Genomic DNA, 57,671 nt, shown 5'->3' on the forward strand with positions numbered 1-57,671 from the left:
CGGTGTTTTCGCCGTCCGACCTTAAGATTGAGGGCATGTCCAAAGTCCTCACCAGCCTTCCCGTCGGCGAACGCGTCGGCATCGCCTTCTCGGGCGGCCTCGACACCTCGTGCGCCGTCGCCTGGATGCGCCACAACGGCGCAATCCCCTGCACGTACACGGCAGACATCGGCCAGTACGATGAGCCCGACATCGACACGGTCCCCGAGCGCGCCACCGAGTACGGCTCTGAGATCTCGCGCCTGGTTGACGCAAAATCGGCCCTGGTCGAGGAGGGACTTGTCGCCCTGCAGTGCGGTGCGTTCCACATTCGCAGCGGCGGAAAGACCTACTTCAACACCACACCACTGGGTCGCGCGGTAACCGGCACCATGCTCGTGCGCGCCATGAAGGAAGACGGCGTCGACATCTGGGGCGACGGGTCCACCTACAAGGGCAACGACATCGAGCGCTTTTACCGCTACGGTCTGCTCGCCAACCCGCGTCTGCGCATCTACAAGCCGTGGCTCGACGCCCAGTTCGTCGCCGAGCTCGGTGGGCGGCAGGAAATGAGCGAGTGGCTCGTCGAGCACGGCTTCCCGTACCGCGACTCGGCTGAGAAGGCGTACTCGACAGACGCCAACATCTGGGGTGCGACGCACGAAGCCAAGACCCTCGAGCACCTGAACGCCGGCGTCGACATCGTCGAGCCGATCATGGGCGTCGCCGCGTGGCGCGATGACGTCGAGGTGGCCACCGAAGAGGTGACCGTCACCTTCGACGAGGGGCGCCCCGTCGCCATCAACGGCGTCGAATTCGACGATGCCGTCGCCCTCGTGCACGAGGCGAACACCATCGGTGGCCGCCACGGTCTCGGTGTCTCAGACCAGATCGAGAACCGCATCATCGAGGCAAAGAGCCGCGGCATTTACGAGGCTCCGGGCATGGCGCTGCTGCACATCACCTACGAGCGCCTCCTGAACGCGATCCACAATGAAGACACGATCGCGAACTACCACCAGGAGGGCCGCCGTCTCGGCCGCCTGATGTACGAAGGCCGCTGGCTCGACCCGCAGTCGTTCATGCTGCGCGAGTCGATCGTGCGCTGGGTCGGTTCCGCCGTCACCGGTTCTGTCACGCTGCGGCTGCGCCGGGGCGACGACTACACGATCGTCGACACGCAGGGTCCTCGCCTCAGCTACCACCCAGACAAGCTCTCGATGGAGCGCGTCGAGAACGCCGCGTTCGACCCGACCGATCGCATCGGGCAGCTGACGATGCGCAACCTCGACATCGCCGACTCACGCTCGCGCCTCGAGCAGTACACGGCGCAGGGCATCGTCTCGGGCGAGACGGCCAAGTTCATGGGCGACCTCGAAGAGGGCGAAGCCGCGGCGATCTCCGCCGGTTCGAAGTCGACGGATGCTGAAAGCGCACTCGACTCCGCCGCCATGGAGTTCGGCGTCGACTGATCTGACGCAACGCAAACGGGCCGGGCTCTTCAGGGCCCGGCCCGTTTGTCCTCCGCGGACGGCATGGCACTACGATCGATGCACACGCTGTGCCGATCGCGGACCGGGATCCCTCGGGCATCCGCAGAACGAGGAGGTTCCCGCATGGCGAAGCTGACGTACACATTCCTCGCATCGCTGGATGGCTACATCAACGATGCTGACGGAAAGTTCGATTGGGCGGTTCCCGACGAAGACGTTCTCGCAGACATCAACAGGACTGAGCGCAATGTCGGGACCTTCCTTTACGGGCGCACCATGTACGAGATGATGATCGGTTGGGAGACCGACCCGCAGGCCGCTGAGCAATCACCGGGCAGCGCCGAGTTTGCCGAGATCTGGCAATCGAAAGAAAAGATCGTTTTCTCACGCACCCTGAAATCGGTGTCGACACGGAACACACGAATCGAGCGCACATTCGATCCCGAGCGCGTCCGGGCCATGAAGGATGCTGCGACTCAGGATCTCAATATCAGCGGAGCTGATATTGCGGCCTCGGCCTGGCGGGCAGATCTGATCGACGACTGCCACCTGTACCTGGCACCGATACTTGTCGGCGGCGGCCACAGGCTCTTCCCCGAAGGAATCCATCGACCACTCGAGCTCATCAACGAACATCAGTTTTCGAACGGGATGGTTCATCTTCACTATCGCGTGAAAAGAGAGGCGGCCCGCGCCGTCCGGAGCGCGTGAGCCTCGTGCGCGTGTCAACGGTAGGCGCGCAGGAACGCTTTGCTTCCCGCTGCGATGTTGTGTTCACGCTCGTCCCTGTCACTGGGCGATGAGTCTGGAGCGAAGATCAGTCGGTTGCGGGGAATTCAGAGCAGCATTCCGGCGAACTGCTATGATCCGCGCCACACCTTCGATGAAAGGACCCTCATGTCATTCCAGGCTTACCTTGACGCGGTTGAGACGAAAACCGGTCGTACCCCGCGTGAACTGCTCAAGATTGCACAAGATCGCGGCTACGACGGTGCCGATGTCAAAGCCGGCGTCATTCTCGCGTGGCTCAAAGACGACTACGGACTCGGCCGCGGCCACGGCATGGCGATGGTCCACGTCATCAAGAAGGGCCCTCAGATCGAGAGCACGCATGTCGGAACCGACGGCGCTCATCGCGACGATTCCGACACCCTCTGGCTCGATGGCGCAGCCTCGAATCCCGCATCACCCGGCACACAGAAATGAGGTGTTGCGGCGCGATGATGCGTTGACTCGCGGCACATCCCACGGATGCACCTACACGAAGTGAGATGCCACGAAATGCCCCTCTGAAGCCACCTTCCAGGGGCATTTCGCGTCATCTCACTCTGCGGTGAGAGCAGCGGGAAGCCGCTGCCGTTGCCTCAGACGAGACCGGTGCCCGACAGCCAGTCCTTCGCAATCGTGGCCGGTGAGGCCTTCTCCTCGCCCTGGTTCCGCGCGTTCATATCGATCAGTTCCTCCGTCGTGAGCTCGGCCGATACCGCGTTGAGAGTCTCGATGACGTCATCCGTGGCAGCATCCGAGCTGATCAGCGGCACGACGTTCTGCGGCAGGATCAGGTTCTCGGGGTCGTCCAACGTCACGAAACCGTTCTCGGCGATCGCCGGTGACGTCGTAAAGAGATCGGCAACGTTCACATCACCGTTCGCGAGTGCCTCAACGGTGAGCGGGCCGCCCGAGTCGTTGATCGGCGTGAACCCGATGTTGTCGGCAGGCACACCATAGACGTCTGTCAGACCGGTCGGCCCATAGGGACGCTCTTTGAGCTCGGGGTTGCCGCCGACGACGAGCTTCTCATCGACGTCTGCGAGGTCGGCGAGACTTGTCACACCGTGCTCCTCGCTGAACTCCTTCGTGACGTTGTAGCTGTCTTTGTCTTCTGCCTCCGCCTGATCGAGCACCTCGAAACCGTCGGGCACGGCCTCGGTGAGCGCGTCGTACACGTCCTCGCTCGACGTGGCATCAGCCCCATCGTCGTAATACTGCAGCAGGTTGCCCGAGTAGTCGGGGATCAGATCGATCGAGCCGTCTTCCAGGGCCGAGATGTAGACGTCACGCTGGCCGATCTGCATCGTGCGCTCGACCGTGACGCCCTGCGCTTCCAGCGCCTGCGCGTAGATCTCGGCGATGATCTCGGACTCCGCGAAGCCAGCCGAGCCTACTTTGATCGTGGAGCTGCCGCCCTCCGATTCGTCACCCGACCCGGAGATCGTGTCGGCACTTCCGCAGGCGCTGAGGGCGAGCGCCGCTGTGAGCGCGATCCCTAAGCCCGCCATCCGTCGTGCTGTACCCATTAGTGATTCCCTTCTGATGGACATCTCATGCGGCATCCGCCGCCACTGATTTGCGCGCCGGCTGGGCCGCGCTGCCGTCACGTGATCTCGCTGCGCGCACGCCCCTCGACACGACAGAACGCTCGAGCAGGGCGAAAAGCCCGTCGACGATGAGCGCGAGCACAGTCACGACGATGGCGCCGCCGATGACCGCATCCCACCGGCGCAGCGAGAGGTTGTCGAAGACAAAGCGCCCGAGCCCGCCGAGCGGCAGATATGCGGCGATCGTCGCCGTGGCAATCACCTGCAAAGCGGCCGAGCGCAACCCGCTCACGATGAGAGGCATGGCAAGCGGAATCTCGACCTTCGCCAGAATCTGCCATTCCGTCATGCCCATCGCCCGGGCGGCATCGACGGTGGAACGCTCGATCGCCTCGATGCCGGAGTACGTTCCGGCCAGCAGCGGGGGCACCGCGAGAATCGCCAGGACGATGATCACCGGCGTCAGCCCGATGCCCAGCCACAGCGCGAAAAGAAACAGCAACCCGAGGGTCGGCAGGGCGCGCAGCGAGCCCGTGACGATAACGGCCGCTCCGCGCAGCTTGCCGGTGTGCCCGATGTACAGCCCGAGCGTCACACCGACGACACCGGCGGCCACGAGGGTGACGAGCGTGTACAGAAGGTGTTCGAGAGTGCGAATCGGGATGCCGTTCGGCCCCGCCCAGTTGGCGGCGTCGAACAGCCACGCGAAGGCATCGGCGAAGAGGCTCATGCGGCCACCTCCACGCGGGCTGCGGCCCGGCGGCGCTGCGCTTTCGCGCTCGACCGCGTCCACGGCATGAGGAGTCGCCCCAGTCCGACAAGCGCGAGGTCGAAGATGACGGCGATGATGATCGTGGCGACGATGCCCGTCAGAATCTCGACGGTGAACTGCCGGTTTAGCCCGTCGATGAAGAGGTAGCCGAGACTCGACACGCCGATGAGCGACCCGACGCTGATGAGGCTCACGGTGCTGGCCGACACCACGCGCATCCCTGCGACAAGCACCGGGCCGGCGAGAGGAAGCTCAACGGCCCAGAACCGCCCCCACTCCGAATACCCGATCGCCGTCGCCGACTGGCGCACGCTCGGCTCGACCGAGCCGAAGCCGTCGGCTGCCGACCGCACCATCAGCGCGATGGCGTAGATCGTCATCGCCACGATGACGTTGACGGGATCGAGCTGCGTCGTACCGAGAATCGCGGGCAGCACAAGGAAGAGCGACAGCGACGGAATCGTGTACAGCAGACCGCTCACAGTGAGCAGGATGCTGCGCGAGACCGCGTAACGGTGGGCGACCCAGCCGAGCGGTACCGACAGCAGGAACCCCAGCACGATCGGCGGGATGCTCAGCCCGATGTGCGTCAGGGTGAGCTCCCAGATCTGCTCGACGTTCGCGAAGACCCAGCTCATGCGTCGCTCGGCTGCTCCGCTCGCAAGACGCCGGCGATGCGTCCGGACGGGTCGACGGCGACGCGACGTCCGTTGCGCTCGCGCACGGTGAGGTCTCGTTTGCCGTCGTTGGCTCCGACGAAGTCAGCGACGAAGTCGTCAGCCGGAGCCGAGATGATCTCGTCGGCCGAGCCTGCCTGCACGATGTGTCCGCCCGGGCGGAGAATCACGACGTTGTCGCCAAGAAGAAACGCCTCGTCGATGTCGTGCGTGACGAACACGATGGTCTTGGCGAGCTTGCTCTGGATGCGCAGGAGCTCCTGCTGGAGCTCGCGGCGCACGATGGGGTCGACGGCGCCGAATGGCTCGTCCATCAGGAGGATGTTCGGGTCGATGGCGAGGCCGCGAGCCACACCCACGCGCTGCTGCTGTCCACCCGAGAGCTGTGCGGGATAGCGGTCGGCGAGCGCGCGATCGAGCCCGACGGTGTCGAGCAGATCGAGTGCCGCAGCGTGCGCCGCGGACTTCTTCACGCCCGTGAGCATCGGCACGGTTGCGACGTTGTCGATGACCGTGCGATGCGGGAGCAGCCCCGAGTTCTGCATCACGTAGCCAATACGCCGGCGGAGCGTCACGGGGTTGAGTGTCGCGATGTCGTCATCGTCAATGTGGATGCTGCCGCCCGTGGGATCGACCATGCGGTTGATCATGCGCAGGATCGTCGTCTTGCCGCATCCGGATGATCCGACGAAGACGGTGGTCTGGCGTGAGGGGATCGTGAGGCTGAAGTCGTCAACGGCTCGCGTGCCATCGGGGAACGTCTTCGAGACGTGATCGAACTGGATCATGGTGGTCGGCGACCCTTCCCGTCAGTGGATTACAACACTAGGGAACATGACCGACATTCTCCAGAAACGGCGGCCGATTCCCCGGAAGACGGACCCACGGCAGCATCCCCTGAGACCTTCAGGGTCAGTAACGTCGAGGCCCTACGGCAGTATTCCCCAACCCGAGCGGCAGCATCCGCGGCGGCAGCAGGGACAGCAGCACGGGCAGCGTCCCCTCGACCCTGCGCTACACAATCGGAACTGAGCTCCTGAAGTTTCTGTAGCTCGGTTCCGATTGCGTAGCGCATGACGGGAGGGGTGCCGCATGCGGCGCGCGACACGCGCGACTCAGGACTCCCCAAACGAAACGTGCTGCGTCACCCAGGCGTGCATGGCCACAGCCGCAGCAGCGGAGGCATTGATCGAGCGCGTCGACCCGAACTGGCTGATCTCGACGACGGCCTCGCACGCCTCGATCGCTTCGGCTGAAAGCCCGGGCCCCTCCTGCCCGAAGAGCATGATGCACCGGTCGGGAAACGCGAACGTCTCGATGATCACCGAGCCCGGCACGTTGTCGATGCCGATGATCGGCAGGTCGGCTTCGCGCGCCGCCTCGACCAGATCACCGACGGTCGGGTGGTGCACGACGTGCTGGTAGCGATCGGTCACCATGGCACCGCGCTTGTTCCAGCGGCGACGACCCACGATGTGCACGGTATCGGCGGCGAATGCATTCGCGCTGCGCACGATCGAGCCGATGTTCATGTCGTGCTGCCAGTTCTCGATCGCCACGTGGAACGGATGCCGCACCTCGTCGAGATCCGCGACGATCGCCTCCATGCGCCAGTACCGATACCGATCGATGACGTTGCGTGTGTCGCCCTTCTCGAGAAGCTCTGGGTCGTACTGCTCCCCCTCGGGCCACTCGCCTGGCCACGGGCCAACGCCGTTCGTCGACAGCTCATGGCTCGGGGGCAAAGCAGCATCCGTCATATCTCAACCGTAGCCGGAGACAGTGGCGTCGTCGGACGAGCCAGATCATTTTTCGGTTGACCAAAACTTTGCTAGGTTTTCGGTATGCCGAAATCACTTATTGCGGGTTTTGCCAGCGCCGCACTCGTCGCCTCGCTCACGGGATGCGCCGCAAGCGACACCGAAGCCGACGAACGCCCTCACGTCCTCACCACATTCACTGTTTTGCAGGATCTCGCCCAGAACATCGCCGGCGATGAGATCGTGGTGACCTCGATCACCAAGATCGGCGCTGAGATCCACGGCTACGAGCCGACGCCGTCAGACGTCGCGCATGCGAGCGACGCCGACCTCATCCTGGCAAACGGCCTGGGCCTCGAATCATGGTTCGAGCAGTTCACGGCCCACGCGGATGCTCCGACGGTTGTGCTGAGCGAGGGCATCGATCCCATCGGCATCACCGTCGGCGAACACACCGGCCAGCCGAATCCGCACGCGTGGATGTCGCCCGTCGCCGCGCGCACGTACGTCGCCAACACCGTGTCGGCGTTCAGCGATCTGCTGCCCGAGTCCGCCTCCGTCTTCGAACAGAACGCAGAAGAATACGTCCGCGAACTCGAGCAGATCGAGAACGAGATCGAGGTTGCCGTCGACGATCTTCCCGCCGAGCATCGGCTTCTCGTCACCTGCGAGGGCGCCTTCAGCTATCTCGCCCGAGACGTCGGCCTCGACGAAGCGTTTCTGTGGGCGGTGAACCAGGACGACCAGGGGACGCCGCAGCAGATCGCGTCGGTCGTCGAGACCGTCGCCGACCGCAATGTTCCCGCGGTGTTCTGCGAATCGACGGTGAGCGACCGCGCGCAGAAGCAGGTAGCAGCCGACACGGGAGCGCGCTTCGGCGGAACGCTCTACGTCGATTCCCTATCTGACGGTGATCCCGTCCCAACCTATCTCGACCTGCTGCGCCACGACGTCGATGTGATCGTCGCCGCGCTCGGGGCCGCACAGTGAGCGCCGCGATCGACGTCCGCGGCCTCACCGTGCGCTACGGCGAGGTCCTTGCGCTTGACGATGTTTCTTTCGAGGCGACAGCCGGGCGCCTGACCGGCCTGCTCGGGGCGAATGGCTCGGGCAAGTCAACGCTCTTCGGATCCCTCATGGGCACCCTGACGCCAGACAGCGGGTCCGTGCGGCTCTTCGGTGAGGATCCGGCGCGCGTCCGCCGCCGCGGAGACGTCGCATACGTGCCGCAGCACGACGCCATCGACCGGGACTTCCCGGTCAGCGTGCACGACGTGGTCATGATGGGCAGATACGGGATGCTCGGTGTGATGAGACGCCCCCGACCCCGGGACCGCGATGCCGTCGCCGCTGCGATCGACCGTGTCGGGCTCACCGCGTTTGCCTCGCGCACGATCGGAGCGCTCTCGGGCGGGCAGCGTCGCCGAGCATTCCTCGCCCGGGCCATTGCCCAGGACGCCGGGCTTCTGCTTCTCGACGAGCCCTTCGCCGGGGTCGATGCCGCAAGCGAAGCCACGATCGCCGCGCTGCTGCGTGGACTGCGGGACGAGGGCCGCAGCATCCTCGTGTCAACGCACGACCTGGCAGGTGTGCGCGCCCTCTGCGACGACGCCATCATCCTGCAACGACGGCTGATCTTTCAGGGCACCGCACACGACGCCGTCACACCGGAACGCCTCACCGAGATCTTCGGAATGTCTTCATGATTGACTGGCTCCTCGAACCTCTCAGCTACCCGTTCATGGTGCGGGCGCTCGGCGCCACTCTCGTGTCGGCGGTTGCCTGCGGGCTGCTCTCGTGCTGGCTCGTGCAGATCGGTTGGTCGCTCATGGGCGACGCCGTCTCGCATTCCGTGCTTCCGGGCGTCGCGCTCGCCTACATCGTCGGGATTCCGTTCGCGGTCGGCGCGTTCGTCTTCGGGATCGGCGCTGTGCTGCTCATCGGCCGCGTGCAGTCGGCGACGAAGATCAAATCGGATGCTGCGATCGGCGTCGTGTTCACCTCGCTGTTCGCACTAGGAATCGTCCTCATCTCGGCAACTCCCAGCCAGATCGACCTCACACATATTCTGTTTGGGAATGTGCTCGGCGTCTCTCCTGTCGAACTGATCACCGTGGCGCTGATCGGCACCCTCACGGTGATTCTTGTCTTCGTGAAGCGCCGCGACCTCACACTGTTCGCCTTCGACCCCGGCCACGCGAACGCGATCGGCATCAGCGTGGCACGACTGCGCTGGCTTCTGCTGACGCTGCTCGCGTTGACCGTTGTCGCCACGATGCAGACGGTCGGCATCATCCTCGTGGTGGCGATGCTCGTCATACCCGGGTGCACAGCACGCCTGCTCACCCGCAGCATGCCGGGGATGCTGCGGGTCTCGGTCAGTGTGGCCGTCACCGCGTCCGTCGCCGGGGTGTACGCGAGCTATGTCGCAGACGTCTCGACGGGCGGCGCCGTCGTTCTGGTGCAATCGGCGTTGTTCGCGCTGGCACTGACGGCAACGGGGCTCCGCAAGCTTTCGGCTCACCGAAAATCAAGAGTATCCTTGCAGCATGAGCACAGCCACGACGCCGTCACGACGTAACGGGAACGTGCGAGCGCCCCGCGGCATCTGGCTGCTCGGCCCCGCCCTCGTCGCCGGCGTCGCCTACATTGACCCGGGAAACGTCGCCAGCAACATGACGGCTGGCGCCCAGTACGGGTATCTGCTCGTCTGGGTCGTCGTGGCGGGCAACCTCATGGCCTGGCTCATCCAGTACCTGTCAGCCAAGCTCGGGATCGTCACGGGCGAAAGCCTCCCCGAAGTGCTCGGCCGCCGCATGACCCGCAGAACCGCCCGTATCGCGTACTGGCTGCAGGCCGAACTCGTTGCGATCGCGACGGACCTCGCCGAGGTGATCGGCGGTGCTGTCGCCCTCAACCTGTTGTTCGATCTGCCACTCGTTGCCGGCGCGCTCATCACCGGAGCGGTGTCGATGGTGCTGCTCTCCGTGCAGTCACGGCGCGGTGCGCGGCATTTTGAGTTCGTGATCATCGGCCTGCTGGTGATCATCGCCATCGGCTTCGGCGCGGGCGTCGTCATCGCGCCGCCCGATGCCGGTCAGACCGTCGCCGGACTGGTCCCCCGCTTCGAGGGCACGGGCTCTGTGCTGCTCGCCGCGTCGATTCTGGGGGCGACGATCATGCCGCACGCGATCTACGCGCACTCGGCCCTCGCCCGAGACCGCTTCCGTCCCTCACCCACGAGGCCGAGTGTCCGGACGCTTCTGCGCGCCACCCGCTGGGATGTCACGGTGGCTATGGCGATCGCGGGGACCGTGAATCTTGCGATCCTGCTGCTGGCAGCATCCGTTCTGCCCGGCGCCCCTGGAACCGACTCGCTCGAAGGCGCGCACGCCGCGATCGCTGCCGGCGTCGGCCCCGTTGTCGCCGCGTTGTTCGCCGTCGGTCTCCTGGCCTCCGGGCTCGCGTCGACGTCGGTGGGCGCATACGCGGGCGCCGAGATCATGCACGGTCTGCTGCACCGACGCATTCCCCTGCTCGCCCGGCGGCTGATCTCGCTCGTTCCCGCGGTGATGATCGTGGCGCTCGGCACAGATCCGACGTGGGCGCTCGTGCTGAGCCAGGTGGTGCTGAGCTTCGGCATCCCGTTCGCCCTGATTCCGCTCGTGGCCGTCACGGCGCAGCGCGGCATCCTCGGCGCGCACACCAACCGTCGGCTCACAACGATCGCGGGCATCATCGCGTCCACGCTGCTGATCGCGCTCAACGTGGCGCTGCTGTGGCTCACGGCCGCCGGAGCGTGAGGCGGCTAAGCTTGCAAGAGCCATGAGACCCCCCGCAGCCGTGGTCGAGGACTACCTCAAGACCATTTACCAACACACCGAGTGGCAGCCGGACGACATCACCCCGTCCCAGCTCGCCGCCCGTCTCGGCCTCGCGCCGTCGACCGTGACCGAGATGGTGAAGAAGCTCGCTGCTGCCCGCCTTGTAACGCACAAACGGTACGGCTCGATCTCGCTCACTCCCGAGGGACACGCGCAGGCGATCGCCGTCGTGCGCCGCCACCGGCTCATCGAGACCTGGCTCGTCACCGAAATGGGCTACACGTGGGATGCTGTGCATGACGAGGCCGAGATCCTGGAGCACGCCATCAGCGACAGGCTGCTCGACGCAATCGACGATCGGCTCGGGCGCCCCGACCGTGACCCTCACGGCGACCCGATTCCGGATGCTGCGGGGCAGACATCCCGCGAGAGATTCACACTGCTGTCTGACGCCGCCGCTGGCCACGAGGGCACCGTGCTGCGCATCAGCGACCGTGACCCGGAGCTGCTGCGTCATCTGGAGAGCCGCGGCATCGACGTGGGCACGACGCTGCGGGTTTCTGCGCAGCATCCGCTTGTCGTGTCTGTCGCGGGAGACTCGATCGACCTCACCGACGATGCCGGCGCCTCGATCTGGGTGACCGCGTAGCGTCAGCCGACGGGAGTCGGCACGGGCACCACCTCGAGCCGCACGATGATCGACTTCGACACGGGAGTATTGCTGCCGTGTGCCGTGAAGTCGAGCGGCACGAGAACGTTGGCCTCGGGAAAGTACGTGGCGACGCAGCCTTTCGCCGTGGGATACGCGATCACGCGGAAGCCTCGCGCCACGCGGTCGACGCCGTCGCTCCACTCTCCGTGGATGTCGACGGTCGCCCCGTCGTCAATGCCCAGTGCCGCAAGATCGACAGGATTCACGAAGATCACGTGGCGCCCGTTCTTGACGCCGCGGTACCTGTCGTTGTTGCTGTAGATCGTGGTGTTGAACTGGTCATGACTGCGCAGCGACTGCAGCAGCAGCCTGCCAGGCGGCACCTCGATCGTACGCAGCTCGTTGACGGCGAACTGCGCTTTTCCTGTTTCGGTGGGGAACGTCCGACTGTCGCGGGGGCCGTGCGGCAAATCGAAACCGCCGGGGGCACGCACCTTCTTGTTGAAGTCGTCGCAGCCCGGAACAACGCGGGCAATGCGGTCGCGGATACTGTCGTAATCGTGCTCGAAGTGCGCCCAGTCGATGGGGCCGCCCTCCCCCAGCACCGCCCGAGCCATCCGCGTCACCACGGAGACCTCAGAGAGGAGGCCGGGAGCGACCGGCTCAAGCGTTCCCTTCGAGGCATGGATCGCGGCAACAGTGTCTTCGACGGTGACGAACTGCTCACCCGAGCGCTGTCTGTCGATCTCGCTGCGCCCCAGCACGGGAAGGATCAGCGCGGTCTCGCCCACGACGGCGTGCGAGCGGTTGAGCTTCGTCGAGATCTGCGTCGTCAGCCGCGTCTTCCGCAGCGCCGCCTCAGATACATCGGTGTCTGAAATCGCCTTCGCGAAGTTTCCTCCGAGCGCCACGAGCACTTTCACGGCACCGTCGCGCATGGCGCGCACCGCGCCGACAGCATCCAGGCCGTGCTCCCGCGGCAGCTGAACCCCGAACTCGCCGTCAAGAGCGTCGATGAACGAATCAGGCATCTTCTCCCAGATACCCATCGTGCGGTCGCCCTGCACGTTGCTGTGCCCGCGGATCGGTGAGGCTCCCGCGCCGGGCCTGCCGATGTTGCCGCGCAGCATTAGCAGATTGATGATCTCGGTGATCGTCGGCACCGCAAATTCATGCTGCGTGAGCCCCATAGCCCACGTGATGATCACGCGCTCGCTCGCCATGTATCGCTCGGCAAGCTCGTCGATCTCGGCCGAGGTCACACCCGTGGCGTCGAGAACGCGCTGCTCGTCGAGCGACTCGAGGTTCGCCACGAACTCATCGAAGCGCACGCAGTAGCGATCAATGAACTCCCGGTCGATCACGCCGCCGCGGGTCGCCTCCGCCGCGAGCACGCGCTTCGACACCGCCTGCAACAGCGCCATGTCGCCCGCGAGCTTGACGGGGAGGTACTGGTCGGCCAGGTCCGTGCCGCGCCCGATGAGCCCCCGCACCGTCTGCGGGTTCTTGTACCGTTTGAGCCCGGCCTCGGGCAGCGGGTTCACGGCGACGATCGACGCGCCGTTCTTCTTCGCATCCTCCAGCGCGGTGAGCATGCGCGGGTGGTTCGTCCCCGGATTCTGGCCCATCACGATGATGAGATCGGACTTCTCGAAATCGTCGTATCGCACCGTCGCCTTGCCGACTCCGACGGTGTCGCTCATGGCCGTCCCCGTCGACTCGTGGCACATGTTCGAGCAGTCGGGGAGGTTGTTCGTGCCGAAGGCGCGCACGAACAGCTGGTACAGAAACGCCGTCTCGTTCGCGGTGCGCCCGCTCGTGTAGAACGCCGCCTGATCGGGAGTGTCGAGCGCATTCAGCTCGGCACTGAGAATCTCGAACGCACGCTCCCAACTCACCGGCCGATAATGATCGTCGCCCTCTGCTTTGTAGACGGGTTCGGTGAGGCGCCCTTGCTGCCCCAGCCAATAGTCTGTCTTGCCGGCGAGTTCAGAGACCGGATGCTGCGCCCAGAAGTCGCTTTCGACAAGAAGCGGCGTGGCCTCCCACACGAACGCCTTCGCCCCGTTCTCACAGAACTCGAAGGTCTTGCGTTCCGGCGGATCCTCCCACGCGCAGCTCATGCAGTCGAAGCCGTCCTTCTGGTTCATCGTCAGAAGACCTTTGAGCGATCGGCTCACGCCGACCTCTGTGAACGCCGGCCCCATGGCATGCGCGATGCCGGGGAGCCCGGCGGCCCAGTCCTTCGGCTTCGAGACATCCGTGTCGTCTGGCGTGTTATCGCGCGCATCGTCAGAGGTGCCGCTCATGCCGTCCTCGCTCTCTCCCCAGTCGTGGCAGGCGCCGTCCCCACTGATCCCGCGCCCTCGTTCGTCACGCGCCGGGCACCCGCGTACACCACCATTCGGTTGTCACGCACGAATCCCACCAGGCTGAGGCCCACATCCTCCGCCATTTCGGCGGCGAGCGACGATGGCGCCGAGACCGCAGCGAGAATCGGGATGCCGGCCATGAACGCCTTCTGCGTCAGCTCGAAGCTCGCGCGTCCGGAGACGACAAGTACGAGCCCGCGACCCGGGAGCACACCGTTCGACAGCGCCCAGCCGGTGACCTTGTCGACGGCGTTGTGTCGGCCGACGTCTTCGCGGAGCACCAGCAGGTCACCGGTCCGGGCGTCGAAGAGCGCTGCCGCGTGCAGGCCTCCGGTCTTGTCGAAGGCCGATTGCCCGGCCCGCAGCCGGACAGGAAGTGTGGTGAGAAACTCGGCGTCCACGACCGTGTCATCATCGTGCACGTTGAAGGCCGACGTCGTGCGCACGGCATCGATGCTGGCCTTGCCGCACAGCCCGCACGAGCTGGTTGTTGTGAAGGCGCGTTCCAACCCTGTGGCAAGAGGGCCGAGTGCGCTGTCAAGCGTGACATCGAGAACGTTGTAGGTGTTCTCATGATCATCACTCGCACAGTGCATTGCGCCGCGCACGTGCTCGGGGCGGCTCACGATGCCCTCGGAGAGCAGAAACCCCGTCGCCAGTTCCACGTCGCTGCCGGGTGTGCGCATCGTGATCGTGAGCGCTCGCCCTCCGACGCGGATCTCCAGGGGCTCCTCAACGGCAAGGTGATCCTCGCGCACCGATGTGCGCTCACCCACGGTGTAACGTGCAACTCGTCGTCGAGCGGTGATCCTGCCCACACCCCTAGGTCTAGCATCGACGACGAGCACCGGCAACTCCCCGTTCACGCGCGCCGCATAGACTGAGAGCACACCGATCGTGTCAGAGGAGAATGCCCGTGCGCACACGCGAAGACGTCGAATGCTGGCTCACCGATATGGACGGCGTGCTCGTCCACGAGAACCATGCCGTCCCTGGGGCATCCGAGCTCTTGCAGCAGTGGCGATTCGAAAACAAGCCGTTCCTCGTGCTCACCAACAATTCCATCTTCACTCCCCGTGATCTGAGCGCGCGTCTGCGCGCATCGGGGCTCGATGTTCCCGAAGAGTCGATCTGGACATCGGCACTCGCGACGGCGGCATTTCTGAAGGAGCAGGCGCCCGGTGGATCGGCGTTCGTCATCGGTGAGGCGGGGCTCACGACGGCGCTGCACGAGGCCGGGTTCATCATGACCGAAACGAAGCCTGACTTCGTCGTCGTTGGCGAGACACGCAACTACTCCTTCGAGGCGATCACCAAGGCGATCCGCTGCATCAATGCGGGCGCGCGCTTCATCGCGACAAATCCGGATGCTACAGGGCCCAGTGCCGAAGGCGCGCTACCCGCAACCGGGGCTATCTCGGCGCTCATCACCAAGGCAACGGGCAGAGAGCCCTACGTCGTCGGCAAGCCGAACCCGATGATGTTCCGGTCGGCGCTCAATCGCATCGGTGCGCATTCCGAGAACACGGGGATGATCGGCGACCGCATGGATACCGATGTCGTCGCGGGCATCGAAGCCGGGCTGCACACCGTGCTCGTGCTGACTGGCATCAGCAACCAGGCCGAGATCGAGAAGTACCCGTTCCGGCCGAGCGAGGTGCTGGGCAGCGTCGCCGATCTGCTCGCCGACGAACCCATTGAGACCGAAACCTATTGAGAGCCTCTCCTGAGTGCCTGAGGTGAGGGCCTGACACCTGCCGATGGCCCGGGACCTGCCGATGGTCTGACACCGACGACGACCTGCTCCGGCGTTGTGCGTGCACAGCCGGCCAGAACACGTGCTCAGCCGGCCGGTACGAGGCTTCCGGTCAGCGGGTCGCCCGATGAGCGGTTGACGAAGCAGTAGTAGTTGCGCTCGCCCTCGTTCCACTGCTCTTCGGTGACGGGATAGCTGCCCTGCACCTGCACGTCACCGTACTCCCCCGCCGCGGCGAGGTCGAGCACGCTCGGGTCACTGCACTTGAGGTAGATCTGGCTGGCCAGTTCGTCTTCACCAGGGAAGGCGGCATTCTCGTCGTCGCCCATCGTGCCGACCGATACCAGCTGTGCATCGTGCTCGCCCTCGCAGTCGACGACGGTGAATTCCTCCGCCCACGGAGAGTCGTAGTCGCCGAGGCATTCGCCGCCACGCAGCATGTCCCATGCGTATGTGCCCGGGGGCAGAGTTCCCTCAGCGGGGATCGACACGGTGGGCGTCGGCGTGCTGGTTTCGCTGGGCTGTGGCTGCGAGGCGGACACCATGCCGGGGATCAGCGTTCCCACCCAGAACAGCCCGCCGAGCACAACAACGGCGACGACGGCGAGACCGACGAGAAGCATCGGCCGTGAATTGCGTGATCCGCCGTCGGAGCCACCGGTACGCGCCGGCGCGTCCGGTGGAGCCGGTGGGGCCGACCGCTCGGAGCGAGGTGCGGCCGCGGGCGTCTGGATCGCCGCGGGTGCAGTGGCGGTGCTTTCGAACAGGGCGCGCAGCCGCGCACTCGTCTCTGTTTCGTCTCCCGTTGCTGACGAACTCGGTGCCGATTCGTTCGGCGTCGGTTCCTGCCCTGTCGGCTCGGGACCCCGTCGCTTCGAGCCTCCGAAAAGATCCAGGATGCCGAGGTCGGGGCCCTCGGTCGTCTCCTCGAGCGGGACGCCGACCTCGTCGGCGAGCGCCTCGGCCTCCGCACGCTCAGCGTCGTCGGGGAACTCGACTTTCTCTGGCAGCAACGGCTCGTCGAGAGCGGGCGCCGCGGCTGCAGACTTCGGAACGGGGACACCCATGACTTCCGCGTCGTCGGCAGCATCCTCGTCGTCGGCCTCACTGTCAAGCGCAGACAGCGTGGCCTCGTCATAGAGCCGGTCGTACGCACCGGGCTCGGCAAACGCGGCGTCGGCCGCTGCCTGCTCCGGCGAGACAGCGCCGGTCTCATGATCGGCGAAAGGATCGAACGCCGCCGTCGGGGTATCTTCCGCGATTGCCCCCGATTCAGCAGGGTCATCCGCAGATGCGGGCTCGGGGCCCGGCTCAGATTTCTGCTTGTCGGTAGCGGCAACGAGCGGGTCGGGCTCGGCATTGGGCGTGAGCCCCCATGAGAAGCCTCCGTCGTTCGCTGGCGGCGCCGGCGGCGGTGTGGGTGGCTTCGGGTCGCTCGCTGCGCGGTCTGCCATCACGTCGAATGCCTGTGTCGGAGCCCCGTCATCGGCGTCACGACTCTGCTCGGGTGCAGCCTTCGTCGTTTTCGCCTCGGATTCTTCGGATTCCTGACGCGCTGCTTCCTCGTGCTGTCTGCGCCGGAAGCGACGACGCAACGATCGACGCCCCTCTTCTTGCGTTGCGGGCGGCGCCGTCTCATCGTCGATCGTGCTGTACGCGCCGGTGTCGTCGAGCTGCGACAACAGCCAGTCGGCCCCCAGGTCGGTCTCGCCGGTTTCCGGGTCCGGTCGGTCTGTGTCTTTCTCGTCGTCGTCGCGTGGAGTCACGATGCCAATCCCAGATCGTCAAGGGTCAGAGCGGCGTAATAGTCGTACCCCGCTTCTTCGATAGCTTCCCGTGCTCCGGTGTTCCGGTCAACTACCACAGCGACACCGGCGATCTCGGCACCGACCTTCTTCAACGCCTCAATCGCGGTCAAGGGCGATCCACCCGTCGTGGAGGTGTCTTCGACGACGATGACACGCTTGCCCGCGAGGTCGGGTCCCTCGACCTGCCGACCGCGACCGTGGTCCTTCGGCTCTTTGCGCACGACGAATGCGTCGATATCGCTGCCGCGAGCGGCGCCCTGGTGCAGGATCGCCGCGGCGATCGGGTCGGCGCCCATTGTCAGCCCGCCTACGGCGAAGACATCGGGGACGTCGGAAATCAGGTCGAGCATGACCTGACCGATCAGCGGGGCAACACGGTGGTCGAGGCTCACTTTGCGCAGATCAACGTAGAAGCTCGCCTTCTTTCCGCTGGTGAGTGTGAAGTCACCATGGAACACGGCTTCGGTCGAAATGTGGTCGATGAGTTGGCTACGTGCGTCAGTCACGTCCTTTAGTTTAGGGTGCGCGACAGTCTGCTTGGCCACCAGATCGCCTTGCCGATGTCTGTGCTGAGCGCCGGGACAAGCAGCGAGCGCACGATGATGGTGTCCAGAAGCACCCCGAACGCCACGATGAACGAGATCTGCACGAGGAACAGAATCGGCAGTACCCCGAGCGCGGCGAAGGTCGCCGCCAGCACGACTCCCGCTGAGGTGATCACGCCTCCCGTGGCGACAAGGCCCCGGGTAACGCCCTCGCGTGTGCCATGCACTGTGGACTCTTCGCGCACGCGTGTCATGAGGAAGATGTTGTAGTCGATGCCGAGGGCGACGAGGAAGACAAACCCGAACATCGGCACGCTGGGATCCGCCCCAGGGAACTGGAAGATGCCGTTGAACACGAGTGACGACACGCCGAGCGCCGAGGCGAACGACAGCACAACGGTCAGCACCAGCAGAACCGGTGCGAGGATCGAGCGCAGCAGCAGCATCAGGATGATCAGGATCACCACGAGAACGAGAGGAATGACGAGGTTGCGGTCGTGCACCGACGCGTCGATGGTGTCGATGGCCGTGGCCGCGACCCCTCCGACAAGCACATCCCCGTCAGCATCGGCGAACTCGGCGCGGAGGTGCCGCACGACCTCCTCAGCCTCGGCGGAATCACCGGGGGCCTCGAGTGTCGCCTGCAGCATCACGTCACCGTCGACGACCTTCGGATCCCCATCAATGGGCCCGCGTGGGCCGTGCGTCGGCTGAACGCCATCGTCGGTAACCGGGAGTGTTCCGCTTGGGGAATCGTCAGAGATGACGGCGAGAGAGTCCACACCGTCTGCGGACAACACGGTGTCTGAGACAGCATCCAGAGACGTCTCGGGGGCGATGATGACCGCGGGAGTTCCCGCGCTGCCGGGGAAATGCTCGTCGAGCACAGCCTGGCCATCACGTGCCTCGGAATGCCCGATGACGAACTCACTCTGCGAGACGCCGTCGGCTTTCAACCCGACGAGGCCGAACGCGGCAGCCGCGAGCACCACGGTGCTGGCGATCCAGATCGTGCGCGGGCGCCGTGAGACGAAGCGAGCGATGGCGGGCCACAGACCGGTACCGTCTGCCCCCTTGTCGAGCACGTGCTCTTGACCGAAGCGTGGGCGGATTGGCCAGAACGCCACGCGGCCGGCCCACATGAGCAGTGCGGGCAGCAGCGTCAGGCTCGCGAGCAAAGCGAACACGATGCCGATGGCGGCGACGGGGCCGAGTGCCTTGTTCGAGTTCAGCTCGCTGAGAAGCAGGCACAGCAGACCCGCGATCACGGTGCCGCCGGAGGCGAGGATGGCAGGGGTGGCCCCGCGGAGCGCCGCCCACGCGGCATCCCATTTCTTGTCATAGTCGCGCAGAGCCTCGCGGAACCGCGAGACATAGAGCAGCGAGTAGTCGGTCGCCGCGCCGATCACGAGGATCATCAGGATGCCCTGCGTCTGACCCGAGAGCACGACGACGTCTTGCTTGGCGAGCTCCACGACGGTGAACATGGCCCCGGTGAGCGCCACAAGGCTCGTGCCGAGCACGATGAACGGCAGCAGCGGTGAGCGATACACGATGATGAGGATCACGAGCACGACGGCGAGCGCCACGATGAGCAGAAGCCCGTCGAGACCGCCGAAGGCGTCGACGATGTCGGCTGAGAGCCCCGCGGGGCCGGCAACGGCGGCGTCAAGACCGTCGGGCATCTCCTCAGCGACGTACGCACGGATGGTCTCGACCGTGTCTGCCGGCTTGATGGAGGCATCGAGCGGCACCACGACCTGAACGGCTTCGCCGTCATCCGAGAGAATCGCCGGTGAGACACCGTCGCCGTCGACGCCCTCGATCCCGGAGATGTGGTCGATCACCGCGTCGATCGTCGTGCTGTCAGCATCCGTGATCCCCGAGTCGCGTTCGAACACGATGACCGCGGGAACCACGTCATCGCCCCGGAACTCGGGCTCGAGTTCGTGCACCTGTGTCGCGTCGGCGCTGGCCGGAAGGTGCTGCACCTGATCGTTCTCGGCCACGTCATTGACCTGGCCGAACGCGGAGCCGCCCGCGCCGAACACGACGAACCAGACGAGAATGAGCATGACGGGAGTGACGACTCGGACCCATCGCGGCGTCGACGAGGGCGCAGCCTGGCGTGGTGCAGCGTGGTTCGATGCAGCATGCTTCGGTGCGTCCTGGTGCGGAGAAGGTGTGTGCGACATAGGGTCCTTTGCGCAAGATTCTCGATGACACCTCAACGCTATGGTTGCCGTCACGGCTCCGGCCTCGCCCAAAAGTTTGATTCCGCACCGGGTAGCGTTGAGGCATGCGCATCGCCACCTGGAACGTCAACTCCATCCGCACCCGAGTGGGGCGCGTCGTCGACTGGCTCGTCAGGGAAGATGTCGACGTGCTCGGGATGCAGGAGATCAAGTGTCGCCCCGATCAGTTTCCGGTCGAGCCCTTCGAAGAGGCCGGCTACGACCTGCAGATCCACGGGCTCAATCAGTGGAACGGTGTCGCCTTTGCCAGCCGTCTGCCCATGACCGACGTGCAGCACGGGTTCACGCGGATCCCCGGATTCGGCAAACCCCCGAAGATTGAGCACGAGCTCGACGATGACGGTGTTCCCATCGAGGCGCGCGCACTCGGCGTGACCATCGACGGCGTTCGCCTCTACAGCCTCTATGTTCCCAACGGGCGCGGGCTCGACGACCCCCACTTCAGCTACAAGCTCACGTGGCTCGACCGCCTGCGTGAGCAGGTGGAGTCGACGCTGGCCGCCGATCCGGACCTGCCCCTTGCCCTGATGGGAGATTTCAACGTCGCTCCTTTCGATGCCGACATGGGCGACCCTTCGTTCGTCGCCGGAGAATCGACGCATATCTCAGAACCTGAGCGGCAGGCATTCCACGCGTTCGAATCGGCAGGACTCACGGACGTCGTGCGCCCTCTCGTTCCCGAAGGCTTCACGTTCTGGGATTACAAGCGACTGCGCTTTCCTCGCAACGAAGGCATGCGCATCGACTTCGTCCTCGGCTCGCATGCCTTCGCCGATCGGGTGACGGATGCTGCGATTCACCGCGATGAGCGCAAGGGAGACTCCCCGAGCGATCATGTCCCCGTCGTCGTCGACATCTCCTCAGAGGGCGATGACGACGACATGCCCATGATCTTCGGCTGAGGAGGTCATGGTGAGCGACAAGACACAACAGGCGAAGCGGCTGACGGGCTCGTCTCGCGGCTGGGACATCGGGATCTCCGTCACCGTGCTGTGTCTGGGCGCGGTTGTGCTCGTGATCACCTTCTTGATCGCTCTGTTCGGAATCCTGATGGTGAGCTCCTGCTCTGGCGAGTGCAGCGCCCCGCTGTTTCTGGGCGGCTGGCTCATCGCCACGATCCTGCCGTTCGCGCTGCTGATCATCGGCACCATCTGGTCAATCGTTTTCATGGTGCGTGCACGGCGGGCCCTGCTGATCGCCATCGGAACGATCGTCATCGCGCTCGCTGCCTGGGCCGGTGGTCTCGCGATGATGATCGCGGCGACTCCCGGCTTCACCTGGTAGCTATGCCAGCAGCGCAGCGATCACAATAAGGGCGGGCACTGCAAGCACGGTCGACAGCAGGACGGCATCGCGCGCGAACACCTCGGCGGTTTCGAACCGCGTCGCATAGTTGAAGACGTTCTGCGCTGAAGGCAGCGCGGCGAGGACCGTCGCGGCGAACAGGTGGTCGCCCTCGAGGCCGAAGACGAACCCTGCGACCGCGAAAGCGACGAGTGGCATAACTGCCGACTTCAGCAGCGCGGCGACAAGAACACGCGGCCGCCCTGTTCCCGCGCGCAACGGGCGCTGACCGCTCAGCGACATGCCGAACGCCAGGAGCATCAGCGGCACGGCAGCACCGCCGATCAGCTCGAACGGCGCGTACACAGCATCCGGAAGCTGCACTCCCGTCGCGGCGATGACCACTCCCGCGATCGAGGCGATGATGATCGGATTGCGCACGGGCTGCGTCAGAATCGACATCACCGACACTTTTCCTGGTCCGGTGACGTCGAGAACGGCCAGGGCGACGGGCGTGAAGACGATCAACTGAAGCAGCATGATGGGCGCGACGAACTGAGCGTCTCCCAGAACGTAGACGGCGACGGGGAGACCAATATTGTTGGCGTTGACGTACCCGGATGCGAGCGCACCGATCGTCGCTTCGCCCGCCGAGCGCCGCCACACGATCAGGTTCACGACGACGAACAGGCCACCCGAGACGAGGGCAGCGATCAGCGCCACCGAGATGAACGACGAGAAGATCAGAGTCACGTCGGCATGCGCGAGCACGTCGAAGAGAAGCGCGGGACTCGCGATGAAGAAAGCCAGATGCTGGATGCTGCGGCCCGCCGTCGCCCCGCCGATCTGGAGCCGGCCCGCGACGAAGCCCACGGCGATCACCACGCCGATGATGGCGAATCCCGTCAGCACTCCCGTCACGCTCCGAGCCTAGTGGAGGTACCACGCGGGGCTTCCGGGGAATGCTCGCCTGACGTAGGCTCGGGACTATGCCGCACATGGATGTGCCGGATGGTCGGCTGTATTACGAGACAGAGGGGCGGCGGGAGGATCCCGCGCTTCTGCTGATTCACGCCGGCATCGCGACATTGCGCATGTGGGATCCGCTGATTCCCGCATTGGCCGAACACCACTATGTGATCCGCTTCGATACGCGCGGGTTCGGCGAGACCGACTCCGATGACGTCGAGTTCTCGAACTGCGACGATGCTCTGCGGCTCCTCGATGAGCTCGGCATCGAGCGCGCGACGGTGATCGGTTCGTCCCGAGGCGGCCAGATCGCCCTCGACCTCGCCGTCGAGCACGGTGACCGGGTGGCCGGCATCGTGACCATCGGTTCGGGCCCGAGCGGGTTCCCCGAGATCGAGCTCACCGAGACGGAAGACGACCTGTTCGACCAGATCGATGCCGCGTGGGAGGCACGCGACTGGCCGGTCTCCATGGATGCCGAGGTGCGTCTGTGGGCCGTCGGCCCGCTGCGGGATCCCGGCGACATCGACCCGGACTTCCTCGAGACTGCGCGGATGCTCAACAGGTTCAACATCTCGAAGGTCGATCAGAATCCGATTCCGCGAGCGCTGGAGCGCCCCGCTTTCGATCGCGTCGTCGATATTGGTGTGCCGACGCTCGTTGTCGTGGGCGAGTATGACATTACGCCTGCTCTGATGCAGTTCGAATACCTTGCCGAGCAGATCCCGGATGCCGACTCCTCATGCATTGACGACACGGCGCACCTGCCCAGTGTCGAACGACCAGGCGCCTTCCTCACGGTGCTTGAGCCGTGGCTGGCGAAGCACAGCCTCTGATCCCCGTCCGACCGGGTTTCCGCTTGCTCGGGCCCCGGCTGGCCTGGCCACGCGGCGGAGCGGGTGGCCTTTCGTCGTGACGTGAGTGACACTGGAAGTGCGCACGGCGCCAACCCTGTTCGTGCGCAGGCTCCGACCAGGAACCTCGAAACAATCGCCCACGAGGAGATATCGACGATGCTGTCACCCCACTCAAACACACGCAGAACCGAACAACACAGCGCAGACGCCTTCAGCGCACCGGAGCTCGAGCACGAGCGAGTACTCATCACACGCGGACCTCGCTCCGGACTCACCATCAGCGTCGCCGTGCACTCGACAGCTCTCGGTCCTGCCCTGGGCGGCGCCCGCGTCTGGACGTATCGGAGCTGGCGTGAGGCTTTCGCCGACTCTCTCCGCCTCGCCGAAGGCATGACCTATAAGAACGCGGCGGCCGGACTCGCCCGCGGAGGCGGAAAGTCTGTGGTCTTCGTTCCCGAGGGAACAGTTCTGGATGCCGAACGCAAACGTGACGCCATGCTCGACCTCGGAGACGCCGTCGAGACGCTCGGCGGCACCTACTACACGGCCGAAGACGTCGGAACGTCGGCTGATGACATGGCGACGGTCGCCGAACGCACCGCCCACGTCGAAGGACTCCCCGCAGACCGCGGCGGTGTCGGCGAACCGAGCGATGCGACAGCCGCCGGCGTCTACTCGGCAGTCACGGCCACCCTCGATGCCGTTTTCGGCAGTCCGATTCCGGCCGAGCGCCGTGCCGTCATCTCCGGGTTGGGCCAGGTGGGCGGGCGCCTCGCCCGGCGCCTCGCTGCCGAAGGTGCCCGCCTCATCGTCACCGATGTGAATCCAGCCCGCAGGGCCCTGGCCGAAGAGATCGGGGCAAGTTGGATCGAGCCCGGTGACGAGCACCAGTTCGAGACCGATCTCTTCATCCCCTGCGGGGTCGGCGGGGCACTCACGCCCGATGTCATCGCATCGTTGCGCTGCAAGGCTGTCGTCGGCGCGGCCAACAACCAGCTGGAGCGCCACGATGGCGCGGAGCAGCTCGCCGAGCGCGGCATCCTCTGGGCCCCGGACTTCGTGGTGAACGCCGGAGGCGTCATTTACATCGACATGGCGTCAAGGCCCGGTGCCGACCGTCACGCGATCGAAGAGCGCGTCGAGCACATCGGCGACACCCTTCGTTCGATCTTCGAGCAGTCGCAGTCTGAGGGCATCACAACGCTCGAGGCCGCGGAGCGCCTCGCTCGGGCTCGCCTCGAAGCCGTGCCCGCCGGAGTGTAACTCCCCGTCGAGAAGCGGCTGTCCGGCCCCTGCCGGGCAGCCGCTTCGTCATCGTGCAGCGTCGCTATCCGATGAGGCTTGGCTCCAGGTCACGCATCGTGCGGAACCGGGTCATCCGAGCGACACCGAGGACCGTGAGCGCAAGCGCCGCGACCAACCAGATCACCAGCACGATGGCGTCCTGACCCGCGGCGGCATAACTGCCGCCGTACATGAATTGTCGTAGGGCATCCACCGTGTACGGCATCGGGAAGGCGAAGTGGAGCGCGCGCAGCGGCTCGGGCAGAGTCTGCCAGGGGAACGTGCCCCCGGCGGTGACGAGCTGCACCACCATCAGCACCAGACCGAGGAATTGCCCCACACTGCCGAACCACACGTTAAGCGCGAGGATGATGGCCGCGAATGCCGCTGATGACAGCGCCATGATGCCGAAGGCTCCCCAGGGTTGATGGACGGTGAAGCCGAGAGCCCCGGAGACGATGAAGTAGAGAGCGATCATCTGAATCGCGCCCAGCCCGGCCGGCATCATCCACCCGGCGAGAGTCGTCCTGATCGGCGTGCGCATCGCCGTGATCGCCCGCTTCGAGACGGGCTTGATGATGAGGAAGAGCGCGTAGATGCCGATCCACGCCGCGAGTGCGACGAAGAATGGGGCGAGCCCTGCTCCGTAGGTTCCGGCTTTCGTAACAGCCGACGTCGAGACATCGACGGGGTCGGCGATCGTCGATGCCTGTTTGTCACGCAGCTCTTCAGACGAATCCGGAATCTGAGCGACGCCATCCTTGAGTCCATCGCGCAGCTCGGTCGCTCCGCCGAGCAATGAGCTGAGCCCATCGCGCAGCGAGACCGCGCCCTCCGACGCGGTGGCTGCGCCGTCCTCAAGCTGCTGAGCACCCGCCGCGGCGTCACTGATGCCGGCGGTGAGCGCAGGCATCGCATCGGCAAGGCTCCGGGCGCCGCTCGACACCTGCCATGCGCCGCTCGAGAGCTCATCGATGGAGCTGACGGTGCTCTGCACAGTGGAGTTGACGGCGTCGGCCTTCGTGCCGAGAGGGTCGAGCTTGGCCAGCACCTCGGCAATCTGCTCGTCGTCGTAGCCCTGCTCGGCCAGCCAGGCGCTGATGTCGTCACGGACTCCAGGAAGTGCGCCGTTAAAGCTTTCGGATGCTGCGGCGACAGCATCCGCTGCATCGGCAATCTTCTGATTGCCCGCCGCCACCTGCGCCGCCCCGTTCGCGAGTTCCTCCGTCTGCCCAGGAAGTGCCTGCGTCTTGCTCTTCAACTCGTCGAGACCGTCCGACAGATCGGTGGCACCCGTCGTGAGCGCGGCGAGACCGTCGGCGAGGTCACTCGATCCGTCGTGTGCCGTTTGGGCACCGTCGACGAGCTGCGAGGCCCCATCAGCCGCATCCACCAGATTCACTCTGATCTCGGCGATCGCATCGAGCATCCGGCCCGCTGCCTGTTCGTTCACCATCGAAACGATCTGCTCTTTGATCGTCGTGATCGCCGACTCTCCGATCGTCGACGCAAGATAACTGTTCGCGTCGTTCGTCGTCAGCACGACTTCGGCCTGATGGGGGTCATCGGACTCGGACGAGACGATCGACTCAGAGAACTCAGCCGGGATTGTCACCGAGAAGTCGAAGTCCCCCGCGGCCACACCGTGCTCGGCGGATGCCCGGCTGACGCGACTCCACGAAAACGTGTCGTCTTCGAGCATCGACTCAGCGATCTCATCGCCATAGTTCGTGTACTCGTCGCCTTCGCCGACGCCCTCGTCATCAACAACGAGAGCGACAGGCACCTGGTCAAGGTTGTCGTATGGATCCTGGTTGGCCCACAGATACAGCCCGCCGTAGAGCAGGGGAACGACCATGAGGGCGAGAAGAGCGAGCTTCGCCATCGGAGTGGCAGTGAGGCGCGCGAACTCGGCGCGCAGCATCGCGAAGATCTTCACGACAGTTCTCCCGTCTGAAACAGAGGTACGGCATCGGCGGCGACGGTCTCAGACACGTCGAGACCGGTAAGACTGCTGATCGCCGTTGCCGAGGAGTACCCGGCAATCACGAGCACACCGAACCCGCGCGCGGCGAACGTTCGGCAGATCCGCCACCATTCGAGAGGATCGCCACCGTGACGGTCGGGCGAGACCAGCACGAGAATCTCGACGCCGGGCCGACGTGAGGCGAGCTCAAGCAGCATCCTGACTCTGTCTGCCGATTCGAGCTGCGAGATGTCGCGCTTCCGTACGGCCGTCAGGTGGAGTTCGTCGAGGGCATCGCGCACGGCGATGGGGTGGGACGGCAGGCCTGCGAACATCAGCTCTTCGCTGACGACGCGCCACACCGGCACGTTCGGCGCAGGGTCGCTGATATCCGGAGCATCGATGAGGGCAACAGCACGGCGCAATGTGCGTGCGGACTCGTCGCCGTCGACGGTGACGGATCCGGCTGTCGGCTTCATCCGCCCCGATGCGATAAGCCCAAGGACCGTGGGCCGCTGCTCGGTATCGGCACGCACGAAAGTGACGTGCTCTGATTGGACGACGACCGTGGTCGGCGGAAGCACCTCAGAGTCCTTCCCTTTGTTCACCCCATTTACCTCGATGCGCATTGCATCCCTCCGTCGCTCCTGGTCAACTCGCCTACGCTAACGCCATCCTGCTCGTGGTCCATGTTTGGCACCCACACGTTGCACACTTGTGCGGGTACCCTTCATCTCGGCGATACGCGGAAAATCGGCACATCGTTTCCACTCCACGCACTGAAACTGCACGCACTCTTACAAGACGCAACGTTATCGCCGAATCATCCACTTTTCACGGCGGTTTCCCGCGTAACCTCGATTGCGAAGACCGGAATTGTGACCGAGCGAGGAGGCTCCCATGGAACGCACCGTTATCGACGCCGTTGCGCCGTCCGACGCGCAGGACGGCGACCTCGCGACGCATCCTGCATGGCTGAGGCTGAAGACCGCAGCTGAGGCCCTGCAGCCACTGCAGTCGAAAGACGGCTCGATCGAAAACCCGGATGCTCACGCCGCAGCACGCGCTCACGTCACTGACCTCGTCGACAGCGTGGCCGAGCTGGCACCGTTCTTCCCCGAAGACGACGAGTACCTCACCGCGGTGCAGGCCGACTTTCGCCGCTGGGTGGACGACGGCTTCGGCGTCCCCGATTTCTACGACGCCCTCGTCGCCTTCCACCCCGAAAAGCACCGCATCGACGGGTTGAAGCACCTTGTCGTCTTCCCGATGTACACGCAGAACGGATCACGCAATCGCCACGTCGAAGCCGTGCTCGTCGAGGTGCTGTGGCCCGACTTCATCGCGGAGCTCGAGGCCGGCGATTTCTCAAACAAGCTCTTCGTGCCCATCCGCTTCCTCGACTTCACATCCGGCTACGACACCAACGCAGCTGTGCTGTTCCCTGAGACTGTCGCCATGCGCGAGATCCCTGCGTTCACGTGGGGCGCGATCTTCCAGGATCGCGAGGCCGCGCGCTTTCGCCGCGTTGTCACTGCAGCATCCGAAATCACGAAGCTCGATCTGCCTGCCGAGGCCCGTGAGCTTCTTGAGAACCAGCGGCTCGCCGAAGAGACGTTTGTGATGTGGGATCTCATCCACGACCGCACGCACATGCGCGGCGACCTGCCGTTCGACCCGTTCATGATCAAGCAGCGCTCTCCCTACTTCATGTACGCGCTTGAAGAGATGCGTTGCGACATGACGGCGTTCCGCGAGTCGGTGCGGCTTGAACGCGACCTCACGGCACGTGCACAGGGTGATGGCGAGTCGCTGACGGATGCCGAGGCAGAGATTCTGCGTCACGCGAAGCTCGTGCAGTACGCCGTGATCTTCGATCGCATCTTCCGCTTCGCTCTCACCGGAAGCCGCAGCCGCAACTACGACGGGCTCGGCGGGCAGCTGCTCTTCGCCTGGCTTCACCAGCGTGGAGTGCTGCACTGGACGGACACGACACTCACGATCGACTGGAACGACGTCCCCGATGTCGTCGTCGCGCTCGGCGACGCCATCAACGATCTCTACTGGCGATCGATCGACCGACCGAAGAAATCGCATTGGCTCGCCGCGTACGACCTTGTCCGCTCGGTCCTCGAACCGCATCCGGCCTCGGCCTGGGCGCGCGGACTCGACGATGAGACGCTCTCGGGGCTTCCTCGAGGCATGACGGATGCTGTCCTCGACGACGAATTCCCGCTCTCGATGTTCTACGAGGCACTCGGCAAGAAGATGGGCGACGTCATCGAATCGACGTCCGGCATCACCAGTAACGATTGATTCTGACGCTCCGAGCAACGTCACCCAGATAAATCCGCCCCGTGGCGGATGACCGCGGAGCCCGATCTCGCTACCGTTGAGGCATGAGCGACACTATCGATCCGATCGATCCGGCTGACGCGGGCTGGCGACGCCCGCCGGCGACGCGTGCTCAGCGTCGCAGCGATGGCCTCGGCGCTCTCGTTCTGTTCGCGTGCATGATGCCGAGTGCCGTGCTCTACGAACTGACCGGCGCGATGGGCCAGGACGGCCCGATGTGGCTGACCGTCGTCTGGGCGGCAGTGATGTGCGGCATGCTGGCATTCCGGCGACGCTGGCCAAGCATCACGGCACTCGTCGTCGCCGCCGCGTACATCACCGGCATGGAGCTCGGCACGCGCGAGCTGCTCTTCAGCCAGATTGTGCTGTTCATCGCGATCTACACCGTCGGCGCGTGGGTGGGCGACCGCCGTATCGTGCGGTTCACCCTGGGCGCGATCATCGGGGCGATGCTCATCTGGCTGGCAATCGCGATGTTCATCTCCGTGACCGATTCGGGCACGAGCGATGACTTCAACGGCTTCGGCACACAAACGGCGATGCTCGCGTACTTCGGCATCCAGATCATCACAAATCTGCTGTATTTCGGCGGAGCCACGTACTTCGGCACCCATGCCTACCGCTCGGCCAGGCAGCGCGCCGAGCTCGAGTACCGCACGCAGCAGCTCGAACGCGAGCGCGAACTGTCCGCCGAGCAGGCCGTCGCCCTGGAGCGCGTGCGCATTGCCCGCGAACTTCACGATGTCGTCGCCCACCATGTCTCAGTCATGGGCGTGCAGGCCGGGGCAGCCCGAACGGTGATGGAGACGAATCCGGATGCTGCGCGAGAGGCGCTCGGTGCCATCGAACAGAATGCCCGAACGGCGATCGATGAACTCCACAGCCTCGTCGGCACGCTCAGGCAGAGCGATGACGATGATGAGGCATCGCGGAGCGTGAGCACCATCGACGTCTCTCAGCTCGATGACCTCGTCGCCGAGTCGACAGCCGCCGGACTCCCGGCAACGTTGGAGACCCATGGCACGGTGCGTCCGCTTTCAGGAACCGTGTCGCTGACGCTCTATCGCGTTGCGCAAGAGGCACTCACAAACGCCCGCAAGTATGCCGGCCCCGACGCCACCGCCGATGTTCGCCTGCGGTATCTCGAGTCTTCGGTCGAACTGGAGGTCACCAACACCGGGATCGTTCCCGCCAAGCCGCGCCCGGGCGGACTCGGACATCTGGGAATGCGCGAGCGCGTTGCCGCCGTCGGCGGCGAGGTTGAGATCGGGCCGCGGTCGCGCGGCGGCTACCTGGTGCGAGCACGGATCCCGATTGCGACACGCTCTCCTGCCCACAACACGACCGGAGTCACCGCATGAACACGCGCGTTCTTCTCGCCGATGACCACGAGATGGTGCGAGCCGGATTCCGCATCATCCTTGACGCGCAACCAGATATCGAGGTGGTCGGCGAAGCCGAGAATGGCGAGCACGCCGTCGAACGCGCACGCGAGCTCGCTCCCGATGTCGTGTGCATGGACGTCCAGATGCCCGTGCTCGATGGTCTGGAGGCCACGCGGCTCGTGACAGCATCCACCGATGCCGCCGTGATCATGCTCACAACATTCGATCGTGAGGACTACCTGTTTGCCGCGCTCGATGCGGGAGCAAGCGGATTCCTGCTCAAGAACTCGAGCCCTGAGAAACTTGTCGAGGCCGTGCGCACGATTGCGGCGGGGGACGCACTGCTCTCCCCCGAGGTGACGCGCCGGGTCATCCAGAGGTTTGCCACCACGGGATCTGCTGATGCCAAGCGCCCGGCACAGGTGCGCGAACTCGAGGAGCTCACTGACCGCGAGGGCGAGGTGTTGCAGCTTGTGGCGCAAGGCCTCTCGAACTCAGAGATTGCGGCGAAGCTGTTTGTCGGAGATGCGACGGTGAAGTCACACGTCTCGAAGATCCTGCAGAAGCTCGAGCTGCGCGACCGCATCCAGGCCGTGGTCTTCGCCTATGAGAACGGCGTGGTCGTTCCCGGTTCCTGACCCTGCTCCTGCTCGTCGCCGAGCGGCGGCGCCGCGACAAGGGATTCCTCCGAGATCTCGGCGCGAGAGAACGGTCCGCGGCCATCACGCAGATGCTGCGGTTCCGAGAACTCGACGATCCACACGCGTGCCTGTGCGCTCTGACCCGTCACCCCGGTGTGCGGAAGAACAGCTCCCGTTCCGACGATGAGCCCAGTCGGCTCGTCGGGAAAGCTGTCGCCCGTCAGACCGTCGATGACGTACACGGGAACGCCGATGCCGAACGGCGAGCTCACGGCATCCGCTGCCTTTTGAGATGAGGGGCGTCTGCCCGAGCGAAACCACACACCTCCAGTGTGTCAGGTATCCGCGGCCGTGGACGCCGCCAGGCTCTCAGATGGCGATGCATCACACGACGTGCCCGTCGAGAACGCTCAGCAGCCGCAGCTTCTCAGCGCTCTCGCTGCCGGGCGTCGCCGTGAACACCAGCAGTGCCTGACTCTGATCGACGTCGAAGAGCGACTGACAGTAGACGTCGATGACGCCGACCTCCGCGTGCACGAGACGCTTATTCTGGCTGTGCTTGCGGCCCACCCGGTGCTCGGCCCAGAGCGCAGCGAACTCGGTGCTGACCTCGGTCAGAGCGTCAACGACCTCCGCAACGCGAGAGGGCCTGCCGTCCCGTGTGAACGCCGTGCGCAGATCGGCGACGAAGTCCCTGGCCCGCGCCTCGTGGTCTTCCGCGGGATACACGGCGCGGGAGGTCGGATCCGTGAACCAGCGGTAGACGACGCTTCTGTCGAGACCAGCGAACCGGGTCTCATCACCGAAGATTGTGACGGCCGGCCCCGTTTGGTGTAGACACTCGCCCGCACCGTTGACGACCATCGCCGGGGTGTCTGCGAGGCGGTCGAGGATCCGCATGATTCCGGCATCGACGTGACGGCCGCCCGTGTCACGGCGCGGTACGGGGAATCCGCCGAGCCGCAGCAGGTGATCACGCTCATCGAGCGAGAGCCGGAGCCCCCGCGCGAGCGCCGAGAGCATCTGCTCGCTGGGGTGGGGACCGCGGCTCTGCTCCATGCGGCTGTAGTAGTCGACAGAGAGCCCGGCGAGCGCCGCTACCTCCTCACGTCGGAGACCGCCCGTTCGCCGACGCGGTCCGCGTGGCATCCCGACGTCTTCGGGCTGGAGCCCCGCACGCCGGGTGCGGAGAAAATCAGCGAGCTGCTCTCTGTCGTCGCTCATCATGGTCCTATTCTGCCGAACTCTGCCGACCGTGGATCAGAGACGCATGCCCCCCGAGGCTTCAATGCGCTGCCCGGTCACCCAGCCCATGTTCTCGGACGCCACTGCGGCAACCGCAGCCCCGATGTCGTCGGGAAGACCGACGTGCCCCATGGCGATGGCGCCCGCCAGCATGCTCCGCACGTTCTCGTCGTCGCGGAGCATCCCGCCCCCGAAATCGGTTCCCGTCGCACCGGGTGCGATGGCGTTCACGGTGATCCTCCGCGGTGCCAGTTCCTGTGCCAGATAGCGCGTCCAGACCTCGATGGCTCCCTTCGCCGCCGCGTACACCGAGTAGCCATTCTCACCCACAAACCGGGCGAGTCCGCTCGAGGTGTTGATGATGCGGCCGCTCTCGGCAATGTGCGGTGCCAGTGCCTGCGTCAGCATGACGACACCGACGACGTGCACATCGAGAGCATCGCGGACAGCCTGCGCATCGATACTGCCGAGGGGCGACCAGACGGCGGCGCCCGCGTTGTTGACAACGATGTCGATCGTGTCGCGACCCCACGTGCCCGTCAGCTCACTGCGCATACGCGTGACGAATGCGTCGAATGAGCCCGGGTCGCTGAGGTCGAGGTGGAGTGCGACGGCACGGCGCCCGAGCGCGCTGATGGCGTCGACGACGGATGCTGCTTCACGCTCTCCGGTGCGATAGGTGACGATGATATCGGCACCGCTCTGGGCGAGGGCGAGAGCTTCGCTGCGTCCGATGCCACGGTTGGAGCCCGTGACGAGGGCAATGCGTTGGTGTTTTTCAGTCATGAGACTTACTCTCGCGCTGAACGCGGCGGCGAGGAATGCCACGCTGAACCAGGGATCATTGATCCTCCCCTCGGTGGTTTCCTCAGCGCCTCCCGCAGCGCTCCCCCGGTGAGTCACCAATGCGCATTCTCACGGTTAAGCCTCGCAGCGCCTCCCCAGAGCTTTTCTCTCGGCTCTTCTCCCCCGCGAGGATGATGACCGAAACCCGCCCCGCGGCGGATGCCGTGCGGTACCGCTGCGCAATAGCGTTGAGTCAGAACGAAGGAAAGGACCGACAGTGCTCGAGATCTCCGGCATCACCAAGAGCTTCGGCACCCGCCGTGTGCTGAACGACGTCACCTTCTCCGTCTCCCCTGGCCGGCTCACCGGCTTTGTCGGGGGCAACGGTGCGGGCAAGACCACGACGATGCGGGTCATTCTGGGCCTGTTGGCATCGGACGCCGGACGGGTGACGTTCGACGGCACCCCGCTGACAGCATCCGACCGTCGCGCATTCGGCTACATGCCGGAAGAACGCGGTCTCTACCCGAAGATGAAGGTGGCCGAGCAGCTGATCTATCTGGCGCGCCTGCATGGACTCAGCCACGATCGTGCGCAGCGCAATGCCAACCGGCTCCTCGAAAGCCTCGACCTGGACGAACGCGCCCACGACCCGATCGAAGACCTCTCGCTCGGCAACCAGCAGCGCGCACAGATCGCCGCCGCGCTGGTCCACGAGCCGACGACGCTCATTCTCGACGAGCCGTTCTCCGGCCTCGATCCGATCGCCGTCGACTCGGTCGTGGGCGTCCTCGGCGAGTATGCGGCGGGCGGCGTGCCCGTGCTGTTCTCCAGCCATCAGCTCGACATCGTCGAGCGCCTGTGCGACGACCTGGTGATCATCGCGGGTGGTGAGGTGCGTGCCGCCGGTGGCCGCGAGCAGCTCCGGGCCCAGCACTCGACAAACCGCTTCGAACTGCTCTTCACCGGGGACGCCGGGTGGCTGCGCGAGACGGAGGGCGTCACCGTTCTCGACTTCGACGGCGGCTACGCCCTCTTCGACGTCGACACCGCCGCCACGGCGCAGCGCGTTCTCCGTCGCGCCGTCGACGAGGGTGCCGTCACGACGTTCACTCCCAAGCATCCGTCGCTCGCCGAGATCTTCAAGGAGGTCATCGCATGACCGCGCCCACAGGCACACCCGCACCCAGCTTCTTCTCCAGCACCTGGCTGGTCGCACAGCGCGAGATCATGGCGCGGCTGCGCAGCAAGGCATTCGTCATCTCGACGATCATCCTGTTCGTCATCGCTCTTGGGGGAATGATCGTCGGTGGAATCGTCGCGCAGAATCAGTCGGCCATGCCGGTCGCCGCGGTCGGATCCGCCGCCGAGAGCATCCAGGGCGATGATGCATATGAAATCACAGAGGTCGGCTCTGTCGACGAGGCGAAGACCTTGGTGGAAGACGGTGACGTCGACGCCGCGCTTGTCCCCGACGACTCGGCGGCCGGAGTCGCCATCATCGCCGACACTGAGGCTCCGACCTCGCTCATGATGCAGCTCAGCGTCACGCCAGATGTCACACTTTTGGACACATCGGGCGACAATTCGTTCGTCGCCTACTTCGTCGCGATCGGCTTTGGGCTCGTGTTCATGATGTCGGCGATGACGTTCGGCAGCGTGATTGCCCAGAGCGTCGTCGAAGAGAAGCAGACCCGCGTCGTTGAGATCCTCATGTCGGCAATTCCCGTGCGTTCGCTGCTCGCCGGAAAGGTGCTCGGCAACTCGATTCTCGCCTTCGGGCAGATCGCCGCCCTCGCCGTGCTGTCGATCGTGGGGCTCTCGATCATCGGGCAGAGCGAGCTGTTGCTTGGGCTCGGCGCCCCCATTCTCTGGTTCGTCGCGTTCTTCGCCATCGGTTTCGTCCTTCTCGCCGCCATGTTCGCGGCGACAGGGTCGATGGTCTCGCGGCAAGAGGACATCGGGTCGACCACGACTCCGGTCACGATGCTCATCATGCTGCCGTACTTCCTCGTCATCTTCTTCCACGACAATCCGCTGGTTCTCGGCATCATGTCCTACGTGCCGTTCTCGGCACCAGTCGGGATGCCGATGCGTCTGTTCCTCGGAACAGCCAGCTGGTGGGAACCGCTGCTGTCGCTCGTCGTGCTGGCAGCATCCGCCGTTCTTGTCGTCATCATCGGCGCACGCATCTACGAGAACTCGCTGCTGAAGATGGGCTCGCGCGTCAAGTGGGGGGAAGCGCTTCGGCACTGATCAGCGCATGCTGAACGTTGCGCGCCCGCGGAACCTTGCGGGCGCGCAACCTATGTGCACAGGAGCGCACTAGACGACCAGTGGCGCGAACCGCACACTGGAGGCATGGCCAAAATCGAATTGCCCGAGCACCCGCTCGACGCGACACTCATCGACATGGGTTCGCACCAGCTGCTCACGCTCGAACGGACGATGCCGCACTCAACGGCGACGCTGTGGCCCGCCCTCACGCAACGCTCTGTCGTCGGACGCTGGGCACCATTTTCGCCCGATCGCGATCTCGACCGGCTGGGCCCCGTCACGCTTCGCCAGGCCGATGATCTTAAGGCGAATGCCAATCCGGGCAAGGTGCTGACGGCGGCGAGCCAGCAGATGCTGTCGCTGAACTGGGTAGACGACCGCATCGATATCGAACTGGCTCCGTCGCCCGAAGGCACCATTGTGCAGCTCAGCCAGGTGTTTGTCGATGCGTCGCTCGCACCGAGTCTTGCGGCCGGATGGCACATTTGCCTGCAGGCGCTTGACGCCGTCGCGGGCGGCACCCAGATTCCGCTCGTCACGGGCGTCGCCGCACACGCTGCCGGCTGGGATTCCCTCTACGACGAGTATGCGCGGATGCTGGGATTCGACAGTTGATCGCTGACGCAAGAATCTCGCACGATTCGTGCGCGTGACGCACCCAATCACGCCCGCGGATACGTGAGGATGGAGGAGTGAACTCTCTGCACGACCCCACACGCACACAATTCGCTTCCGACAACTACGCGGGTGCCCACCCGGAGGTCCTCGACGCGCTCGCGGCGGCCAACGGCGGCCACCAGATCGCCTACGGTGAAGACGTCTACACGGCGCGCCTCACCGAGGTCTTCGAGTCGCACTTCGGCACCGGCATCCACGTATTTCCCGTCTTCAATGGAACCGGCGCCAACGTTATCGGACTGCAGTCGATGCTTCCGCGCTGGGGCGCTGTGATCACAGCATCCACCGCTCACATCCACGTGGACGAAAACGGCGCACCCGAGCGCGTGGGCGGCATGAAGCTGCTGACCGTTGACACGCCGGACGGCAAGCTCACCCCCGAGCTCATCGACACCGAGGCGTGGGGCTGGGGCGACGAGCACCGCGCGCAGCCACTCGTGGTCTCCATCACGCAATCGACCGAGGTGGGCACGGTCTACACCGCTGACGAGGTGCGCGCGATCGCCGACCACGTGCACAAACACGGGATGCTGCTACACATGGACGGTGCGCGCATCGCCAATGCCGCCGCCTCGCTCGACGTGCCGCTGCGCGCGATCACGCGAGACGCCGGAGTCGACGTCATGAGCTTCGGCGGCACAAAAAACGGGCTGCTGTTCGGCGAGGCCGTCATCGTGTTCACCGAACAGGCATCGACCGGCCTGACGTACCTGCGCAAGATGAACATGCAGCTCGCCTCGAAGCTGCGCTTCATCTCGGCCCAGCTCATCGCGCTGCTCGAGGGCGACCTCTGGCTGCGTTCCGCCCGCCACGCAAACGCCATGGCCGCACTGCTGCGCGGCAGGCTCGACGGCCTCATCACCGAGGGCCAGTTGCCGGGCCTGGGCTTCTCGCAGGCCACGCAGGCGAACGCGATCTTCGCGAAGCTTCCTGACGGCGTCGCTGACCGGGTGCGCGAGAACTTCCGTTTCTACGATTGGGATGCTGACACGAACGAAGTGCGGTGGATGTGCGCTTTCGACACCTCCGAAGCCGACATCGACGCATTCGTCGCGGCGATCAGACAGGCGTTCGCGGCGTAGAACATGCTGAGGCAGCATCCGGGATTCCCTCCGGGAGCGTCCAGGCTGCGGTGACATACTTGCCGCATGCCCGGACGGTCTCCCGCGTCTTCACGCCCTGAATGGGACCTCGTGGCATCGGTGATCCTGCAGGTGCTGCTCGTCATGACCGTCGGCCTGACGCTCCTCGTCGGCAGCTTCCTTGGGCTCTCGACGATCCCCTGCATCGAAATCGGCCGCTACTGCAACTTCGGGCTCATCGGCACGGGCACGACCATCGCCCTGTGGGTGCCGCTCGCCGCCGTGATCGTCTTCACCGTCTGGACGATCCGGCGTCTCGTGACCGGGCGCATGGCTTACTGGGTCCCCCTCATCGGTCTGCTCGTGTGCGTGGCCGGGTACGGGATCGGCTCGGTGCTCGTGTCAATCGGGATGCCGTTGCCTCTCTTCACGCGTTGACATCGCATGACCCGGACATCTTCACGATTCCTTCGTGACACCGTCGAGACGCCTTCATGACGAAGCGTTTCACCGTCGGCGTCGCCGGGTAGCACCGGACGGTTACCGTCGGAGCATGACCACCGCAATCGACGTTCGCCACGCACACACGAGTCTGTACCCGGCACCCGAGCGCCTCGCACGCACGGCGAATGTCACGGCAGACGACGTGGCCCGCGCCGACGCTGACCCCGTTGCCTTCTGGGAGCAGGCGGCGCGGCGTCTCGACTGGCAAACGCCCTGGCACACAGCGCATTCGTGGGAGCCGGTGCGGCAGCTCGATGACGGCTCGCTGACAGTGCCACGCACCGAGTGGTTTGCGGGCGGCACCCTCAACGCCGCCGTCAACTGCGTTGACCGCCACGTCGCCGCCGGGCGCGGTGACACGGTGGCCCTGCACTTCGAGGGCGAAGCCGGCGACCGCCGCACGCTCACCTACGCCGATCTGCAGCGCGAGGTGTCGCGCGCGGCAAACGCCCTCCTCGCGCTCGGCGTCGGGCAAGGCGATCGGGTCATCATCTACCTGCCGGTCATTCCCGAGACCCTCATCGCCACACTCGCCGTCGCCCGCATCGGGGCGATCCACTCACTCGTTTTCGGCGGGTTCAGCGCCGAAGCCGTGGCCTTCCGCATCAATGACACCGGCGCGAAGCTGCTCATCACCAGCGACGGGCAGTTCCGGCGCGGACGTGCGGTACCCGTCAAGTCCGGGGCGGATGCTGCGGTCGCAGTCTCCCCCACCATCGAGCACGTGCTCGTGGTCCGTCGCACGGGCGATCAGACTCCCGATGAGGTGCCGTGGACGCCCGGACGCGACGTCTGGTGGCATGACGCTGTCGCGGCAGCATCCGATACTCATGAACCCGACTTCTTCGATGCCGAGACACCGCTGTTCATCATGTACACATCGGGCACGACGGGGAAGCCGAAGGGGCTCGTGCACACCACGGGCGGCTACCTCGTGCAGGCGAGCTACACGCACTGGGCGATCTTCGACGCGCAGCCAGACGACGTCTACTGGTGCACCGCCGACCTCGCCTGGGTGACGGCACACACGTACGCCATCTACGGCCCGCTGTCGAACGGCGTGACGCAGGTGATGTACGAGGGGACGCCAGACACCCCGCACCCCGGTCGGCACTTTGAGATCATCGAGCGGTACGGGGTCACTACCTACTACACGGCACCAACGCTCATCCGCACCCTCAGGGGTCGGTTCCCCGACGGTCCGCCCGCGTCGTATGACCTCTCGCGCCTCCGGCTTCTCGGCACGGTGGGCGAAGGAATCAACCCGTCAACGTGGCGTTGGTTTCACGAGCGGATCGGCCGCGGCGCGTGCCCCATCATCGACACGTGGTGGCAGTCAGAGACCGGCGCCGCCATCATCGCGCCGCTGCCGGGAGTGACGACGCTGAAGCCCGGCTCGGCAACTCGCGTATTGCCGGGGGTCTCGACACGAGTCGTGGATGCTGCGGGAGACGACGTCGCTCCGGGCATCGGCGGCAACCTCGTCGTTGAGGCCACCGGCCCCGCTCTCGCCCGCACCGTGTGGGGTGACCCTGAGCGCTATCGCGACTCGTACTGGGCAGCGTATTGGCGTCAGGGCTGGTTTCTCTCGGGCGACGGAGCCACTGAAGACGCCGACGGCGACACGTGGGTGCTCGGACGCATTGACGACGTCATCAATGTCTCGGGGCACCGTCTCTCGGCGCTCGAGATCGAGTCGGCTCTTGTATCGCATCCCGACGTCGTCGAGGCCGGCGTCGCCGGGGTTCAGGATGCTGTCACGGGCAGCGCTGTGGCCGCCTTCGTGGTGACGAACGGCGTGCCCGCGAGCAGCGAGCTGACCGATGCGCTTCGCGCGCACACCGCCACGCAGATCGGCCCGATCGCCAAACCCGCACACGTCATCGTGGTGCGTGATCTGCCGAAGACGCGGTCGGGCAAGATCCTGCGTCGACTTCTCGGCCAGATCGTCGATGGCCAGCCGCTCGGTGACACCACGAGCCTGCACGACGATACGATCCCCGACGAACTCGCGAACGCCGCGCGCCAACAGGTCGTGCAGACGAGTCGGGAATAAGCACCAGCATCCCATGCGTTTGCATGTAACGGAGCGCGACACCGCGCCGTATGACTGATCATGATGAGGAGACCCATGACGCCGCAGGACCGTCTGGCCGTCACAAGTGCACCGATCTCAGAGGTAATCGCCGGGCGGTGGAGCCCGCGTTCGTTTGACGTCGATGTTGAAGTTCCGGAAGAAAAGCTGACGGCTGCGTTGGAAGCCGCACGGTGGGCCGCGTCCGCGTCGAACACACAGCCGTGGCGGTTCATCGTGGCGCGCAGAGGAACTCCGCAGCACGAGCGCGTTGTCGAGCACCTGCTGGGCTTCAACCAGTTGTGGGCGGTCACTGCCGCTGTGCTGATCGTCAATGTCGCCGAGACGGTGACCGAAGACGGCACGGAACGCCGGTGGGCGGAGTATGACCTCGGGCAGGCCTCGGCCACTCTGGCGCTTCAGGCGCACAAGGATGGCCTGCACGTTCATCAGATGGGCGGCTTTGACCCCGAGGGGCTGCGCACCGAGTTCTCGCTCGACGAGCGATTCCGTGTGGTCTCAGTGACGGCGCTCGGCTACCTGGCGGCACCCGACGCCCTGCCGGACGAAAAGCTGCGTGCGCGCGAGGTAGCTCCCCGTGAGCGCAAGGCGCTCGACGAGATCGTGCTCGTCAACGCGTAACAGGACCGCACGCTGAGGCGCGGTTCGCTTCGCCCGTCTCCGCAGCACCTCGATCGTGACGCGGCGGCAGATCCCGGAGCTTCCGGATTCTGCCGCCGCAGTGTCTGTCTGCTCGATGGCCCACTCTCTCGTTGTCTGCGGAACTCACCTCTTCAGCAGCAGTCTGATTCAGGTGCCGGTCGATTCGACGGGAGCGTCAATGCGCACCCGGCGGCGAATGTACTCGGCGAGCGCAACCGCGAGCGCGATGCCCCAGAGCGGCCACAGCAGTTCGGGACCGATCGTCGACCAGTTCTCGCTGAGCGGCAGTTCACCCGTGGCCGCGACCCGGATGAACATCACTCCACCCGAGAGAATCGCGAGCCCGCCGAGCGTGACGGGCACCGCGGCGAGCGCGATCGGGACACGCCGCCCGCCGAGCCATGGAACCCAGCGGGGAAGCCGCTCGCCCCACCGCTGCACGAGCCCCAGCGTCAGCAGAGCAACGACCGTCGCGACGCTCGCGAGGCCGAGCCCGATCGTCCAGAGGCCGGAAGCCTGCCCCTGCGCGAGCATCTCGTCCGAGATGCCGAGGGGAATGCCCGCGGCCCACGCAAACCTCACGGCAGCGTAGATGAGCGGAATGATGACGGCGAGTGCAACAGCGATTCTCGCCAAAGCGGTCGGACGTCTCCCCTCGCACGGAATAATGCGGCCCGCGGGTGCCCGCAGCGCGGCGGCGATCCACAGACCACAGCCCGCCAGCATCCCGATCTGGAGCAGCAGAGGCCCGGTCAGGGGTATGAATCTGAAGCTCAGGGCGTAGCCGATCAGTGCCATAATCTTGGCGTCTGCGACGACCACGGTCGAGAACGCCGTGAGAGCAACGGCAACGATCGCGAGCACACCGACGGGCGCAGCCGCCTTCCGGGCAAGTGCCCATGCGGCGACGGCCGAGGTGATGAGTCCGACGATTCCGAGCAGAAGGGCCGCAACGCTCGCGGGGAGCGCATCGATGAGCGCACTGAACTCGGCGGCGTCGAAGGTGGCGAACGGGGCGCGAACGATACCCGTCAACCAGGCGGCGGATGCCGCGACGAGCCCGACTGACCACGTCAGCGCTACGGCGAGCGCAACGCGACTGCGTCGATGCTGAGACCCCGCAGTCCGGGCGGTGAGAAGTGGTGATGTATTCATGCTTCCAGCCTCGCGGGGCGCACCTTCATGGTCTCCACCCGCTCGGGGGAACTTCACCTCCGCGCGGGGGATCTTGCCGGGCACGTCACCGCGGGGCCGTACCGCGGGTCCTGCAGCGGGTTCTACGGCGAGTCAGCGTCGCCCGCACCCGGTTCGATGAATCCGGACTCGTACGCGGCGATCACGGCCTGCGTGCGGTCACGCACCGTGAGTTTCATCAGGATGCTGGACACGTGCGACTTCACGGTCTCCGCTCCGAGGTAGAGCTGATCGGCGATCTGACCGTTCGCCAGCCCGCGCGCCATGAGGCGAAGCACGTCCTGCTCACGATCGCTGAGGTGTGCTGCCGCAAGACGGTCTCCGTGAGACCCGTGCCGGGCGGCAAGACGTCGAATGTGCGCCGGGTACAGCAGCGATTCCCCGCCTGCGACGACCAGAACGGCGCGCACGAGCTCGGCAGGCTCGGCCCGCTTTACGACGAAGCCGTCGGCTCCAGCTTTGAGCGCCTCGTAGACGTGGTCGTCGCTGTCGAACGTCGTCACGATGAGCACGCGGGGCGCGGGCGGATGCTGCATGAGACTGCGCGTCGCCTCGATCCCGCTCACCCGCGGCATCCGGACGTCCATCACAACGATGTCGGGCCCCAGGTCGGAGACGAGCGGCGCAACCTCATCGCCATCCGAGGCCTCCCCGACGACCGCGATGTCGGGTTCGGCATCGAAGATGGCGCGCAGTCCCGCGCGCACAAGTGGCTCATCGTCGACGAGGACGAGTCGGATGCTCATACGCCCACCCCTGACGTCGGACCAGCGACGGGGACGTGCACGGTGAGACGCCACGTTCCGTCTTCGACCCGTGCCGAGAACGTCCCGCCGAGCATCGCCACCCGCTCGCGCGCGCCCGCAAGACCGCGTCCATCGACAACGCGGACCGCTGTCGTCTCGTTCTCGATGCGAATGACGAGGTCGCCGCCGCTCACGACGGCGACAACATCGACGTGCGGCGTGGCCGCGTACCGAAGGGCATTTGTGATTCCCTCCTGAACCACACGGTATGCCTCGCGCCCGAGACTCGCCGGCAGCGTGGCCGCGAGGTCGTCCATCCGGAGATCGACATCGAACCCTGCTGCTCGCGTCTCGTCAGCCAGTTGACGGACGTCCGCAAGCGTCCGGCCGCTGCGAGCGTGCTCCTCACGCGACTCGTGGCCGTCACGGAGCACGCTGAGAACGTAGTCGAGCTCAGCAACCGCCCCGCGTGACACACGTTCGATCTCGACAAGGGCCGCGCGTGCGGCATCCGGGTCGTTCTCGAGGGCGTGACGGGCGAACGTCGCCTGCATCGTGGACACGGTGAGCGCGTGTCCCACCGAATCGTGGACGTCACGCGCCAGAGAGCCCCGTCGACGCTGTGCTCGTGCGGCGGCATCTTCGAGTTCGCGCACCTCGTCTCGTGACGGGCCGAGCAGCAGCGCGGCGTACCACGGCAGGAGGTAGCCGGCACCGATCGAAAATGCCACGATGAGCGCCGTCACGATGACACAGCCGATGAGCACGGTCGCGGGATCGACGGGGATGGTTGCGACGACATCGTTCAGCAGTTCCGTGGCCTCACTGCCACCTCCTCCCGCAGCAAGATCGCCCAGTAGAATAGCGGCGAGCGGGAAGACGAAAGCGATACCGAGGATCAGGATGCCGCCAGATGCGATGTGTCCGGCGAAGAACAGGGCGCCGCGCGCCGTGTCGGCCAGCGTTGCCCGCCTGCGTGGTTCGACGATCGCCGTGTCGAGAAGCTGGGCCGCGACCGTGCGTTCGAGTGCGCGCGTGACGGGGAGCACAGCCGGGATGATCAGCAGCACCACAATGGCAATGCTTGACCATCGCACGTAAGCGGGAACGCCTTCAGCGGCCCAGAGACTGAGCACCCAGATGGCGATGGCCCCGTAGGGAAGCGCCACGAGTCCGCCGATCAGCAGCACAAGCAGCCGTCGCCACGCTGTCGAGGCGACGGAAGCTGCGCGCGTGCGTTCCGTCACGCCTCCATCGTGCCCGACAACGACAGCGGGCGCCTCCCCCGCGTGGGGGAAGCGCCCGCTGAGTGCGCTCAGAGCGCGGCAACCGTCAAGTGATCGCCGTCAGCATCGAAGTCGACTCGCACCGTGTCGCCGTCATGGATCGTGCCGCCCAGCAAAGCGGTCGCGAGACGGTCATCGATCTCCTTCTGCATGAGTCGACGCAGTGGTCGTGCACCGTAGATCGGGTCGTACCCGCGGTCGGCGAGCCATGACCGGGCGTCGGGCGTGACGGCCAGCACCAGCCTCCGCTCGCTGAGCCGCGTCTGCAGCCGCTCGATGTACAGCTCGACGATCTCGCCCAGCTCCGACTGCGTCAGCGCCGAGAACACGACAATGTCGTCAAGACGGTTCACGAATTCCGGCTTGAACGCCTGACGGACCAGATCCTGCACCGACCGCTCCTTCTCGCTCCAGGACAGGCTCTGATCGACGAGGAACTGCGAGCCCAGGTTGGAGGTGAGGATCAGGATCGTGTTGCGGAAGTCGACCGTCCGGCCCTGACCGTCCGTCAGACGGCCATCGTCGAGCACCTGAAGGAGCACGTCGAACACCTCGGGGTGTGCCTTCTCGATCTCATCCAGAAGAATCACCGAGTACGGGCGACGCCGCACGGCCTCCGTCAGCTGACCACCCTGCTCGTACCCGACATAGCCGGGAGGGGCGCCCACGAGCCGCGACACCGTGTGCTTCTCGCCGTACTCCGACATATCGATGCGCACCATGGCGCGCTCGTCGTCAAAGAGGAATTCGGCGAGCGCCTTCGCGAGTTCGGTCTTTCCCACGCCGGTCGGGCCGAGGAACATGAACGAGCCCGTGGGCCGGTTGGGGTCGGAGATTCCCGCTCGGCTGCGGCGAACAGCATCCGCCACGGCCGTCACGGCTTGCTTCTGCCCGATCAGGCGCTTGCCGAGCTCGGACTCGAGGTGCAGCAGCTTCTCGGTCTCACCCTGCAGCAGACGACCGACGGGAATGCCCGTCCATGCAGCGATAACCGCCGCAATGTCGTCTTCGGTGACCTGCTCATTCACCATGCGCGGCTCGGCCGGCTCGCTCTCGTTCTCTGCCTGCTCGAGCTGCTCGGTGAGCTGCTTGATCGTCGTGTACTCCAGCTTCGAGGCTTCGGCGTAATTCGCCTCGCGCATGGCCTTATCGCGCGCGGTCTTCGCCTCGTCGAGCTGCTTCTTGAGGTCGCCGACCTTGTTAAGTCCCGTGCGCTCGCGCTCCCAGCGTGCCTGAAGCTGCTCCAACTCGGCCTGCTTCTCAGACAGTTCCTCGCGCAGCTTGGCCAGGCGCTCCTTCGAGGCCTCGTCTTTCTCCTTCTTGAGAGCGAGCTCCTCGATCTTCATGCGGTCGACCTGGCGCTTCAACTCGTCGATCTCGACAGGTGACGAATCGATCTCCATTTTGAGGCGGCTCATGGCCTCGTCGATCAGGTCGATCGCCTTATCGGGCAGCTGCCGCGAGGTGATGTACCTGTTGCTCAGGCTCGCGGCGGCGACGAGCGCGGCATCCGTGATCGTCACTCCATGGTGGGCTTCATACCGCCCCTTGAGTCCGCGGAGAATCGCGATGCTGTCTTCGACGCTCGGCTCACCGACGTACACCTGTTGGAAGCGGCGTTCGAGCGCAGCATCCTTCTCGATGTACTCACGGTATTCGTCGAGCGTGGTCGCCCCGATGAGGTGCAGTTCACCGCGGGCGAGCATGGGTTTCAGCATGTTGGATGCCGCGACAGACCCCTCGCCTCCACCAGCGCCCATGAGCAGGTGGAGCTCGTCGACGAAGGTGATGATCTCGCCCTCGGCGTCGTTGATCTCCTTCAGCACGCTCTTGAGTCGCTCCTCGAACTGGCCGCGGTACATGGCACCGGCGACAAGTGCCGAGATATCGAGGGAGACGAGCTGCTTGTCCTTCAGAGATTCAGGCACGTCGCCCGCGACGATGCGCTGGGCGAGCCCCTCGACGACGGCGGTCTTTCCGACGCCGGGCTCACCGATCAGCACGGGGTTGTTCTTGGTGCGACGGGTGAGCACTTGGCTGACCCGCCGAATTTCGGCGTCACGCCCGATCACGGGATCGAGCTTTCCGGCTCGAGCGATCTCGGTGAGGTTCACGCCGAACTGCTCAAGCGCGCTTGCGGCCTCCTCCTGGGTGGAGGGCGCACCCTGCATGTTTGCCATGTGTGTCCTTCCTGCCTGCGAGGTATCAATTCACCCGACGCAGTCCTCGATATTGAAAGTGTAATCAAAACTTGAGTCGTTAATACTCAAGTTTACCGCGATGGGGAGCAAAGCACCAGATGAGAGCGTGAACTTGGGCAGATTTTCAGGCTCCAGTAGTGTGTGGGGATGACTTCGCCTACGGACGCGGCGCTGCTCGCACGCCTCGACAGCCAGCGCCAGCACGTTCTGGGCATTGTCGACGGTCTTGATGATGCCGCGATGTCTCGCCGGATGCTGCCAAGTAACTGGTCGATCACAGCGATGCTGCATCACCTGGCGCTCGATGATGAGCGGTTCTGGTTCGGCGGAACGGTCGCCGGTGAACACGAGATCATTGACTGGGTCGGCTCAGGTGGAGATGGCTGGGACGTCCCGCCGCACTTGACCGGGTCCCAAGCGCGCGCCCTTTATGAGGACGCGTGTGAGCGCTCGAATGCGATCCTCCTTTCGACATCGTTCGATGCCGCTCCGCGCTGGTGGCCAGACGCGCTCTTCGGCGACTACCGCCTGGCCACGGTGCGCGACGTCGTACTGCACATGCTGATCGAGACAGCCACACACGCGGGGCATCTGGATGCGGCACGCGAGCTCATCGATGAGCGACAGTGGCTCGTCTTCGAGTAACGGCCGTGTCGATCAGCAGCGTTCGGAACAGCAGCCTTCAGAACAGCAGTTCGCCATCGCGCCGCCACTCACACCCAGCCGTTGCGGCGCGCAACATCCAGCGCTTCTGAGCGATTGCGGGCCGCGAGCTTGCCGATGCCCGCAGACAGATAGTTGCGCACTGTCGCGGTAGCAAGGTGCAGCTGCTGGGCGATCTCGGCGATGGGGATGCCGCCGTCCGACGCCGCGAGCACGTCGGCTTCCCGTTCGCTCAGTGGGTTCTCCCCGGCGCTCAACGCTTGTGCGGCAAGCAGCTGGTCGACGACGGTTTCACCCGCGACGACCCGTCGTATGGCGTCGGCGAGCTGTTCGACCGGATCGTCTTTGACGAGGAATCCGCGGGCACCAGCATCCATTGCTCTGCGCAGATACCCGGCACGGCCGAACGTTGTGACCACGATGATCGCTGTGCCCGGGCTCATCCGCCGCACATCAGCGATCGCGTCGAGCCCGCTCTTTCCCGGCATCTCGATATCGAGCAAGACCACATCAGGCGTGTGCTCACGCACCGCCCCGCCCACCTCGTCGCCGCGGCCGACTCCTGCGACGACGGTCAGATCCTGTTCGAGATCGAGCAGGCTCGTGAGCGCCTGGCGCATCATCGTCTGGTCTTCGGCGATCACGATTGAAATCATGCGCCGCTCCTTTCGTTGGGCACACGCACGGTGAGTACGAAACCGCGTGCATCGGAGTGCACGTCGAGCTGACCGCCGAGCCGCGCGGCGCGCTCACGCATTCCGAGGATGCCCGATCCCCATTCGGCAACTATGGCGCCCACGCCGTTATCGGCAATCGTGATGGCAGCACCGTTGCTGTTGCTCTCGCGCCCCCAGCCGACGTCACCAACGCTGTCGCTCTCACTGTTGCTGCCTGCAGTAACGCGTACTGTGCATCGGCTTGCTCGCGAGTGCCGCAGCACGTTTGTCGTTGCTTCACGCACGACCCACGCGAACAGTGCGTCAACGGGCGGCTCGAGCTCGGGCACTGGCCGCGACACCTCCGCGCTTATTCCAGCATCCTCAAGCGCATCAACGGCACCGGCCAGTTCGTGCTCCAGCCGAAGCTCGCGGTATCCGGCGACGGCCTGACGCACGTCGGCGAGTGCCGTGCGCCCGACGTTCTCGATGCCCTGGGCATGTTCCTGAACGGCGGCGGGGTCGGATGCTGCAAATCGGCGGATCGCTTCAGCTTTCACGACGATGACCGACAGCGTGTGACCGAGGAGGTCGTGCAGGTCACGTGAGAATCGCTGCCGCTCTTCGGTGACGGCGATGCTGGCCAGTCGGCGCCTGGTGGCGCGCAGCTCGGCGACGATATCGATGAGCGCGCCGATGAGGTAGGTGCTGACGCCTGCCATGACGCTGGCGAATCCGAAGAGCAGGGCGCTGCCGAGAGACCATGTGGCGAATCCCTCGGCGAGGGAGCCGCTGATCGAGAGCGCCATGACGAAGCCGAGGGCATGGCGTCGTCTGATTGATGTGGCCGCGGCGATCGCGAGCAGCGGATACAAGAACCCTTGTCCGTCGTGCGTGAGGAAAAATTGCACAACGACGAGGGCAGTCAAGGCTGCAACGCATACTTCGCCGACCCACGCTGGCACTTCCCTGTATGGCATCACGACGGTCACGACGTACCAGACGGTAATCACGACGTACATGATCGTGACGCCGGTGTTGCCCTCTGCAATGTTCGAGACGAGAGGTGCCAGCACGAGTACGGGCAGCCAGATCAGCGCGAACCAAGGCCCGCGCCTCGCGGCGATCCAGTCGGCGGCCCAGTCGTCGCATTCATCGATGCGCGGTCGTGGCGCCGTGAGGTGGTCGGTCATCAGTGTCCTTCCCACGATTACGTTACGCGTCCGACGAGCGACGGCGGTCGAACCCCGCGGCATACCGCAGCCCGATGATCAGTGTGACGCCGGTGATGACGTGCATGATTTCCAGCACGCTGAGTACTGCACCGATCGTGCCCGAGAGTGCGGGGCCGGCAAGTGAGAGCAGAAGCACGATGATTCCGATTGCGGTCCAGGTGTTGAGCCCTCGTCGTGTCCGAGCCATGATCGCCCGAAGTCCCCAAGCCGCGAGTCCCGCAACGATCACAGTCGCCGCGATCGATAAAGGCCCGACGGTCATGTCCGCAGCTGGCACGCTCAGCTCGACACCCGCGAGTGGAACGGCGATTGCCCACACGAGCTCGGCGGCGAGGGCAGCAATGACAATAGCCAGGATGCTGGTGAGCATACGTCGCGCGGCACCCTGTGTTGCGTTCTCGGCATGTGAAAGCCGGGGACTCGATACTGGTCCACTCTGTGCAGGTCCACTCGGTGCAGGTCCACTCGGTATAGTTCCACTCGGTGCAGGCTCACTCGGTACGGTGCTCCTCGGTATCTTTCCACTCGGTACGGTGCTCCTCGGTATCTTTCCACTCGGTGCAGGTCCACTCGCCCCAGTTCCGCTGAAGGCCGTTCCGTCCTCTGCAGTTCTCGATCGAATTCCCTGGCCGGCGTCGCGTTCTGTGTTCTGTCGTGTTGACATTGTGCAATTCCTTTCGTCGATTTCGACGATAGAAATCACGAGGTCCGCTCAGACAGGTGGCGTTGTCACCTTATCTGTAGGACGAATGTCACAGACCAAGCCGAATGGCCTCAGCGACGACTACCGCTTAATTGAGTGACGACCCAGAAGTCGTGACTCGCCCGACCTCATAGAACCTCACATGAATCGCTTCGAGCTAATCAGGGGCCGCGTATACCAGCGCCCGGATGCGAATTGCTGCGTCGAGCTGCTCAGACGAATTATTTAATGGTGCCGCGGCTCACGTGGGAGTGTTCCAGGCCGATTTCTGGTGCGTCCGTCGGGTATCGAGTCCGCCGCGCGCCTCGGGCGCATGGGCAACATCTCACCAACGGACTCCACCGAAGCTGGCAGTCTTTGACTCGGAAGCCACCACAACTATTGCCCGGCGACGGCTCTCGCGGTGTCGGCGTACTCCGAGTAGCGCTTCAAGCTGTTCTGCTTGTGCGTTACGTGTGTTGGGGCCGCCGCGTACGTTAGGTGCGCGGCCCGGTATCTCGCCCGTGGTCAGGTGGGTCGTCTCCGGGAATGTCTGGCCCCTCGGGACTGCCTCTCTGTTCGGAACCGGCACCGCTTCCGGAACCAGCGCCGCTTCCGGGACCGTCGCCGCCTGGACTCTCCCCGGGACCGTTGCCGTCGGGATTGTCGCCGGAACTATTGCCGTCTTCATTGTCACCTTGTCGGTGTCGTTTGCCGAGGTATCGCCGGTTCACGTACCAGCCTGGTGGCACGAGTTTTGGGTGGCCGTCGTGGTTGCGGGTGATGTCCCATTCGCTGTGTTCGACTAACCGGTGGTGGAACCAGCAGAGCAGGACGCCGTTGTCGAGGTTGGTGGGGCCGCCGTTGTCCCATCCTTGGATGTGGTGTGCTTCACATAGCCAGGCGGGGATGTCGCAGTCCGCTGCCGCACACGTGGTCCCATCCCGTGCAACCAGAGCCAGGCGCTGCTTCGCGGTGAAAAACCTCTCGGCGTCGCCGAGGTTCAACACATCCCCGTGGGCATCGATCGTCACTTTGTGGGTGTGGCCGTTGCACCGCATTTGTTTCACAAACGACATGGGCAACGCTGCTGGTGTCCCCGGCGACCACGCCGCACCATTCCCGTTCTCCAGGTCATCCTCTGACACGGTGACCAAAACGGTCGGAGCACGACCGTGCAGTTTCGGGGTGCTGTCCTGTGTGCCGGTGCCAGCAACAATGCTGGTGAACACATCCGCACGTTCCTGCGGCCTCGACCGATTCTCCGGTGCCTGTTCCTTAGCGGCGAGTTCATCCGCCTGCATAAACGCCGGGCTGGTGCGTTTGGACATGAACGCGTCAAACACCGGAGTGACGTGTGCTGCCTGTTCCGGAGAGAGCACCCCGGTAAGACGCATACTCCCATCATCCAGATGACGAAACACCAACGACCGTGCCTCATGAAGTTCCTCCGCCGACGGTTGCACACCATCCGGATCCAACACAGCACAAAACATGCGCGCCTGACCCCGCAACGCATCCGCCGCCACCGGAACCTCCCCATCAGCACCGGTCGCATTACCCAGCAGTGTGGCTTCAGCCCAATCGAGCTGCTCCGGCGCCACCCGCGACAGAACCGGAGCAAGCGTGGAGGTGATTGCCTCGGCCACATCCAAACCGATGGTGCCCTCAGCGAGAGCTTTCGCCGTCTGGGCAAACACCGGCTCCAGAGGAAGACCCGTGTCCGAGACCCGCGGAGTGGTGCGCTGAGCGAGCTTCGTGTACCGGTACGCCGTGGAGTTCTTCACCCCCGTCACCTTCTCAAACAGTGCCGTCGGTGACGCGGAGCCGTGACGAGCAGCAAGACCATCCAACCCCGCGCCCGTGTCGGAGCGTCGGGCAATGTCTCCAACATTGCCGACCTGACGACCCTCGACCACCCGAGAAATATTCGCCAAAAGACCCACAAACGTGAGCAGAACATCTGCCGACAGGTCTGCTGGATCGATGGTGGTGAGGTCCGCAGCACCGGCCAAGACATCCTCAGCAGCACGCACCGCGACAGCATCCACGCCCTCCCCACGCGTTAGACCTGCGCCCGCAACATCACCCGCGCCCGCAGCATCCACGTTATTCGCAGCAGCGTCACGACTCTTCATGACACCTGCAGCATCGTCGTCCTCCGCGACCTCACGACCTGACACCTCGGCAGCACGCGCAGCAGCAGCATCCGGGCTCTCCAAGAAACCCGACGCGCCCTGATCCGCTGACTGCGGTGCGGACAGCTCCGGCACACGCTGGTTCCCCGATATCTCAGGCACACCCGGAGCCGCCCACCGGGCATGGTTCTCCGGCTCCTCCGAAGACCCAAACCCGGGTGCCGCACCTGCGTTAACCATGGACACATTGTGACAGCAGCCACCGACATTCCCACCGACACAAACCCCCGATCAACACACCATTGTGGATAACTCGGAAAGTCGCATGCCTGTGGACGGAGAAGCACATAGCGAACCAATCTCAGGGGCAGAACGGACACCGCCACAACAGTGAAAACGAGTGATGCACTGCTCTGCTATGCCTGATGATGATGACGCCACAACGATCGAGATCGATGGCGAAATGTATGCGATCTGATTCCCGGCTGACTTCACGGCCGTCGAACGCGAACGCGCCGGATACCCAGCCCGCGGTACGCGCTGCGCGTGCCCCGGCTGCGCGTGCCCCGACTGCGACTGCAGCAACGAGGCCGATGTCGGTTCTCCCGAACATTCCATCTGCGGATGCTGTCTTGCTGACTGCCCCGATGTTCACGGACCCGACGGGCTACGCTGGCGGCGCCACGATCGCGAGCAAGGGCTACCCTGAACTCGCACTGACGCAGGCGATTTACGCGCCCGACTTGCGCACAGCGCGGTCGTGCGAACGTCGAAGCCCCACCGAAGCGACAGCGCCCAGGGCGAGGAAGATTCCGGCTGCACCGAGCGAGATGCGGGTGGCATCCGCCATGCCAGAGGAGAGCGCTTCGACGACGTCCGGCGCCACAACACCGAGCTTCCCGTGCGTACCCTGCTCGCGCAACGGTTCAATCGTGCCGCCCGCCGCACCGACGGTGGCGTCGGAAATCGACGTCGCCTGCCGAGCGGGCAGCCCGTCGACAGCATCCAGATGCCCCGGAATCACACCCGCAAGCGAGGCAGCGAGCACCGTTCCGATCACGGCCGTACCGAGCGCCGATCCCACCTGCCGCACGGTGCTCTGGGTCGCCGATCCCTGGCCAGACTGCGCCACGGGAATGTCAGCGAGCACGGTGCCGGTCAGCTGAGCAGACGCGAATCCGAGCCCGATTCCGTAGACGACGAGCACGCCAGCCAGAAGCCACAATGACATGGATGCCGTCACGACGAAGACCAGCGCAATCACCGCAGCGGTCTCCAGCAGCAGGCCGAGCAGCACCGTGGTCGCCGGGGTGAAGCGTGCGGCAACGTGCCTCGCCTGTGCCCCCGCGACGAACGCACCAAGACCCATCGCGGCGAGCGCGAGGCCCGCCTGAAGCGAGCTGACGCCCAGCGCATTCACGATGAACAGCGGCAGTGCGAAAAGCAGCCCGAATTCGCCGATGGCGACGCAAAGTGCAACGAGGTTGCCCCATCGGAAGGTGCGCACGCGAAACAGGCTGAGGTCGAGAATCGCCGACCGGTTCAGCCGGGCGCGACGCACCTCCCAGAGCACGAAACCGACGAGGGATGCTGCGCCCAGCAGCAGCGCGGGCGGCACCGCCGAGATTGCAGCATCCGTCCCCCACGTCCACGTGAAGATCGTGAGCGGTGCCGTCGGCGTCCACCAGCCAAGCGCCTCCCCCTCGATCAGGCCGAAGACGAGCAGCCCGAACCCGGCGACGCTCAGCAGCAAACCACCGACATCGAGGCCGGGCACGGCGATGTTCTCTCGTGACTCATCGACCGTGAGCAGAATCCCGATGATGAGCAGCGCGCCGAGTGGCACGTTGACGATGAAGATCCATTGCCAGGTGAATGCCGTGGTGATCCATCCGCCTGCCAGCGGGCCAAGCGCGGCCATCCCCGAGATCACGGCGCCCCAGACGCCGAACGCGATGGCGCGGTCTTTGCCGCGGAATGTGGCGTTGACGCTCGAGAGCGTCGTCGGCAGGATCATCGCACCGCCGACGCCCTGCACGACCCGCGCGGCGATGAGCGTACCGGCCGAGGTTGCGAGCGCAGCGATGATGCTTCCGGTCACGAACACCACGATCCCGATGATCAGCGTGCGTCGCCGTCCAAAGCGATCAGCGAGCCGCCCCGTCGTGAGCAGAAGCGCGGCGAACACGACGGAATAGATTCCGTTGATCCACTGTGCTTCGCTGACGTCGAGGTCGAGGTCGGCGATGAGCGTCGGAAGGGCGACACCCACGATCGTTCCGTCGAGAACGATCATCGACAGGGATGCTGCCAGCATGCCGAGCCCGGCCCAGCGCCGTCTCCCCGTCGTCTGTCTCGTGGTGACCGATGTCATCGGTGCTTCTCTCTGCCGGAAACGTCCCGACACTCACGAGCGTACGCATCCTCCGCCGCGCCGGCATCGACCAAAAGTTTTATCGGGTGTCTGAACGCCACAGGATGCTGTCGGGCGCAGTGCCCGACAGCATCCTGTGGTGTCGAAATCAGGCTTCTTGAGAGACCCTGTTGCGGTAGCTGTACTGAGCCGCGCGGTGCGTCGGAGCCACGCGGTCGCCCTTCTCCTGCAGCTTGTTGCGCAGTGTGCCCGGCGTGTAATCGGTCGGGTAGGCTCCGCGCTCCTGCAGCACGGGGACGACGTGTTCGACGACGTCTTCGAACGTGCCCGGCGTGACCGCGTAGGCGAGGTTGAATCCGTCGACGTCGGCGTGCTCGGCAATCTCCTGCAGTTGGTCGGCGATCTCCTCACCGCTGCCGACGATGTACGGGCCAAGTCCGCCGATCGCGCCCTGCTTCGCGATGTCGCGCACCGTCCACACGGTGCCGTCGTCCGCCCCGCGCTGCACGTTGGCGAGCGCTGACTGAATGGCGTTGCTCTTGACGTTGCCCACCGGCTCGTCGAGGTCATATTGCGACAGGTCGACGCCCATCCAGCCGGAGAGGAAGACCGCGGCACCCTCGGGGCTCGCGTAGCTGAGGTAGTCTTCGAACTTCGCCTGCGCCTTCTCGGGCGTCGAATCGGTGATCACCGTGATGAGCGCGTAGATGCGGGCATCGTAACGCCCGCGGCCGGCGGCCTCGAGCCCGTCGCGAATGCGCGTGACCGTCTCTTTCAGGCCGTCCTTCGTCGAGTTCGCGATGAAGATCGCCTCGGCGTTCTCGGCAGCAAATTTCACTCCGCGCGGCGAGGCTCCGGCCTGGTAGATCACCGGGGTGCGCTGCGGGCTGGGCTCAGAGATGTGGATGCCGGGGACTGTGAAGTTCTTACCCTCGTGCCCGATCTCGTGCACCTTGTTCGGGTCGGCGAAGACGCCGGACTCTCGGTCGAACTGCACGGCGTCGTCTTCCCACGACCCTTCCCACAGCTTGTAGAGCACTTCGAGATACTCGTCGGCGTAGTCGTATCGGTCGTCGTGCTCCATCTGGTCGTCATGACCCATGTTGCGCGCGGCACTCGGCAGATACCCGGTGACGACGTTCCAGCCGACACGACCCTTCGTCAGGTGGTCGAGCGTCGTCAGTCGGCGCGCGAACGGGTACGGGTGCTCGTATGCGGTTCCCGCTGTGACGCCGAAGCCGAGGTTCTCGGTGACGGCGGCCATGGCTGAGACCAGAAGCAGCGGGTCGTTCACCGGAACCTGGGCGCCGTGCGTGATCGCCGCCTCATTGCTCGAGCCGTACACGTCGTAGGTTCCGAGCACGTCCGCGATGAACAGGCCATCGAACTTGCCGCGTTCCAGCAGCTGCGCCAGATGCGTCCAGTAGTCGATCGTGTTGTAGTAGCGCGACCGGTCATCGGGGTGACGCCACAGCCCGGAAGACTGGTGGGCGACGCAGTTCATGTCGAAGGCGTTGAAGCGAATCTGACGAGTCATGCACCAAGGATGCTCTGTCTGGCAGCATCCGTCATCTTCGACGTTTCACATTTCGTCACAGTCGCAGTCGAGCTTCCGCGCGGAGGGGCAATTCGATCCAGCGAAGCTTAGGCCGTGACCCGCTCGTACACATCGATCATGGCCGCGGTCTGCGCGCTCTGCCGCAGGGATTCGGCGGCGTTCGGCGAGGGCCGCGGCAGATCACCGGATGCTCTCGAGTCAACCACCTGCGTGATCGTCGCGGCGAGCGACTCGACGGAGTCATCGTCCGGCTCGATGTACACGCCGTCCGGCAGCTCGGCAGCGATGTTCGGGTCGCAGACGACCGATGTCGTCCCCAGAGCTGCCGCCTCGAACACAGTCATGCCCTGCGTCTCGAAGCCGATCGATGTCTGCATGAGCGCGTCGGCAGAGGCGATTGCCGCGAGGGCGTCGCGGTAGGGCACTTTCCCGGCCAAGACGACGCGATCGCGCAGTTTGTTCTTGACGATGAACTCTCGGGCTCGCGACAGCAGAAGTCCCTGACCGTACAGGCGCACCTCCGCGTTGGCACCCGAGAGTTTGACGGCCTGCAGAAACTCGAGGATCCGCTTTTCGTGGCTCATGCGCCCCATCCACACGAGCGTCGGCCGCGACGGCGGCGTGCGGTCCACATGCGCGAGCACGTCGTCGATGATGTCGTCGTCAGCACCCGTGCGCACCACGTCGATGTCGTTCGCGACGCCCTTCTGCCGCAGTAGCGCGGCGAAGTGGTTGCTGGGCGCTGTAACAGCATCCGCTCGCAATGCCAGCTCGTTGAGGTACCGCCACGCGTCGGGGCGGAGCAGGGACATCTGGCCACCGAGCGATCTGCCCTCAAGGCTGAGCAGCATCTTCGTCGCCAGTTTGGGGAACGGGACGGTCTTACGCAGCCCGAACTCCATATTGTTGTGGAAGGTGAGCACGACAGGCAGCTCGTGGCGCTGGGCGAAGCGCAGACCAATTGCCGCACCCCAGAAGTCGCCCTGGACGTGCACGACATCGACATGGCCACGCTTCGCCATTTCAGCGTCAAGGGCGCGGTCACTGCGACGCCCCGGCTTCGTCAGCGCATACTCACGATCGAAGGTGATCGGGAACGACGGAAGGTCGACATAGCAGGGATCATGCGGGTGATCTCGGTGCATGCCCGGGGCCACGATCGTGACCTGGTGCCCGGCCTTCTCGAGAAACTTCTTCTGCAACCGGATCGACACTTGCGCACCGCCAAGCGACTCAGGATGCTGGTCGGTGGCGATCATCACGTGCATTGTCACTTCACAATACCGGGCGCCCCTCCGTCACACCCGTGAGGTTCGCGCAGAGCGTGTGCCCGAGAGCCTCGCGCCGGGCCCCAATTCCCTGTTTTGAGCCGGTACTCTCAGAGAATTCGCGTGATCTTCTTGACCTTGCCCCTTGGGCACGGTCGAGAGTATCGATGCGGCACTCGCCGCACGAGGTGACGGAGGGGCGATGAGCGAGTTGACGGCCGGGGAATTCCGGCATCGCACGAGGCTGAGCACGAAGATGCTCAGGCTCTACGCGGACACTGGTTTGCTCATTCCTGCTCGCGTCGATCCGCTCAATCAGTATCGCTATTACGACGAGAGTCAGATTCCGCTTGCACGCTTGATCGTCCTGCTGCGTGGTCTCAAAATGCCGCTCGCAGACATCGGAAGACTTCTCGAAGCTCACGACAATCAGCGTCCGAGCATCGTCGATGCGTACTGGGAGCGGGTCGAGTCCGAGCACGCGACAATGCGCGCTCTCGCGAACTACGTCATCTCGCAATTCGATCCCGAGAGGACACCGACAATGTCAGTGCACACACGAACCGTGAACCAGACGACATACCTCACTGAGAAAAAGACAGTGCGGCCGGAGCAGATTCCATCGTTCATTGAAGAATCAGGGCATCGGCTTTTCACCCTCGCCAGCCAATTCGGCGGGCCTGCCGGTGCACTGACGACCATCTACAACCAGGAGGTGAACGACGAGTCCTCAGGCGAAATCCAGAACGCTGTGCCGGTCGCTGGTGCCATCTCAGAATCCGAAGTCACCGCACCGGTCTCAGTACTAACGGAACCGGCTGGCGAGCACGCGTACACGCGCATTTCCAAGGCCCAGGTGAAGTATCCGCAGATTCTGCAGGCGTATGACGAGGTATACGCGTGGTTGGAAAAGCAAGGCTTCACGCCGTCAGGTCGACCACGTGAGGTCTACTTCGCTGATTGGAGTGCGATCGGCCCCGATGATCCCTCGTGCGACATCGCTGTTCCGTTCACTCGGTAGCTAGGCAGATCGCAGCTCGGGCACGCTCTCGCCGTCGCGCGGCGGAGGCGGGGGCGTGCCGTCGCCAAACGGGCGACCGCCGAGCTCTTCCCGCCCATGCGGGGTGAGCCAGACTGTTTCGTCCGGCCCGACCGGCACGATGCCGCTCGGGTTGATGTCGCGATGCACGATGTAATAGTGCGCCTTGATCTGCCCAAAATCGATCGTGTCGCCAAACCCCGGTGTTTGGAACAGGTCGCGTGCGTAAGCCCAGAGCACCGGCATCTCGGCGAGCTTCGATCGATTGCATTTGAAGTGCCCGTGATACACAGCGTCGAAGCGCACGAGCGTCGTGAAGAGCCTGACGTCCGCCTCGGTGATGGTGTCGCCGACCAGGTAGCGCTGAGTG

General features: G+C 64.9%; 53 protein-coding genes (1 of these 53 cut by a window edge). 25 read left to right on the top strand and 28 right to left on the bottom strand.

Annotated elements, in window-relative coordinates; genetic code table 11:
- Nucleotides 1-35 precede the first annotated feature (35 nt).
- The 3 genes from argG (at nucleotide 36) to OK352_RS12105 (ending at nucleotide 2,678) form a co-directional block, all read left to right on the top strand.
- Entirely contained in the window at nucleotides 36-1,451 is a 1,416-nt protein-coding gene (gene argG / locus OK352_RS12095) for an argininosuccinate synthase (RefSeq protein WP_265141741.1), read from the top strand.
- 144 nt (nucleotides 1,452-1,595) lie between these two features.
- On the top strand, nucleotides 1,596-2,183 hold the full coding sequence (locus OK352_RS12100) for a dihydrofolate reductase family protein (RefSeq protein ID WP_265141742.1): 588 nt from the start codon (nucleotides 1,596-1,598) through the stop codon (nucleotides 2,181-2,183).
- A 186-nt stretch (nucleotides 2,184-2,369) separates the two neighbouring features.
- Nucleotides 2,370-2,678, top strand: coding sequence for a DUF4287 domain-containing protein (locus tag OK352_RS12105; protein WP_265141743.1), 309 nt, complete (start codon nucleotides 2,370-2,372; stop codon nucleotides 2,676-2,678).
- A 158-nt stretch (nucleotides 2,679-2,836) separates the two neighbouring features.
- Here OK352_RS12105 and OK352_RS12110 read toward each other — a convergent pair whose 3' ends face one another.
- The 5 genes from OK352_RS12110 to OK352_RS12130 all read right to left on the bottom strand — a co-directional run bounded on the left by OK352_RS12110 (nucleotide 2,837) and on the right by OK352_RS12130 (nucleotide 6,999).
- Entirely contained in the window at nucleotides 2,837-3,769 is a 933-nt protein-coding gene (locus OK352_RS12110) for an ABC transporter substrate-binding protein (protein ID WP_265141744.1), read from the bottom strand.
- Nucleotides 3,770-3,794: 25 nt separating this feature from the next.
- Entirely contained in the window at nucleotides 3,795-4,520 is a 726-nt protein-coding gene (locus OK352_RS12115) for an ABC transporter permease (protein WP_265141745.1), read from the bottom strand.
- Nucleotides 4,517-5,200, bottom strand: coding sequence for an ABC transporter permease (locus OK352_RS12120; RefSeq protein ID WP_265141746.1), 684 nt, complete (start codon nucleotides 5,198-5,200; stop codon nucleotides 4,517-4,519). Before OK352_RS12120 ends, OK352_RS12115 begins: the two co-directional genes overlap by 4 nt.
- Nucleotides 5,197-6,027 (bottom strand): ABC transporter ATP-binding protein, encoded by an 831-nt coding sequence (locus OK352_RS12125; protein WP_265141747.1) that lies wholly within the window; start codon nucleotides 6,025-6,027, stop codon nucleotides 5,197-5,199. The genes OK352_RS12120 and OK352_RS12125 overlap by 4 nt, the downstream gene beginning before the upstream one ends.
- 327 nt (nucleotides 6,028-6,354) lie before the next feature.
- Nucleotides 6,355-6,999, bottom strand: a complete 645-nt coding sequence (locus OK352_RS12130) for a TrmH family RNA methyltransferase (RefSeq protein WP_265141748.1) — start codon at nucleotides 6,997-6,999, stop codon at nucleotides 6,355-6,357.
- Nucleotides 7,000-7,083: 84 nt separating this feature from the next.
- Here OK352_RS12130 and OK352_RS12135 point away from each other — a divergent pair, with 84 nt between their 5' ends.
- Genes OK352_RS12135 through OK352_RS12155 form a run of 5 tightly spaced genes read left to right on the top strand, consistent with a single transcriptional unit; the run spans nucleotide 7,084 to nucleotide 11,472 of the window.
- The gene (locus OK352_RS12135) at nucleotides 7,084-7,989 is read left to right on the top strand and encodes a metal ABC transporter substrate-binding protein (protein WP_265141749.1); all 906 of its coding nucleotides are present in this window, start codon (nucleotides 7,084-7,086) and stop codon (nucleotides 7,987-7,989) included.
- Complete coding sequence (locus tag OK352_RS12140) at nucleotides 7,986-8,705, top strand: metal ABC transporter ATP-binding protein (RefSeq protein WP_265141750.1); 720 nt, start codon at nucleotides 7,986-7,988, stop codon at nucleotides 8,703-8,705. Before OK352_RS12135 ends, OK352_RS12140 begins: the two co-directional genes overlap by 4 nt.
- Nucleotides 8,702-9,580, top strand: coding sequence for a metal ABC transporter permease (locus tag OK352_RS12145; protein ID WP_265141751.1), 879 nt, complete (start codon nucleotides 8,702-8,704; stop codon nucleotides 9,578-9,580). The genes OK352_RS12140 and OK352_RS12145 overlap by 4 nt, the downstream gene beginning before the upstream one ends.
- On the top strand, nucleotides 9,549-10,802 hold the full coding sequence (locus OK352_RS12150; RefSeq protein WP_265141752.1) for an Nramp family divalent metal transporter: 1,254 nt from the start codon (nucleotides 9,549-9,551) through the stop codon (nucleotides 10,800-10,802). Before OK352_RS12145 ends, OK352_RS12150 begins: the two co-directional genes overlap by 32 nt.
- Nucleotides 10,803-10,824: 22 nt before the next feature.
- The gene (locus OK352_RS12155; RefSeq protein WP_265141753.1) at nucleotides 10,825-11,472 is read left to right on the top strand and encodes a metal-dependent transcriptional regulator; all 648 of its coding nucleotides are present in this window, start codon (nucleotides 10,825-10,827) and stop codon (nucleotides 11,470-11,472) included.
- 2 nt (nucleotides 11,473-11,474) lie between these two features.
- On the opposite strand, the gene OK352_RS12160 is transcribed toward OK352_RS12155, so the two are convergent.
- The gene (locus tag OK352_RS12160; RefSeq protein ID WP_265141754.1) at nucleotides 11,475-13,784 is read right to left on the bottom strand and encodes an FdhF/YdeP family oxidoreductase; all 2,310 of its coding nucleotides are present in this window, start codon (nucleotides 13,782-13,784) and stop codon (nucleotides 11,475-11,477) included.
- Nucleotides 13,781-14,665: a formate dehydrogenase accessory sulfurtransferase FdhD gene (gene fdhD, locus OK352_RS12165; RefSeq protein ID WP_265141755.1), complete on the bottom strand. Its 885-nt coding sequence runs from the start codon at nucleotides 14,663-14,665 to the stop codon at nucleotides 13,781-13,783. The genes OK352_RS12160 and fdhD overlap by 4 nt, the downstream gene beginning before the upstream one ends.
- A gap of 92 nt (nucleotides 14,666-14,757) precedes the next feature.
- On the opposite strand from fdhD, the gene OK352_RS12170 reads away from it, so the two are divergent.
- Nucleotides 14,758-15,564, top strand: coding sequence for an HAD-IIA family hydrolase (locus tag OK352_RS12170; protein WP_372338105.1), 807 nt, complete (start codon nucleotides 14,758-14,760; stop codon nucleotides 15,562-15,564).
- 125 nt (nucleotides 15,565-15,689) lie between these two features.
- Here the strand turns inward: OK352_RS12170 and OK352_RS12175 are convergent, their stop codons facing one another.
- Genes OK352_RS12175 through OK352_RS12185 form a run of 3 tightly spaced genes read right to left on the bottom strand, consistent with a single transcriptional unit; the run spans nucleotide 15,690 to nucleotide 20,151 of the window.
- Nucleotides 15,690-17,369 carry a septum formation family protein gene (locus OK352_RS12175; protein ID WP_265141757.1) on the bottom strand — a complete coding sequence of 560 codons (1,680 nt, stop codon included), beginning with the start codon at nucleotides 17,367-17,369 and terminating at the stop codon, nucleotides 15,690-15,692.
- Entirely contained in the window at nucleotides 17,366-17,917 is a 552-nt protein-coding gene (gene pyrE / locus OK352_RS12180) for an orotate phosphoribosyltransferase (RefSeq protein WP_265141758.1), read from the bottom strand. Before pyrE ends, OK352_RS12175 begins: the two co-directional genes overlap by 4 nt.
- 5 nt (nucleotides 17,918-17,922) lie before the next feature.
- Complete coding sequence (locus OK352_RS12185; RefSeq protein ID WP_306387797.1) at nucleotides 17,923-20,151, bottom strand: MMPL family transporter; 2,229 nt, start codon at nucleotides 20,149-20,151, stop codon at nucleotides 17,923-17,925.
- A 104-nt stretch (nucleotides 20,152-20,255) separates the two neighbouring features.
- Here OK352_RS12185 and OK352_RS12190 point away from each other — a divergent pair, with 104 nt between their 5' ends.
- Nucleotides 20,256-21,113, top strand: a complete 858-nt coding sequence (locus tag OK352_RS12190; protein ID WP_265141759.1) for an exodeoxyribonuclease III — start codon at nucleotides 20,256-20,258, stop codon at nucleotides 21,111-21,113.
- A 10-nt stretch (nucleotides 21,114-21,123) separates the two neighbouring features.
- The gene (locus OK352_RS12195) at nucleotides 21,124-21,495 is read left to right on the top strand and encodes a hypothetical protein (RefSeq protein WP_265141760.1); all 372 of its coding nucleotides are present in this window, start codon (nucleotides 21,124-21,126) and stop codon (nucleotides 21,493-21,495) included.
- On the opposite strand, the gene OK352_RS12200 is transcribed toward OK352_RS12195, so the two are convergent.
- Entirely contained in the window at nucleotides 21,496-22,416 is a 921-nt protein-coding gene (locus tag OK352_RS12200) for an AEC family transporter (protein WP_265141761.1), read from the bottom strand.
- A 68-nt stretch (nucleotides 22,417-22,484) separates the two neighbouring features.
- Here OK352_RS12200 and OK352_RS12205 point away from each other — a divergent pair, with 68 nt between their 5' ends.
- Together OK352_RS12205 and OK352_RS12210 are read left to right on the top strand one after the other, a co-directional pair.
- On the top strand, nucleotides 22,485-23,300 hold the full coding sequence (locus OK352_RS12205) for an alpha/beta fold hydrolase (protein WP_265141762.1): 816 nt from the start codon (nucleotides 22,485-22,487) through the stop codon (nucleotides 23,298-23,300).
- Between the two features lie 81 nt (nucleotides 23,301-23,381).
- Complete coding sequence (locus tag OK352_RS12210; protein WP_265141763.1) at nucleotides 23,382-24,584, top strand: Glu/Leu/Phe/Val dehydrogenase family protein; 1,203 nt, start codon at nucleotides 23,382-23,384, stop codon at nucleotides 24,582-24,584.
- 64 nt (nucleotides 24,585-24,648) lie between these two features.
- On the opposite strand, the gene OK352_RS12215 is transcribed toward OK352_RS12210, so the two are convergent.
- Nucleotides 24,649-26,544, bottom strand: coding sequence for a YhgE/Pip domain-containing protein (locus tag OK352_RS12215; RefSeq protein WP_265141764.1), 1,896 nt, complete (start codon nucleotides 26,542-26,544; stop codon nucleotides 24,649-24,651).
- Nucleotides 26,541-27,200, bottom strand: a complete 660-nt coding sequence (locus OK352_RS12220) for a P-loop NTPase family protein (RefSeq protein WP_265141765.1) — start codon at nucleotides 27,198-27,200, stop codon at nucleotides 26,541-26,543. The genes OK352_RS12215 and OK352_RS12220 overlap by 4 nt, the downstream gene beginning before the upstream one ends.
- A gap of 271 nt (nucleotides 27,201-27,471) precedes the next feature.
- Between OK352_RS12220 and OK352_RS12225 the strand changes: the two genes are divergently transcribed.
- The 3 genes from OK352_RS12225 (at nucleotide 27,472) to OK352_RS12235 (ending at nucleotide 30,949) form a co-directional block, all read left to right on the top strand.
- Nucleotides 27,472-28,887: a DUF6421 family protein gene (locus OK352_RS12225; protein ID WP_265141766.1), complete on the top strand. Its 1,416-nt coding sequence runs from the start codon at nucleotides 27,472-27,474 to the stop codon at nucleotides 28,885-28,887.
- A gap of 83 nt (nucleotides 28,888-28,970) precedes the next feature.
- A complete protein-coding gene (locus tag OK352_RS12230; RefSeq protein ID WP_265141767.1) occupies nucleotides 28,971-30,287 on the top strand; it encodes a sensor histidine kinase in 1,317 nt (438 codons plus the stop codon).
- Nucleotides 30,284-30,949, top strand: coding sequence for a response regulator (locus tag OK352_RS12235; protein ID WP_265141768.1), 666 nt, complete (start codon nucleotides 30,284-30,286; stop codon nucleotides 30,947-30,949). Before OK352_RS12230 ends, OK352_RS12235 begins: the two co-directional genes overlap by 4 nt.
- Here the strand turns inward: OK352_RS12235 and OK352_RS12240 are convergent.
- From OK352_RS12240 to OK352_RS12250, 3 genes are all read right to left on the bottom strand, one after another.
- Nucleotides 30,916-31,275 (bottom strand): hypothetical protein, encoded by a 360-nt coding sequence (locus OK352_RS12240; protein WP_265141769.1) that lies wholly within the window; start codon nucleotides 31,273-31,275, stop codon nucleotides 30,916-30,918. The two genes, OK352_RS12235 and OK352_RS12240, sit on opposite strands and share 34 nt — an antisense overlap.
- Before the next feature lie 61 nt (nucleotides 31,276-31,336).
- Nucleotides 31,337-32,179: a helix-turn-helix transcriptional regulator gene (locus OK352_RS12245; RefSeq protein ID WP_306387798.1), complete on the bottom strand. Its 843-nt coding sequence runs from the start codon at nucleotides 32,177-32,179 to the stop codon at nucleotides 31,337-31,339.
- Nucleotides 32,180-32,212: 33 nt separating this feature from the next.
- Nucleotides 32,213-32,983, bottom strand: coding sequence for an SDR family NAD(P)-dependent oxidoreductase (locus OK352_RS12250; RefSeq protein ID WP_265141770.1), 771 nt, complete (start codon nucleotides 32,981-32,983; stop codon nucleotides 32,213-32,215).
- Between the two features lie 277 nt (nucleotides 32,984-33,260).
- On the opposite strand from OK352_RS12250, the gene OK352_RS12255 reads away from it, so the two are divergent.
- The 7 genes from OK352_RS12255 (at nucleotide 33,261) to OK352_RS12285 (ending at nucleotide 40,240) form a co-directional block, all read left to right on the top strand.
- Nucleotides 33,261-34,145, top strand: a complete 885-nt coding sequence (locus OK352_RS12255; RefSeq protein WP_265141771.1) for an ABC transporter ATP-binding protein — start codon at nucleotides 33,261-33,263, stop codon at nucleotides 34,143-34,145.
- Complete coding sequence (locus tag OK352_RS12260) at nucleotides 34,142-35,239, top strand: ABC transporter permease (RefSeq protein ID WP_265141772.1); 1,098 nt, start codon at nucleotides 34,142-34,144, stop codon at nucleotides 35,237-35,239. Before OK352_RS12255 ends, OK352_RS12260 begins: the two co-directional genes overlap by 4 nt.
- Before the next feature lie 105 nt (nucleotides 35,240-35,344).
- The gene (locus tag OK352_RS12265; RefSeq protein WP_265141773.1) at nucleotides 35,345-35,875 is read left to right on the top strand and encodes an SRPBCC domain-containing protein; all 531 of its coding nucleotides are present in this window, start codon (nucleotides 35,345-35,347) and stop codon (nucleotides 35,873-35,875) included.
- Between the two features lie 77 nt (nucleotides 35,876-35,952).
- Nucleotides 35,953-37,020: a threonine aldolase family protein gene (locus tag OK352_RS12270; protein WP_265141774.1), complete on the top strand. Its 1,068-nt coding sequence runs from the start codon at nucleotides 35,953-35,955 to the stop codon at nucleotides 37,018-37,020.
- Between the two features lie 66 nt (nucleotides 37,021-37,086).
- Nucleotides 37,087-37,458 carry a hypothetical protein gene (locus tag OK352_RS12275; RefSeq protein ID WP_265141775.1) on the top strand — a complete coding sequence of 124 codons (372 nt, stop codon included), beginning with the start codon at nucleotides 37,087-37,089 and terminating at the stop codon, nucleotides 37,456-37,458.
- 115 nt (nucleotides 37,459-37,573) lie between these two features.
- Complete coding sequence (gene acs / locus OK352_RS12280) at nucleotides 37,574-39,580, top strand: acetate--CoA ligase (RefSeq protein ID WP_265141776.1); 2,007 nt, start codon at nucleotides 37,574-37,576, stop codon at nucleotides 39,578-39,580.
- A gap of 75 nt (nucleotides 39,581-39,655) precedes the next feature.
- Nucleotides 39,656-40,240, top strand: coding sequence for a nitroreductase family protein (locus OK352_RS12285; RefSeq protein ID WP_265141777.1), 585 nt, complete (start codon nucleotides 39,656-39,658; stop codon nucleotides 40,238-40,240).
- 168 nt (nucleotides 40,241-40,408) lie between these two features.
- Here OK352_RS12285 and OK352_RS12290 read toward each other — a convergent pair whose 3' ends face one another.
- From OK352_RS12290 to OK352_RS12305, 4 genes are all read right to left on the bottom strand, one after another.
- Complete coding sequence (locus OK352_RS12290; protein WP_265141778.1) at nucleotides 40,409-41,416, bottom strand: hypothetical protein; 1,008 nt, start codon at nucleotides 41,414-41,416, stop codon at nucleotides 40,409-40,411.
- 122 nt (nucleotides 41,417-41,538) lie between these two features.
- Nucleotides 41,539-42,201 carry a response regulator transcription factor gene (locus tag OK352_RS12295; protein ID WP_265141779.1) on the bottom strand — a complete coding sequence of 221 codons (663 nt, stop codon included), beginning with the start codon at nucleotides 42,199-42,201 and terminating at the stop codon, nucleotides 41,539-41,541.
- Entirely contained in the window at nucleotides 42,198-43,448 is a 1,251-nt protein-coding gene (locus OK352_RS12300; protein WP_265141780.1) for a sensor histidine kinase, read from the bottom strand. The genes OK352_RS12295 and OK352_RS12300 overlap by 4 nt, the downstream gene beginning before the upstream one ends.
- Before the next feature lie 68 nt (nucleotides 43,449-43,516).
- Nucleotides 43,517-45,667: an ATP-dependent Clp protease ATP-binding subunit gene (locus OK352_RS12305; RefSeq protein ID WP_306387799.1), complete on the bottom strand. Its 2,151-nt coding sequence runs from the start codon at nucleotides 45,665-45,667 to the stop codon at nucleotides 43,517-43,519.
- Between the two features lie 168 nt (nucleotides 45,668-45,835).
- Between OK352_RS12305 and OK352_RS12310 the strand changes: the two genes are divergently transcribed.
- A complete protein-coding gene (locus tag OK352_RS12310; protein WP_265141781.1) occupies nucleotides 45,836-46,333 on the top strand; it encodes a DinB family protein in 498 nt (165 codons plus the stop codon).
- Between the two features lie 68 nt (nucleotides 46,334-46,401).
- Here the strand turns inward: OK352_RS12310 and OK352_RS12315 are convergent, their stop codons facing one another.
- The 7 genes from OK352_RS12315 to OK352_RS12345 form a co-directional block, all read right to left on the bottom strand.
- Nucleotides 46,402-47,007 (bottom strand): response regulator transcription factor, encoded by a 606-nt coding sequence (locus OK352_RS12315; RefSeq protein WP_265141782.1) that lies wholly within the window; start codon nucleotides 47,005-47,007, stop codon nucleotides 46,402-46,404.
- Complete coding sequence (locus OK352_RS12320; RefSeq protein ID WP_265141783.1) at nucleotides 47,004-48,200, bottom strand: histidine kinase; 1,197 nt, start codon at nucleotides 48,198-48,200, stop codon at nucleotides 47,004-47,006. Before OK352_RS12320 ends, OK352_RS12315 begins: the two co-directional genes overlap by 4 nt.
- A 22-nt stretch (nucleotides 48,201-48,222) precedes the next feature.
- Entirely contained in the window at nucleotides 48,223-48,612 is a 390-nt protein-coding gene (locus OK352_RS12325) for a DUF6069 family protein (RefSeq protein WP_265141784.1), read from the bottom strand.
- A gap of 809 nt (nucleotides 48,613-49,421) precedes the next feature.
- Nucleotides 49,422-51,302 carry an HNH endonuclease signature motif containing protein gene (locus OK352_RS12330; protein WP_265141785.1) on the bottom strand — a complete coding sequence of 627 codons (1,881 nt, stop codon included), beginning with the start codon at nucleotides 51,300-51,302 and terminating at the stop codon, nucleotides 49,422-49,424.
- Nucleotides 51,303-51,792: 490 nt separating this feature from the next.
- A complete protein-coding gene (locus OK352_RS12335; protein ID WP_265141786.1) occupies nucleotides 51,793-53,436 on the bottom strand; it encodes an MFS transporter in 1,644 nt (547 codons plus the stop codon).
- A 148-nt stretch (nucleotides 53,437-53,584) separates the two neighbouring features.
- Nucleotides 53,585-54,973, bottom strand: a complete 1,389-nt coding sequence (locus tag OK352_RS12340) for an LLM class flavin-dependent oxidoreductase (protein ID WP_265141787.1) — start codon at nucleotides 54,971-54,973, stop codon at nucleotides 53,585-53,587.
- Between the two features lie 107 nt (nucleotides 54,974-55,080).
- Nucleotides 55,081-56,253, bottom strand: coding sequence for a glycosyltransferase (locus tag OK352_RS12345; protein ID WP_306387800.1), 1,173 nt, complete (start codon nucleotides 56,251-56,253; stop codon nucleotides 55,081-55,083).
- Between the two features lie 211 nt (nucleotides 56,254-56,464).
- On the opposite strand from OK352_RS12345, the gene OK352_RS12350 reads away from it, so the two are divergent.
- Nucleotides 56,465-57,283 (top strand): MerR family transcriptional regulator, encoded by an 819-nt coding sequence (locus tag OK352_RS12350; protein WP_265141789.1) that lies wholly within the window; start codon nucleotides 56,465-56,467, stop codon nucleotides 57,281-57,283.
- On the opposite strand, the gene OK352_RS12355 is transcribed toward OK352_RS12350, so the two are convergent.
- Nucleotides 57,284-57,671 carry the end of a glutathione S-transferase family protein gene (locus OK352_RS12355; RefSeq protein WP_265141790.1) on the bottom strand. The gene runs 638 nt beyond the window's last position, so 388 of the gene's 1,026 nt are visible here — the last part of the coding sequence; its start codon lies beyond the right edge, outside the window; the stop codon is at nucleotides 57,284-57,286.

Source organism: Microbacterium sp. MPKO10, from assembly GCF_026107415.2.
Classification (GTDB): Bacteria; Actinomycetota; Actinomycetes; order Actinomycetales; family Microbacteriaceae; genus Paramicrobacterium.

Coding starts and splice junctions, on each gene's coding strand:
- OK352_RS12220 (WP_265141765.1), bottom strand. CDS start 27,200: ATGCGCATCGAGGTAAATGGGGTGAACAAAGGGAAGGACTCTGAGGTG.
- OK352_RS12160 (WP_265141754.1), bottom strand. CDS start 13,784: ATGAGCGGCACCTCTGACGATGCGCGCGATAACACGCCAGACGACACG.
- OK352_RS12190 (WP_265141759.1), top strand. CDS start 20,256: ATGCGCATCGCCACCTGGAACGTCAACTCCATCCGCACCCGAGTGGGG.
- OK352_RS12225 (WP_265141766.1), top strand. CDS start 27,472: ATGGAACGCACCGTTATCGACGCCGTTGCGCCGTCCGACGCGCAGGAC.
- OK352_RS12330 (WP_265141785.1), bottom strand. CDS start 51,302: ATGGTTAACGCAGGTGCGGCACCCGGGTTTGGGTCTTCGGAGGAGCCG.
- OK352_RS12265 (WP_265141773.1), top strand. CDS start 35,345: ATGGCCAAAATCGAATTGCCCGAGCACCCGCTCGACGCGACACTCATC.
- OK352_RS12260 (WP_265141772.1), top strand. CDS start 34,142: ATGACCGCGCCCACAGGCACACCCGCACCCAGCTTCTTCTCCAGCACC.
- OK352_RS12170 (WP_372338105.1), top strand. CDS start 14,758: ATGCCCGTGCGCACACGCGAAGACGTCGAATGCTGGCTCACCGATATG.
- OK352_RS12310 (WP_265141781.1), top strand. CDS start 45,836: ATGACTTCGCCTACGGACGCGGCGCTGCTCGCACGCCTCGACAGCCAG.
- OK352_RS12155 (WP_265141753.1), top strand. CDS start 10,825: ATGAGACCCCCCGCAGCCGTGGTCGAGGACTACCTCAAGACCATTTAC.
- OK352_RS12335 (WP_265141786.1), bottom strand. CDS start 53,436: ATGACATCGGTCACCACGAGACAGACGACGGGGAGACGGCGCTGGGCC.
- OK352_RS12115 (WP_265141745.1), bottom strand. CDS start 4,520: ATGAGCCTCTTCGCCGATGCCTTCGCGTGGCTGTTCGACGCCGCCAAC.
- OK352_RS12105 (WP_265141743.1), top strand. CDS start 2,370: ATGTCATTCCAGGCTTACCTTGACGCGGTTGAGACGAAAACCGGTCGT.
- OK352_RS12145 (WP_265141751.1), top strand. CDS start 8,702: ATGATTGACTGGCTCCTCGAACCTCTCAGCTACCCGTTCATGGTGCGG.
- OK352_RS12150 (WP_265141752.1), top strand. CDS start 9,549: ATGAGCACAGCCACGACGCCGTCACGACGTAACGGGAACGTGCGAGCG.
- OK352_RS12350 (WP_265141789.1), top strand. CDS start 56,465: ATGAGCGAGTTGACGGCCGGGGAATTCCGGCATCGCACGAGGCTGAGC.
- argG (WP_265141741.1), top strand. CDS start 36: ATGTCCAAAGTCCTCACCAGCCTTCCCGTCGGCGAACGCGTCGGCATC.
- OK352_RS12135 (WP_265141749.1), top strand. CDS start 7,084: ATGCCGAAATCACTTATTGCGGGTTTTGCCAGCGCCGCACTCGTCGCC.
- OK352_RS12290 (WP_265141778.1), bottom strand. CDS start 41,416: ATGAATACATCACCACTTCTCACCGCCCGGACTGCGGGGTCTCAGCAT.
- OK352_RS12295 (WP_265141779.1), bottom strand. CDS start 42,201: ATGAGCATCCGACTCGTCCTCGTCGACGATGAGCCACTTGTGCGCGCG.
- OK352_RS12245 (WP_306387798.1), bottom strand. CDS start 32,179: ATGATGAGCGACGACAGAGAGCAGCTCGCTGATTTTCTCCGCACCCGG.
- OK352_RS12340 (WP_265141787.1), bottom strand. CDS start 54,973: ATGACTCGTCAGATTCGCTTCAACGCCTTCGACATGAACTGCGTCGCC.
- OK352_RS12130 (WP_265141748.1), bottom strand. CDS start 6,999: ATGACGGATGCTGCTTTGCCCCCGAGCCATGAGCTGTCGACGAACGGC.
- OK352_RS12345 (WP_306387800.1), bottom strand. CDS start 56,253: ATGATCGCCACCGACCAGCATCCTGAGTCGCTTGGCGGTGCGCAAGTG.
- OK352_RS12100 (WP_265141742.1), top strand. CDS start 1,596: ATGGCGAAGCTGACGTACACATTCCTCGCATCGCTGGATGGCTACATC.
- OK352_RS12185 (WP_306387797.1), bottom strand. CDS start 20,151: ATGTCGCACACACCTTCTCCGCACCAGGACGCACCGAAGCATGCTGCA.
- OK352_RS12305 (WP_306387799.1), bottom strand. CDS start 45,667: ATGGCAAACATGCAGGGTGCGCCCTCCACCCAGGAGGAGGCCGCAAGC.
- acs (WP_265141776.1), top strand. CDS start 37,574: ATGACCACCGCAATCGACGTTCGCCACGCACACACGAGTCTGTACCCG.
- OK352_RS12315 (WP_265141782.1), bottom strand. CDS start 47,007: ATGATTTCAATCGTGATCGCCGAAGACCAGACGATGATGCGCCAGGCG.
- OK352_RS12205 (WP_265141762.1), top strand. CDS start 22,485: ATGCCGCACATGGATGTGCCGGATGGTCGGCTGTATTACGAGACAGAG.
- OK352_RS12320 (WP_265141783.1), bottom strand. CDS start 48,200: ATGACCGACCACCTCACGGCGCCACGACCGCGCATCGATGAATGCGAC.
- OK352_RS12325 (WP_265141784.1), bottom strand. CDS start 48,612: ATGCTCACCAGCATCCTGGCTATTGTCATTGCTGCCCTCGCCGCCGAG.
- OK352_RS12235 (WP_265141768.1), top strand. CDS start 30,284: ATGAACACGCGCGTTCTTCTCGCCGATGACCACGAGATGGTGCGAGCC.
- OK352_RS12110 (WP_265141744.1), bottom strand. CDS start 3,769: ATGGGTACAGCACGACGGATGGCGGGCTTAGGGATCGCGCTCACAGCG.
- OK352_RS12285 (WP_265141777.1), top strand. CDS start 39,656: ATGACGCCGCAGGACCGTCTGGCCGTCACAAGTGCACCGATCTCAGAG.
- OK352_RS12275 (WP_265141775.1), top strand. CDS start 37,087: ATGCCCGGACGGTCTCCCGCGTCTTCACGCCCTGAATGGGACCTCGTG.
- OK352_RS12250 (WP_265141770.1), bottom strand. CDS start 32,983: ATGACTGAAAAACACCAACGCATTGCCCTCGTCACGGGCTCCAACCGT.
- OK352_RS12230 (WP_265141767.1), top strand. CDS start 28,971: ATGAGCGACACTATCGATCCGATCGATCCGGCTGACGCGGGCTGGCGA.
- OK352_RS12120 (WP_265141746.1), bottom strand. CDS start 5,200: ATGAGCTGGGTCTTCGCGAACGTCGAGCAGATCTGGGAGCTCACCCTG.
- OK352_RS12125 (WP_265141747.1), bottom strand. CDS start 6,027: ATGATCCAGTTCGATCACGTCTCGAAGACGTTCCCCGATGGCACGCGA.